This window comes from Bacillus sp. FSL K6-2865 (genome assembly GCF_040311405.1).
In the GTDB taxonomy this organism is placed as follows: domain Bacteria; phylum Bacillota; class Bacilli; order Bacillales; family Bacillaceae; genus Bacillus; species Bacillus velezensis.
The window spans coordinates 4,032,747-4,090,417 of sequence record NZ_CP152036.1; the positions used below are offsets into that span (position 1 = coordinate 4,032,747).

General features: G+C 44.8%; 57 protein-coding genes, 4 tRNA genes and 2 pseudogenes (1 of these 63 only partly in view). 8 read left to right on the plus strand and 55 right to left on the minus strand.

The genetic code is table 11. From position 1 onward, the window contains the following. The 6 genes from NYE42_RS19860 to NYE42_RS19885 form a co-directional block, all read right to left on the minus strand. Nucleotides 1-196 carry the start of a (2Fe-2S)-binding protein gene (locus NYE42_RS19860; RefSeq protein ID WP_015418586.1) on the minus strand. 263 nt of this gene lie to the left of the window's left edge, so the window shows 196 of its 459 coding nt (coding positions 1-196); its start codon is at nucleotides 194-196; its stop codon lies off the left edge, out of view. Beyond that, nucleotides 189-1,031 (minus strand): FAD binding domain-containing protein, encoded by an 843-nt coding sequence (locus tag NYE42_RS19865; RefSeq protein ID WP_039253227.1) that lies wholly within the window; start codon nucleotides 1,029-1,031, stop codon nucleotides 189-191. Before NYE42_RS19865 ends, NYE42_RS19860 begins: the two co-directional genes overlap by 8 nt. Beyond that, nucleotides 1,018-3,348 carry a xanthine dehydrogenase family protein molybdopterin-binding subunit gene (locus NYE42_RS19870; RefSeq protein ID WP_352426674.1) on the minus strand — a complete coding sequence of 777 codons (2,331 nt, stop codon included), beginning with the start codon at nucleotides 3,346-3,348 and terminating at the stop codon, nucleotides 1,018-1,020. The genes NYE42_RS19865 and NYE42_RS19870 overlap by 14 nt, the downstream gene beginning before the upstream one ends. A gap of 5 nt (nucleotides 3,349-3,353) precedes the next feature. After that, on the minus strand, nucleotides 3,354-3,974 hold the full coding sequence (locus tag NYE42_RS19875; RefSeq protein WP_342497158.1) for an NTP transferase domain-containing protein: 621 nt from the start codon (nucleotides 3,972-3,974) through the stop codon (nucleotides 3,354-3,356). After that, complete coding sequence (locus NYE42_RS19880) at nucleotides 3,971-4,987, minus strand: XdhC/CoxI family protein (RefSeq protein WP_352426675.1); 1,017 nt, start codon at nucleotides 4,985-4,987, stop codon at nucleotides 3,971-3,973. The genes NYE42_RS19875 and NYE42_RS19880 overlap by 4 nt, the downstream gene beginning before the upstream one ends. Nucleotides 4,988-5,056: 69 nt before the next feature. After that, nucleotides 5,057-6,073: an FUSC family protein gene (locus tag NYE42_RS19885; RefSeq protein WP_352426676.1), complete on the minus strand. Its 1,017-nt coding sequence runs from the start codon at nucleotides 6,071-6,073 to the stop codon at nucleotides 5,057-5,059. Between the two features lie 314 nt (nucleotides 6,074-6,387). Here NYE42_RS19885 and NYE42_RS19890 point away from each other — a divergent pair, with 314 nt between their 5' ends. Next, nucleotides 6,388-6,942: a Pathogenicity island protein gene (locus tag NYE42_RS19890; RefSeq protein WP_352426677.1), complete on the plus strand. Its 555-nt coding sequence runs from the start codon at nucleotides 6,388-6,390 to the stop codon at nucleotides 6,940-6,942. Nucleotides 6,943-7,000: 58 nt separating this feature from the next. Continuing rightward, a complete protein-coding gene (locus tag NYE42_RS19895; RefSeq protein ID WP_004393168.1) occupies nucleotides 7,001-7,162 on the plus strand; it encodes a hypothetical protein in 162 nt (53 codons plus the stop codon). 170 nt (nucleotides 7,163-7,332) lie between these two features. Here NYE42_RS19895 and NYE42_RS19900 read toward each other — a convergent pair whose 3' ends face one another. The 9 genes from NYE42_RS19900 to NYE42_RS19940 form a co-directional block, all read right to left on the minus strand. Further along, nucleotides 7,333-8,199: an SIR2 family protein gene (locus NYE42_RS19900; RefSeq protein WP_061861697.1), complete on the minus strand. Its 867-nt coding sequence runs from the start codon at nucleotides 8,197-8,199 to the stop codon at nucleotides 7,333-7,335. Beyond that, the gene (locus tag NYE42_RS19905) at nucleotides 8,196-9,188 is read right to left on the minus strand and encodes an AAA family ATPase (protein WP_020958089.1); all 993 of its coding nucleotides are present in this window, start codon (nucleotides 9,186-9,188) and stop codon (nucleotides 8,196-8,198) included. Before NYE42_RS19905 ends, NYE42_RS19900 begins: the two co-directional genes overlap by 4 nt. 649 nt (nucleotides 9,189-9,837) lie before the next feature. After that, on the minus strand, nucleotides 9,838-11,781 hold the full coding sequence (locus NYE42_RS19910; RefSeq protein WP_352426678.1) for a hypothetical protein: 1,944 nt from the start codon (nucleotides 11,779-11,781) through the stop codon (nucleotides 9,838-9,840). 150 nt (nucleotides 11,782-11,931) lie between these two features. Further along, the gene (rlmH, locus tag NYE42_RS19915; protein ID WP_013354196.1) at nucleotides 11,932-12,411 is read right to left on the minus strand and encodes a 23S rRNA (pseudouridine(1915)-N(3))-methyltransferase RlmH; all 480 of its coding nucleotides are present in this window, start codon (nucleotides 12,409-12,411) and stop codon (nucleotides 11,932-11,934) included. A gap of 80 nt (nucleotides 12,412-12,491) precedes the next feature. Then, nucleotides 12,492-12,662 carry a CxxH/CxxC protein gene (locus NYE42_RS19920; RefSeq protein WP_004393147.1) on the minus strand — a complete coding sequence of 57 codons (171 nt, stop codon included), beginning with the start codon at nucleotides 12,660-12,662 and terminating at the stop codon, nucleotides 12,492-12,494. Nucleotides 12,663-12,815: 153 nt separating this feature from the next. After that, nucleotides 12,816-12,986: a hypothetical protein gene (locus NYE42_RS19925; RefSeq protein ID WP_007407875.1), complete on the minus strand. Its 171-nt coding sequence runs from the start codon at nucleotides 12,984-12,986 to the stop codon at nucleotides 12,816-12,818. Nucleotides 12,987-13,273: 287 nt separating this feature from the next. Next, a complete protein-coding gene (locus NYE42_RS19930) occupies nucleotides 13,274-13,981 on the minus strand; it encodes an ABC transporter substrate-binding protein (protein WP_352426679.1) in 708 nt (235 codons plus the stop codon). Between the two features lie 105 nt (nucleotides 13,982-14,086). After that, nucleotides 14,087-15,271 (minus strand): hypothetical protein, encoded by a 1,185-nt coding sequence (locus NYE42_RS19935; RefSeq protein WP_352426680.1) that lies wholly within the window; start codon nucleotides 15,269-15,271, stop codon nucleotides 14,087-14,089. A gap of 10 nt (nucleotides 15,272-15,281) precedes the next feature. Then, nucleotides 15,282-16,031: a YiiX/YebB-like N1pC/P60 family cysteine hydrolase gene (locus NYE42_RS19940; protein ID WP_015418599.1), complete on the minus strand. Its 750-nt coding sequence runs from the start codon at nucleotides 16,029-16,031 to the stop codon at nucleotides 15,282-15,284. 180 nt (nucleotides 16,032-16,211) lie between these two features. Between NYE42_RS19940 and NYE42_RS19945 the strand changes: the two genes are divergently transcribed. Then, nucleotides 16,212-17,192: an aldo/keto reductase gene (locus NYE42_RS19945; RefSeq protein WP_069007584.1), complete on the plus strand. Its 981-nt coding sequence runs from the start codon at nucleotides 16,212-16,214 to the stop codon at nucleotides 17,190-17,192. Between the two features lie 29 nt (nucleotides 17,193-17,221). On the opposite strand, the gene NYE42_RS19950 is transcribed toward NYE42_RS19945, so the two are convergent. From NYE42_RS19950 to NYE42_RS19985, 8 genes are all read right to left on the minus strand, one after another. Next, on the minus strand, nucleotides 17,222-17,695 hold the full coding sequence (locus tag NYE42_RS19950; RefSeq protein WP_158185976.1) for a GNAT family N-acetyltransferase: 474 nt from the start codon (nucleotides 17,693-17,695) through the stop codon (nucleotides 17,222-17,224). Nucleotides 17,696-17,742: 47 nt separating this feature from the next. Beyond that, on the minus strand, nucleotides 17,743-17,877 hold the full coding sequence (locus NYE42_RS19955; RefSeq protein ID WP_007407881.1) for a hypothetical protein: 135 nt from the start codon (nucleotides 17,875-17,877) through the stop codon (nucleotides 17,743-17,745). After that, nucleotides 17,864-18,979 (minus strand): aspartate phosphatase, encoded by a 1,116-nt coding sequence (locus NYE42_RS19960; protein WP_158185977.1) that lies wholly within the window; start codon nucleotides 18,977-18,979, stop codon nucleotides 17,864-17,866. The genes NYE42_RS19955 and NYE42_RS19960 overlap by 14 nt, the downstream gene beginning before the upstream one ends. A 130-nt stretch (nucleotides 18,980-19,109) precedes the next feature. Then, nucleotides 19,110-20,000: an arginase gene (gene rocF, locus NYE42_RS19965; RefSeq protein WP_007407883.1), complete on the minus strand. Its 891-nt coding sequence runs from the start codon at nucleotides 19,998-20,000 to the stop codon at nucleotides 19,110-19,112. Nucleotides 20,001-20,073: 73 nt separating this feature from the next. After that, nucleotides 20,074-21,474 carry an amino acid permease gene (locus tag NYE42_RS19970; RefSeq protein ID WP_020958097.1) on the minus strand — a complete coding sequence of 467 codons (1,401 nt, stop codon included), beginning with the start codon at nucleotides 21,472-21,474 and terminating at the stop codon, nucleotides 20,074-20,076. 223 nt (nucleotides 21,475-21,697) lie between these two features. Continuing rightward, nucleotides 21,698-22,903, minus strand: coding sequence for an ornithine--oxo-acid transaminase (locus NYE42_RS19975; RefSeq protein ID WP_025650081.1), 1,206 nt, complete (start codon nucleotides 22,901-22,903; stop codon nucleotides 21,698-21,700). Nucleotides 22,904-23,132: 229 nt separating this feature from the next. Next, nucleotides 23,133-23,768 (minus strand): SdpI family protein, encoded by a 636-nt coding sequence (locus tag NYE42_RS19980; protein ID WP_032869257.1) that lies wholly within the window; start codon nucleotides 23,766-23,768, stop codon nucleotides 23,133-23,135. After that, nucleotides 23,765-24,052: an autorepressor SdpR family transcription factor gene (locus tag NYE42_RS19985; RefSeq protein ID WP_015240946.1), complete on the minus strand. Its 288-nt coding sequence runs from the start codon at nucleotides 24,050-24,052 to the stop codon at nucleotides 23,765-23,767. The genes NYE42_RS19980 and NYE42_RS19985 overlap by 4 nt, the downstream gene beginning before the upstream one ends. A 204-nt stretch (nucleotides 24,053-24,256) precedes the next feature. Between NYE42_RS19985 and NYE42_RS19990 the strand changes: the two genes are divergently transcribed. Continuing rightward, complete coding sequence (locus tag NYE42_RS19990; protein ID WP_033574425.1) at nucleotides 24,257-25,642, plus strand: sigma-54-dependent Fis family transcriptional regulator; 1,386 nt, start codon at nucleotides 24,257-24,259, stop codon at nucleotides 25,640-25,642. Between the two features lie 41 nt (nucleotides 25,643-25,683). On the opposite strand, the gene NYE42_RS19995 is transcribed toward NYE42_RS19990, so the two are convergent. From NYE42_RS19995 to dnaB, 20 genes and pseudogenes are all read right to left on the minus strand, one after another. Next, nucleotides 25,684-26,403, minus strand: a complete 720-nt coding sequence (locus NYE42_RS19995; RefSeq protein WP_007407887.1) for a cupin-like domain-containing protein — start codon at nucleotides 26,401-26,403, stop codon at nucleotides 25,684-25,686. A 13-nt stretch (nucleotides 26,404-26,416) separates the two neighbouring features. After that, on the minus strand, nucleotides 26,417-28,042 hold the full coding sequence (locus NYE42_RS20000; RefSeq protein ID WP_251257794.1) for an ABC-F family ATP-binding cassette domain-containing protein: 1,626 nt from the start codon (nucleotides 28,040-28,042) through the stop codon (nucleotides 26,417-26,419). A 27-nt stretch (nucleotides 28,043-28,069) separates the two neighbouring features. Beyond that, nucleotides 28,070-29,260 (minus strand): MFS transporter, encoded by a 1,191-nt coding sequence (locus tag NYE42_RS20005; RefSeq protein WP_014306161.1) that lies wholly within the window; start codon nucleotides 29,258-29,260, stop codon nucleotides 28,070-28,072. 18 nt (nucleotides 29,261-29,278) lie between these two features. After that, nucleotides 29,279-30,601, minus strand: a complete 1,323-nt coding sequence (locus NYE42_RS20010; protein ID WP_108725210.1) for an ABC transporter substrate-binding protein — start codon at nucleotides 30,599-30,601, stop codon at nucleotides 29,279-29,281. Further along, nucleotides 30,598-31,604 (minus strand): annotated as a pseudogene (locus NYE42_RS20015) (ThiF family adenylyltransferase). Before NYE42_RS20015 ends, NYE42_RS20010 begins: the two are co-directional and overlap by 4 nt. A 231-nt stretch (nucleotides 31,605-31,835) precedes the next feature. After that, entirely contained in the window at nucleotides 31,836-33,254 is a 1,419-nt protein-coding gene (locus NYE42_RS20020; protein ID WP_253620465.1) for a HAMP domain-containing sensor histidine kinase, read from the minus strand. Then, nucleotides 33,251-33,460 (minus strand): winged helix-turn-helix domain-containing protein, encoded by a 210-nt coding sequence (locus tag NYE42_RS20025; RefSeq protein ID WP_158185980.1) that lies wholly within the window; start codon nucleotides 33,458-33,460, stop codon nucleotides 33,251-33,253. Before NYE42_RS20025 ends, NYE42_RS20020 begins: the two co-directional genes overlap by 4 nt. Nucleotides 33,461-33,964: 504 nt before the next feature. Next, on the minus strand, nucleotides 33,965-35,161 hold the full coding sequence (locus tag NYE42_RS20030; protein ID WP_007614967.1) for a S1C family serine protease: 1,197 nt from the start codon (nucleotides 35,159-35,161) through the stop codon (nucleotides 33,965-33,967). Nucleotides 35,162-35,247: 86 nt separating this feature from the next. Beyond that, the gene (locus NYE42_RS20035; protein ID WP_007407895.1) at nucleotides 35,248-36,042 is read right to left on the minus strand and encodes an MBL fold metallo-hydrolase; all 795 of its coding nucleotides are present in this window, start codon (nucleotides 36,040-36,042) and stop codon (nucleotides 35,248-35,250) included. Between the two features lie 14 nt (nucleotides 36,043-36,056). Beyond that, a complete protein-coding gene (yycI, locus tag NYE42_RS20040; RefSeq protein WP_040238684.1) occupies nucleotides 36,057-36,896 on the minus strand; it encodes a two-component system regulatory protein YycI in 840 nt (279 codons plus the stop codon). Further along, a complete protein-coding gene (gene yycH / locus NYE42_RS20045) occupies nucleotides 36,883-38,241 on the minus strand; it encodes a two-component system activity regulator YycH (RefSeq protein ID WP_160242471.1) in 1,359 nt (452 codons plus the stop codon). The genes yycI and yycH overlap by 14 nt, the downstream gene beginning before the upstream one ends. Beyond that, nucleotides 38,231-40,066: a cell wall metabolism sensor histidine kinase WalK gene (gene walK, locus NYE42_RS20050; protein ID WP_004393106.1), complete on the minus strand. Its 1,836-nt coding sequence runs from the start codon at nucleotides 40,064-40,066 to the stop codon at nucleotides 38,231-38,233. The genes yycH and walK overlap by 11 nt, the downstream gene beginning before the upstream one ends. Before the next feature lie 6 nt (nucleotides 40,067-40,072). Next, nucleotides 40,073-40,780 carry a cell wall metabolism DNA-binding response regulator WalR gene (gene walR, locus NYE42_RS20055; RefSeq protein ID WP_004393104.1) on the minus strand — a complete coding sequence of 236 codons (708 nt, stop codon included), beginning with the start codon at nucleotides 40,778-40,780 and terminating at the stop codon, nucleotides 40,073-40,075. 337 nt (nucleotides 40,781-41,117) lie between these two features. Next, nucleotides 41,118-41,190, minus strand: a tRNA-Phe gene (locus tag NYE42_RS20060). A gap of 36 nt (nucleotides 41,191-41,226) precedes the next feature. Beyond that, nucleotides 41,227-41,303, minus strand: a tRNA-Asp gene (locus NYE42_RS20065). An 84-nt stretch (nucleotides 41,304-41,387) separates the two neighbouring features. Then, a tRNA-Glu gene (locus tag NYE42_RS20070) sits at nucleotides 41,388-41,459 on the minus strand. Nucleotides 41,460-41,467: 8 nt separating this feature from the next. Then, nucleotides 41,468-41,543, minus strand: a tRNA-Lys gene (locus tag NYE42_RS20075). A 202-nt stretch (nucleotides 41,544-41,745) separates the two neighbouring features. Further along, nucleotides 41,746-43,038, minus strand: coding sequence for an adenylosuccinate synthase (locus NYE42_RS20080; RefSeq protein ID WP_151295874.1), 1,293 nt, complete (start codon nucleotides 43,036-43,038; stop codon nucleotides 41,746-41,748). Nucleotides 43,039-43,276: 238 nt separating this feature from the next. Further along, on the minus strand, nucleotides 43,277-43,690 hold the full coding sequence (locus NYE42_RS20085) for a VOC family protein (RefSeq protein WP_199022274.1): 414 nt from the start codon (nucleotides 43,688-43,690) through the stop codon (nucleotides 43,277-43,279). 117 nt (nucleotides 43,691-43,807) lie between these two features. Then, nucleotides 43,808-45,172, minus strand: coding sequence for a replicative DNA helicase (gene dnaB, locus NYE42_RS20090; protein WP_004393100.1), 1,365 nt, complete (start codon nucleotides 45,170-45,172; stop codon nucleotides 43,808-43,810). 170 nt (nucleotides 45,173-45,342) lie between these two features. Here dnaB and NYE42_RS20095 point away from each other — a divergent pair, with 170 nt between their 5' ends. After that, nucleotides 45,343-45,540, plus strand: coding sequence for a DUF2188 domain-containing protein (locus tag NYE42_RS20095; RefSeq protein WP_025285570.1), 198 nt, complete (start codon nucleotides 45,343-45,345; stop codon nucleotides 45,538-45,540). A gap of 30 nt (nucleotides 45,541-45,570) precedes the next feature. On the opposite strand, the gene NYE42_RS20100 is transcribed toward NYE42_RS20095, so the two are convergent. Further along, nucleotides 45,571-45,780 (minus strand): hypothetical protein, encoded by a 210-nt coding sequence (locus tag NYE42_RS20100; protein WP_015418617.1) that lies wholly within the window; start codon nucleotides 45,778-45,780, stop codon nucleotides 45,571-45,573. Between the two features lie 118 nt (nucleotides 45,781-45,898). Between NYE42_RS20100 and NYE42_RS20105 the strand changes: the two genes are divergently transcribed. Continuing rightward, nucleotides 45,899-46,042: a YycC family protein gene (locus NYE42_RS20105; RefSeq protein ID WP_014306172.1), complete on the plus strand. Its 144-nt coding sequence runs from the start codon at nucleotides 45,899-45,901 to the stop codon at nucleotides 46,040-46,042. 91 nt (nucleotides 46,043-46,133) lie between these two features. Beyond that, a pseudogene (locus NYE42_RS20110) lies at nucleotides 46,134-46,379 on the plus strand (hypothetical protein); the annotation flags it as partial. A 79-nt stretch (nucleotides 46,380-46,458) separates the two neighbouring features. Here the strand turns inward: NYE42_RS20110 and NYE42_RS20115 are convergent. From NYE42_RS20115 to NYE42_RS20160, 10 genes are all read right to left on the minus strand, one after another. Then, nucleotides 46,459-47,751, minus strand: a complete 1,293-nt coding sequence (locus tag NYE42_RS20115) for a glycosyltransferase family 4 protein (protein ID WP_158185984.1) — start codon at nucleotides 47,749-47,751, stop codon at nucleotides 46,459-46,461. 22 nt (nucleotides 47,752-47,773) lie between these two features. Next, a complete protein-coding gene (locus NYE42_RS20120; protein WP_007407905.1) occupies nucleotides 47,774-48,829 on the minus strand; it encodes a phosphotransferase in 1,056 nt (351 codons plus the stop codon). Beyond that, a complete protein-coding gene (locus NYE42_RS20125; protein WP_015418621.1) occupies nucleotides 48,822-50,009 on the minus strand; it encodes an ATP-grasp protein in 1,188 nt (395 codons plus the stop codon). The genes NYE42_RS20120 and NYE42_RS20125 overlap by 8 nt, the downstream gene beginning before the upstream one ends. After that, nucleotides 49,999-51,333, minus strand: a complete 1,335-nt coding sequence (locus NYE42_RS20130; protein ID WP_095352482.1) for a glycosyltransferase family 4 protein — start codon at nucleotides 51,331-51,333, stop codon at nucleotides 49,999-50,001. The genes NYE42_RS20125 and NYE42_RS20130 overlap by 11 nt, the downstream gene beginning before the upstream one ends. Next, nucleotides 51,330-51,986, minus strand: coding sequence for a PIG-L deacetylase family protein (locus NYE42_RS20135; protein ID WP_032866867.1), 657 nt, complete (start codon nucleotides 51,984-51,986; stop codon nucleotides 51,330-51,332). Before NYE42_RS20135 ends, NYE42_RS20130 begins: the two co-directional genes overlap by 4 nt. Before the next feature lie 87 nt (nucleotides 51,987-52,073). Further along, nucleotides 52,074-52,772, minus strand: coding sequence for a kinase (locus tag NYE42_RS20140; protein WP_079891422.1), 699 nt, complete (start codon nucleotides 52,770-52,772; stop codon nucleotides 52,074-52,076). A gap of 6 nt (nucleotides 52,773-52,778) precedes the next feature. Continuing rightward, nucleotides 52,779-53,228, minus strand: a complete 450-nt coding sequence (gene rplI / locus NYE42_RS20145; protein ID WP_007407910.1) for a 50S ribosomal protein L9 — start codon at nucleotides 53,226-53,228, stop codon at nucleotides 52,779-52,781. Then, nucleotides 53,225-55,204, minus strand: a complete 1,980-nt coding sequence (locus NYE42_RS20150; RefSeq protein WP_007407911.1) for a DHH family phosphoesterase — start codon at nucleotides 55,202-55,204, stop codon at nucleotides 53,225-53,227. Before NYE42_RS20150 ends, rplI begins: the two co-directional genes overlap by 4 nt. Before the next feature lie 30 nt (nucleotides 55,205-55,234). Continuing rightward, nucleotides 55,235-56,170, minus strand: a complete 936-nt coding sequence (locus tag NYE42_RS20155; RefSeq protein WP_007615002.1) for a DUF2232 domain-containing protein — start codon at nucleotides 56,168-56,170, stop codon at nucleotides 55,235-55,237. Between the two features lie 243 nt (nucleotides 56,171-56,413). Beyond that, on the minus strand, nucleotides 56,414-56,566 hold the full coding sequence (locus NYE42_RS20160; RefSeq protein ID WP_004393059.1) for a hypothetical protein: 153 nt from the start codon (nucleotides 56,564-56,566) through the stop codon (nucleotides 56,414-56,416). A gap of 133 nt (nucleotides 56,567-56,699) precedes the next feature. On the opposite strand from NYE42_RS20160, the gene NYE42_RS20165 reads away from it, so the two are divergent. Further along, the gene (locus NYE42_RS20165; protein WP_007407913.1) at nucleotides 56,700-57,185 is read left to right on the plus strand and encodes a spore coat protein; all 486 of its coding nucleotides are present in this window, start codon (nucleotides 56,700-56,702) and stop codon (nucleotides 57,183-57,185) included. Nucleotides 57,186-57,221: 36 nt separating this feature from the next. Here the strand turns inward: NYE42_RS20165 and NYE42_RS20170 are convergent, their stop codons facing one another. Next, complete coding sequence (locus tag NYE42_RS20170) at nucleotides 57,222-57,593, minus strand: winged helix-turn-helix transcriptional regulator (RefSeq protein ID WP_007615010.1); 372 nt, start codon at nucleotides 57,591-57,593, stop codon at nucleotides 57,222-57,224. Nucleotides 57,594-57,671 lie beyond the last annotated feature (78 nt).

A 57,671-nucleotide genomic window follows, 5' to 3' on the forward strand; every position in this document is an offset into this window, starting at 1 on the left:
CCGCAAGCATTAAGCAAGATTTCATCGGCACCCCGTCCGTTAATACCGTACAGGCGCCGCAATCCCCATTTAAGCAGCCCGGTTTTGCACCAGTTAATCCGAGACGAAGACGAAGAGCAAATAACAAAGTATCAGCCGGCCTGACCGTAATCTGTCTTTCCTCGCCATTTACTTTCAACGTAATAGGATCAGACATTTGGACCTCCTTCTAATTCCCGTAAGGCATCTAAAATTGTATTTTGCAAGACAAACATTCGGTATTCACTTGAGCCTTCTGCGTCATCAAGAACGGGTTTGGGTACATACTGTAAAGACCTGCTTACTCTTTCTTCTGCTGATCGGCTTTTATCGTTAAGCACAGCCTCCATTTCAGCAGAACGAAACGGAAATGGACATACGCCGCTGAAGGCCATTCTGATCTCATCATCTTTTTTCAGCGCACAGACCGTCACCAATGGATACCCGACATTCCACTGCTGTCTTCTTTTGATACTGACAAATGGCAGGTCAACGTACGCTCGATCGACAACGACATGAAATAAAAAATCACCTTTTTGCAACTGTATTTCCTTGTTAAATACTTTATTTATGGGACGGTAATGAATCCCCGCTCTCCCTGCAATCCCTATCAAACTATCAGAAATCAGCAACGGCAGCACGGCCTCACGGTAATAGATGCCCCCGCAAATGTTTCCGCCCAGGCTGATTTTATTTCGAGTCGTACGATCGGCTATTTCACTTACTGTTTTACTTAATAGCGGAAATGGATTTTCTTCCTCCAGTTTCGTTAATGACACGCCCGCTCCGATCACCAGATCATTTTCATAAAAGCGGATGGTTTGAAATTCCGGAAGCGCGTTCATATCTATCACCGCATCCGTATAGATGATATTCAGCCTTCCTAACGTGATAATTTCCGTGCCGCCGGAATAATACATTGGTGTTTTCTTTTCTGCCGCAAGCGAGTGAAATAGATTGATTGTTTCTTGAATGGTCTTCGGTTTAAAATAATCAAAATCAAACGGTATCATCTTTCCACCCCTCTTGCGTCCTCCATAATCGTTCGGGAATGAGAGGAAGTTGATTCAATTGGACACCTAAAGCGGCGGAAAGGCAATTTCCCAATGCTGCCGGCATCCCCAACAGTCCGTGTTCCCCGCCTCCGCGCGCTCCATAAGGGGCAATCACATGCGGGGTTTCAACAAATTCAATGATATATTCAGGCTGCTCTCCATAGTGAAGGGGGCGGTATGTTCTAAGCTGAGGATTTAATACTCTGCCATATGAATCAAATACAAAGGTTTCTCTTCCTCCGAATGCGATTCCCATACTCATCCCCCCCATCACTTGACCCCTTGCAGCTTTTTCATTCAATACTGTTCCTATATCCACAACAGAATAGGCTTTTGTAATTCGATACGTATAATCCCGTTTATCCAACTCAACTTCAATTCCCTGAGCACCGACAGCCCACTCGGGTCCCGGCTTCCCTCTTCCCGTTTCCCGGTCTAAATTCGTCATTCGGGTTAATGTGTAATTGCCGCTCGCAATGATTTGGCCGCCAATGGTATTTCCATTTGGAAACGTATATCCGTAAGCAATGTCTTTTATTTCAACATGTACAGAAGGATGATCTATAAAATAAACCTTTCCGTCGGCCACTTCCAATTCCCCGACAGGAACCCGCAACACACATGATGCCACATCCTTCAGCTTTCGAATGGCTTCCTCCGCTGCATTCAGTACGGCTCTTCCGGCCATTAACGTCCCTCTGCTCCCCACGGTTTTCCAATGCTCGGGTGTTGTTTGTGTATCTATAAGCATTTTTACGTGAATTTTGCTTATATCCATTTTCATTCGTTCCGCTAAGATTTGGGCTAACACTGTTTTTGTCCCTGTTCCAATTTCCACTACCCCTGACATCAAATTAATGCTTCCATCGGGATTAAAGGTTAAAATCACCCCGGACGTTGCATTTGTATCAAATGTTGAGGTTTTCCAAATGCAGCTGATTCCCTTTGCCCGTATCTTCCGGCCATCGATTTCAATTCGCTGTCCCTCGGACCAATTCATTAATTCCTTCAATCTTTCAATGCACTTCGGCACATTTCCGACCGTGCTTGAATTGAGAAGAACTTGAGTCGGTGTGGTGTCACCGGGGCGAATGGCATTTTTATAGCGGAGTTCTAATGGGTCCATGTTCAGCTTTTCCGCCAATACATCCATCGTCCGCTCAAAGGCAAATAACACTTCAGCATGGCTGTATCCCCTGAATGCACTTGGATATGGATGATTCGTATACATACAATATGAATCACACCGTATATGATTGATCGCGTACGGACCCGTACAATCAACCACCGCAGCCCGGCTGATGTCCACTCCTTTATCAGAATACGCTCCGCCATCAAATAAAAGCTGAATGTCCGCCGCCTTTAAGATTCCATCCTTTGCAGCCCCTAATTTGACAATGGCATCCAGCCCGATATGAACGGGAGATGTGATCAGATCTTCTTCTCTCGTATTAAACAATTTGACGGGCCGGCCTCCGACTGCTTTTGATGCCAAATAGGCAATCACCTCTAACTGAACGGCTGCTTTTCCCCCGTACGCTCCTCCTACTAAAGGCGTTTTGACGATCACCTTTCCGGGTTCGATTCCAAAATACCACTGCATTAATTTTTTAATGGCAAAAGGAGCTTGAGAGGATGTGGTAATGATAATCTCCTCATCCGCCCGAATTTCAGCAATCGAGCATCTTGTTTCCATCGCAGCGTGATCAGAAGGGTTAAAGGAAATCTGGAATTCTGCTGTCACATCACTTTCCCTAAACCCGTCTTCAATATTTCCTTTTCTAACCTTATCCAGGTTTGCGATATTGGTCTTCGGAACCGGGAATACACCTTTTGTCTTCTCATAGCGGTCCGCATTTTCATGGACGAGCGGCGCATCCTTTTGAAAGGCCTCACGGGGGGAATTGACGACGGGAAGAGGTTTATAGGATACTTTGATGGCATCCGCTGCCTTTTTAGCTGTAATCGGATTTTCCGCTACAACAACAGCAACCGGCTCACCATGGTATCTGACCCTTTTATAAGCAATCGGCGACCTGTCTTTAATTTCTTCACCTGCAAGCGGAAAAGGTTCATCACCCAATATCGCTCTCACGCCGGGAATCTTCCAAGCCTCTGAAAAGTCCATAGACACAATATCGGCATGAGCATATGGACTGACCAGCATTTTTGCGTGTAATGTGCCTGTTTCTTGAAAATCATCCGTATATTTCGCTTTACCCGTCACTTTTTCAAGGGCCTCTTTTCGAATGACACTCTTCCCGATATACTCCAACTCATTCACTCCCCGAATTTATTCAGCAGCAGCGTATAATCTTCAACTGTATCGACGTCATAAAAAAGCAAAGGGTCTTGAAAGCTGATCATTTTTCCCATATTGATCATACTTTCACGGATGACATGCCGGGCGCCCTGATCTCCCTTTAACTGAAGCAATACCGGAAAACATTGATTTGAGAATAAAATGGGGGGCATAGGAAGATGTTGATTTTCAGCGGAGATAAATGAATAACAGGGCTCCTTTTGATAGGAATCAATTAACGTATTGATGATATCTGCGGTGACAAACGGCTGATCTGCAAGGAGAATGATAACGGCGTCAGCCTCGTACTCTGCCGCTTTTTTCACACCGCATTGTATAGAATGGCCTTGGCCTTTACCCGCTTGCTCACATTCTGCCTGGCTCCACTTGCTTGATATGGGGTCTAAAAAGAAAAAATCCGAAAGCCAATGCAGTGGATCTCCCTTTCCCGTAATAACGAAAATATGATCTAATTCAGATAACAAGGCATTTTTAAGAGCTATACTTCCAAGGGAAACTCCATTGAGAACTAAACTTCGCTTATCCGTCCCCATGCGTCTGCTTGTACCGGCTGCCAGGTAAATGGCTGCTGTTTTCATAAGAGAGACCTTTGCTTTCGCATTTCTTTAATCATCTCGCCGACAATGCTTACAGCAATCTCCTGAGGGCCCTGTGCTCCGATGGAAAGCCCAATAGGGGAATGAATATCCTCGGGAATCTCAGCTCCGCCTAATAGCCGCTCGGTGCGCCTTCTGGGGCCTAATACACCTTTATAAAACACATTCTCGTTTTTTAATGTATGTAAAATGATCTGATCTTTTTGAAAGCTGTGCGTCATAATGACAACAAAATCCCTTTTTGTCATGCTCAGACCTTCCATGACTTCTTCCGGTGCTCCTGTAATCAAATGGCCGGCTTCAGGAAAATGGCCGTGATGACATAAAGCGGGACGCCAGTCAATCACCGTCACATGAAAGCCAGTGCCAGCTGCCAAAGAAACTAACGGCTTCGCATCTTCCCCTGCTCCGAATACATATAAACAAGGTTTTGGCACCATCTGATGGATAAAAAATAAATCAGAGGTATGTTCATCCCTCTTGATTCCCTTTTCCGTCTGTCTCAGTTTTTGAATACGGCCTTGTTCCATAACATCCCCGGTTCCAAACACTTCGCCATCTTCCACTATGTACAGCTCTTCCTTCGGCTCTAACGTTTCCGTGAATCGTTTCATTCGGGTCACAGACTTTTTTTCATCTAAGCATGCCTTGACTGTCATCAGATTTCGTTCCAATTCCCCTTTTACAGGCTCAAGTAAAACCGTCAAAACACCATTACAGCCAATGCCCTGTCCCCAGGATAAATCGTCTTCCGAGCTCATATCAAAGCGGACAATCAACGGCTCTCCTGCAGCCCAGACCTGTTCTGACCGTTCAACGAGATCTTCTTCCAGACAACCGGCGGATAACATTCCGACTCTTGTTTTATCCCCTAAAATCAGCATGGAGGCCCCTTCTTTCTTATAAGCGGACCCCTCAGTTTTAATGATGGTAGCCAGTACCTTAGCTTTCTTAGAATTGGCGATGACATCCAAAATCCGGTGTATATCATCCATTTCATGTCCCCCGCTTTTACCTGATCATATCTGCATCTGTATATCCGTATTCTTTTTTTCCAGAAAACATTACAAACGCTTCAGCAATTTCTTCGTTTCTAAAAAAAAAGAGTCTTTATAGACCTTATGACCGGGCGGCGGGTGCGACAGCATGTCGGAACGGAGAGATTCCAATAACATGATCTGTTCCTTCTGTTTCCAATTGTCTGTTTCACCCTGCTGTATGCCTTTAAAACCCGCAAAGTATTCACTTAACACTTGTAAATCATTCCCCAGCTCTATTTTGTCACTTGAAGATAACTCCCCCTCTTTTTCCCATTCTTTTAACGTTTTCACTATATTTGATAGATACTCAAATCCGGCGTTCAACTTTTGCATCTCAATTTGATAGCTTGAAATGATATTTTTATGTTTTTTTCTGACGGGGTTGAATTTTAAGCTGTCAGAGGCTGTTTGCAGCATCTCTTTTGTCATATGCAGCTCTTGCAGAAGATTGTTCATTCTATACGCCATGAGGTTCCCTTTTCCTTGTCCCCACTCTGATTGCACCCATTTGGAAAGGTCTGAAAGTGTGCCGGAAAGCTGACGAGCCAATGTTTGAAAAGAGTCCGCTGCCTTTTTTGTGTAGTCCGGCGGAAAAAGGAACATGTGAACCAGAATGGCGATGATGACGCCGATCACCGTATCGATGATTCGGTCGAATGCATAATCTTTAGCGTTTCGTTCAAACGTAAAGACCAACAAAATGGTGAGCGCTACCTGATGTAGAACCGTTACATCTATTCGTAACCACTTCGCAATGTAAGTACCGCCTAATAGGAACAGCCCCAGCATCCAGCCATTCATTGGCAAGTGACTGACAAGATAGGACGTTAGCATGATCCCAATCGCAGTTCCCGCAATACGATGAAAAGAAAAGCGAATTGACTGATCTATCGTTGGCTGCAAACATAAGATAACAGAAAGAGGCGCTAAATAGGGGTGATCAGAGCCAACCAGTTTTGCCGCTTCCCACGAAACAGCAGATGCAATCGCCATCTTCCAAACCAAAGATGTTTTGTTTTGAATTTTTTCACTTTTCATCATACGCCCCCTCCTTTCAGAAACCTTTTCCACTAGGTTTCCGTGACGGAAAGGGATTTATACTGTCGTAGGGAAAATGCGGAAGAAGTGTTGTTCGCAATAAGGTGCTTCTCTGAGATCTCCTTTACGGTTTCTATCCTCCTTGATAACTTCGCATCAGATATGAACCCTGCTCCCCTATGACTTTCGAAGGGAAACATACAAACCGTGTTGGTTAATGTGATGAAATTGGGTGAATTTTTTATCATTTTATATGGTAAGGGTTTAAGATGCAGATTGCCTTTGTTAGTATGGCAACCAAAGGAGGAGGATCAATTATGCAAAGCAGAATGAAGCTAACCGCAGTGAAACTGGCAGCCTTGGTATTCCTAGTAGGTGCCTTTGCCCTCCCGGTTTTACCCCATGCTGCGGCTGCTGCAAAATCCCAAGCTACATACAAAGTTGAAAACCTCAACGACAGTGAGCTGAAGATGACGTTCCATCATGCAGATGTTCATATTGACGCTAAAGGCAAGGCAACCCTAAAAGACAACATAACGGGCGAGGAGCAGGCTCTTCCGAAAAGCTCTACTGACAAAAATGGTGAACCCGTTACACTGAAATATAAAAAAATCAAAAATGGCGTTTTAGTAAAAGTCGTGAACAAAGACGCTGGAAAAACGAGCGGGTCAATCAGCACCCAATCAGTCGGGAAATGTATTTTAGGTACTGGCGGCGGTGCGGTAACTGGCGGCGGCACACTGGGTCTCGCAGGAGCTGCTGTTGGAACAGTCACAATACCCGGCATCGGAACAGTAGGAGCGGGTGCCGTTGGAGCAATTACGGGCGCTGTTGGCGGTGCAATGACAGGAGCTGCCGCATCTTGCTTTTAACCATGAAGAAAAAGGGGCCCGCGCCCCTTTCTTTTACTAACTATGGAAGGTGGTCGACATGTACAAAATCATCATCCCTTCAATACTAGCCATCTTCATTCTCTGGATACTCTTACAGATTTCACTGGAGATAAGCATCGTTAAGAATCCATTGAATTACTTTATCGTATTCATTGTCTTCTTTCTCTTTATAAAGATGGTGAAAGAGAAGCAACAGTAGGTTGCTTCTAATCAGCTGCAGGAAACCAGATTTTTAGTGGAATCTGGTTTTTGTTTCACCTCATTGACTGCTAACTAGCAATAGTTTTGCATAAAATTCAATCTATCAAACTATTCCACAAAATGCCAGGTGTAATACTAGAGTTAATTTCTCAATATACAGAATGTTACTCACCAAATTCTTGCACTAGCAACTTTATCTCGCTCCTCTTCAACCAAAACAACTAATGATTCTAATGATCGACAGAGTTCTATATGATTGTTCGTTGAATCATAACTTATAATTTCCAAGTTAGCATTCTCTCTTGTAGACCGAACTAAATCTTCAGTCACATTATCTGAGGCCGTTACCATATAATGTGGGCGGCTATTTGGATATACATGAGCATAATTTTCTAAAATCAATCTAATATCAGGGTCATTTAGACCGCACCCTAAAAATATAAATGTGTGGGTTAAGGCTAAGGCATCTAACAACTTGTAAAAAGTGGAATTATTATACCTAGCTTCTGTATACTGCTTTCTGGTAAAAATCATTTGATTAGGGAAATCTATAGTGCCATGAATTTTTATGATTATCCGATCCTCGGATCTAAGCTTATCTGCTAAATCGTCATCATAATAGTTTTTCACACTAATAGTTCCATTTGATTCTTGGTTGGCAAATGTATCATATATTTTATCAACATTTGGAGTGGCTACTATTCTTGAATCTAATTTAAAAATCGCTTCATGAATTCTATGTTTTTCAAATCCAGGTCTCATGAAAGAATCTTTAGCTATTTCATTAAAACCATGGGAACTTAATTTGTAATAAATTATTTCACAAGCAGTTAAATAATCTTTTTCAGCTATAAAAGTATTAATATGTTCAGTATTCTCAGAGATATTATCTGAAGCTATTCTCAAAAATTCTTCCCAAGTAGGTGGCCTTTTACCTTGTGCATTTATGGAATTTCTAGATATTCCTGAACCTAAAAATAAAACAGACTTTCTTCTCGCTATATCTTTCACGAGAGGAAGTGGCCAGCTAATCATCCAATTACCTCCAAACTCTCAATCAGTTTCCGAGAAATACCTTCCATAATATATTTAAATTCTTTTACTTTAGTAAAATGAGCACCTACTACTCCATCTTTTGCTTCTAATCTGTATACTGGTTTATGGGCAACTTGTGACATTGGTATTACACTATGGAAGTTAGGAATACTTCCCAGATCATAATCATTCTCTCCAACCTCTTTGTTCAAGACTTCAATTAATTCCCTTTTCATCGTAGCTGGAATTGGTTCAAGTATACGTTCAAATGCTTTGACTGGTCTCTTTACTCCATCCTTTGTTTTTGCAGTATATTGTTGAGTAACATACCCAGCAAACTTCAGGTTACTCTCTGTTTTTAATCCATCTAAAGCTTCTGGATCTTCATTGTTTATAACTCCATAATTAAACCTTGTTTTCCAAGCTTCTAAAGTTTGGCCAATGTTCTCAACCGCCAATAAACTAAAGATATCGGAAGACATAGGTGTTATAAAATAATCTGATGCTAATAATATAGATCTATTTAATGAGCCTAAAGATGGCCCCATATCAAAAAAAACATAGTCAAATTCTTTACATCTACTTAACAATTCACTGAAAACAAGCGTTGTCCTCAAACCCCTGGGTAAACCTGCAACAGCATCTCTCCAATCATTGGATAGTAAATCCTCCATCAATGCCAACCGTGGATCGCCAGCTAAGAAACTAATATCAAAATTATTTACTTTTATTAGATTTAACTCTTGTGAATAGCCCTGTCCTCTATGTAAGGGCTTTAACATGTCGTATATTGTGAATCCATCTTTTTTATAATAAACTTCTTCAAATTGCTTATCAGATAGTAAATTCACCGTAGAATTACACTGAGGATCCGCATCTATTAGCAGTACCTTTTTATCATACTCAGCAGCTATAAAACTTGCTAAATTGCATACTAATGTAGTTTTACCTACTCCGCCCTTGTTGTTAAACATTGCAATAGATTTCATAAATACCCTCCTGTAACAAATTTTTCTGAAATGGACCTGGTTATATATTATCATGAGTTTAATGTTTTTTCTGAAAAAATCAGTTTAAGAAAATAAAATACTTATGATAAAGCTCCCTTGACTAATCTAAGTATGGTCTTTATTAATTGATTTTTGTTTAATAGGGTACTTTTGCTAATATCGGCCGTGCCCCTGCTCAAGACTTTGAAACCGTTACGGAACTGCAGTACATGAACACTGCACGTTCTAAGAAAATTTTGTGGCTACAAGTTGGATTCTCATAAAATAATTCCCGATTACTCAAACGAATCATGGCCTTGTTTCTCTGCATGGGTAAATCTTGAAAGCTTTTTCGGATAGGTGGAGTGAACGGTGGACGAACTCACACCACAATGGGGTCAGAAAACTTCATGAAGGTTTGACGATACATGAATCACCACAGCATGGACTGTTAATTCATGAGAATCGTATTCCAAATGCGGTCGAGAAGCTGTATCAATTCATTCATGGTCTCTACTTCTTCTTTTTCTTGTTGAGCCCTGAACATGCCTAGAAAGAATTATCAACTAATTTTGAAAAGAACCTAATTTAACTTGATGCTTACAATTTTTACTCCTGCCACAGGGGCCTGGTTCGTTTCTTCTTAATATTAATCACCCACAACCTTCGCTGTGCAAAGATCATCATTTATCTTTATCATAATCGTTATTAATAATCTGAGAGCATGCAAATAATTTACATAATGCTCATTTTCATTCTCATAGCTAGAAGATGTACCATGTAAATACTTGTTCCTTAAGTCATATCCATTGATAAAATTTTTCTTATTCAAGTAGTAATCTATATAATTGGATTCTTGCCTTGTTAATAATGTATTTTCAGAAACTAAAACTCTTTCATTTAATAACTTATCAACTTCTTTCTTTAGAGCATTAGATAGCTTACTAGTTACGACTACACCGTTTATATGGATATAATAATATATAAGTGTTCTATTCCTATTGACCAACACTATTTCATTATCGTCGTTTACAGTTACATAATCACGTTCAATAAGCCAATCTAAAGACAATTTTTGATAATCCTCTATGTCATGTAAATACAGCTTATCAGTAGTCAACCTTTCAATGAGCGTATTATATTGATTATCACCATAATTTGGGAAATGAGTAATATTACTTTGGTCAGAAAACATAATATTTCTCAATATTATAGCCTCATCATTATTTGGCGCTATATACACGTATCTGTTATTTGTCATGCTTGGGCATTCAGAAAATAGCAAAGGCTTACTTTCCATTTGTACAAGCTCTTCATCAATGATACCATCCTCTAAATAAAACTTATACTTCTTGATTATACTTTCAATAGTTGGAAATATAGATTTGCACTTTTCAAAATTTGGATTATCTATAGGCGGTAGCTTAATGTTGAAGTCTTCAATATAGAATTCCTCTTTTAGATAAACATTAAAGAACCATTCAATTATTGCTTCTAAATCTTTGTTTTTACTCTTTAAGAATGAATAATATAGATGCATTTGTGCTAGGGATAAAGATTCTCTTATTGAGAACTCTGTACCGGTCTTGTATTCTTTTTCATGAGCAAAACCAAATCTTTCAAAGACACTTGCATATATTTTATTATATGGGAATTTAGAAACCATATCTTTATTTACGAACTCGAATATGTATATAAAGTTGTTCAATAATGTTGGATTATCAAGATTAGATTCTAACCATTCTTTATCAACCTCTGTTCCTACTTTATTTAATGAGTAATGCTGCTTCACAGTACCCTCTACATTTTCTTTGAACTCAACTACTATATCCGTTCCCATCCCACTACCATCTTTAAAGAGTCCACTCTCAAGTCTTTCGCTTACTCTTTTTGCTTTCAATTTAACTCTAGTATCCAAAGCAAACTCTTTCGTATTCTGTACATTACTAAGAAGCCTAGTGTAATTTAAATTAGGCTTGTCTAAATCTAGATAGGTACTAATAATCTGCTCCTTGTCTTCTATAGTTAATGATTGTGGCAAATAAGATTCCTGTCGTTCGCTCCTATTTTTCAATGAAAATTTATCCAAAAGTAATTCTGTACTACCTTCTGAATTATTAAGCATGTATTCTCTTAATTCTACATCATACTTCATCACAAGTTTATGTAGCTTAAATATTTGCCATGCGAATACATCCAGTTCATCAAGAAACATCTTAAATCTGCTTTCTGTAATATCACTCAACTTTCTTTTCTCTACTATTTCCCAAAAAGATCCCTTATATCTGAAATCTACCTCTTCATATTCGGCTAAGATATCTGAATGCTGATTAATATATTTACCTACTAACGCGTTAGCTATACTACTTTTTTCTTTAATCCATTCCTCTTTATCTTCACCAAGATATAATAGAAACGTCTCGTCCTTAACATACTTGATGATATTATATAATTCTATAGCTTCATTGATATTCTCTATTACATGCCCAATCGCCAACTCTTCATAAACGTCTTTAGCCTTATCTAGCATATATCCTTTTGCCAAATCTGGCCCTTTATAGTACTCTACACCTCTATATCCTTCCTTTACCACATTCCCCTCTCCTTTCTTTAATATTAATATTCTTTGACAAACTCCTACGTTGCCTTCTCCTTTGATTTTCAAAGTCGAATTGGAAGGGTTCTTTTTACGTCATTACTCTGTTATTATTAGCAAATAAATTCTTTACTCTAAAACCCACACTCACTTATGATAAGGCTCCCCACGATTAATCCGAAAAGCCCGGTAAATCTGCTCCACTAAAATCAGACGCATGAGCTGATGAGGAAATGTCATTTTTGAAAATGACAGTTTGTCGTCTGCCCGTTTCATGACGGCGTCGCTTAGGCCTAGTGAGCCGCCGATGACGAAGGTGATTTTGCTTTTTCCATATGTCGCCAGCTTATCTATTGTATCGGCCAGTTCTTCGGATGTTTTCATTTTTCCTTCGATGGCGAGGGCGATGACGTGGGTGTCCGGGCTGATTTTGGCCAGGATGCGTTCGCCTTCTTTGTCTTTGACGATTTTCATGTCTTGGTCGCTCAGGTTTTCCGGCGCTTTTTCGTCCGGGAGTTCGATGATGTCGATTTTTGCGTAGGCTGAGAGTCGTTTTTTGTATTCTTCAATGCCTTGCTTGAGGTATTTTTCTTTTAGTTTTCCGATGGTCACAATATTGATATTCACAGGTCATCCCCACTTTAGAAACAAGTTATTCATATATATTGTCCACAATTGTGGATATCTTTTCTGTATTTTGTGTAGGATCATTCGTTCCCTACTAGATATGTTGCAGTGTCCCCACATAATTCACAGGCTGTGGATAAACTGTTAGTATGTTCGATTTTTCTGATTTCGGGCGGAAGCTCATGATCATCTATGTACATGTCCAGCACGGTTTCGATATGTTCTTCACAAGAATAATAAGCGGTTTTCATTGTTACGTCCTCCGATTTTCTTTTGCACGCGGCAATTGTTCTCTTTTCAATATAACCTATTTATACACATGTTAGTAGTGCTTCGGGCTGAGTTTTATCCACAATTCGGCAAATCACGCGCAAAAAGAGCCGGCGTTTGCAGCATCCGGCTCTTTACGTGTTTTCTCTTTTTTCTAAGCGAAGGACGAACAGAATTCCTAATAGACACGCCAGCAGTGTAGAGCATACATCGATCCAGTCCGGCTTTCCGCCGTTTAAAAAAGAATTGGTTATTACGGAAACCAGGAGAATGGTTACGGTCACCGCGGCAAGCTTTTTCTTCATCGGCTCCCTCCTAAATTCCTCTATCTCTATGTTCGGTCGGCTTTTCTCTTGTTATATAGCCTTATCATAAGGGTCACAACGATATATACAATCATAATCAATGCCCCGTTGCTCACATCAGGGTATCCATTCAACATATTCATTATGACAAAAACAATGGTTATACAAATGACGGACAACAATAAGAAGATACTGAATGATTTCAAATGAACACCTTCTTTCTTGCAGTAACGTTTCATTATAAAAAGCTTACCAAAAGCGGCAAGCTCTTTTCAAATCTGCATATTTCAACCAAAGAATTGTTCACAAATTTCTTTAGCACCTGCTTCGCCAACTCCATTTTCAATTGCTAAACATAAGGGCGAGCACACTACTGCGCCGACAGCACCTCCGACAGCACCTCCGACAGCCATACAAGCACCTGCGCAAGCAATACTGGATCCCAGCCCCAGCATTTTTGTGACTAAATCGTTACAGGACTCCAATTTTGATTTTGCCGGAGATGCTTTTTTGACAGAGTTCAATAAAGCATTATTCCCCTTGCCTTTTAATCCATCTTGATTAAAATCTTCATTAATAATTTCTTTATCTCCAACTCTTAATTTGAAATTTCCTTCTTTTTTTTCTTTGTCCCATTTTCCTATACCCTCTACGGATAAAACGATTTGCTCAGTGTTTAAATTAATATACCTCTGCGCAAATGAATGATTTTGTTGATCTTCATAATGAACCAATGCAATCTTATGATCTTTATTATTTAAAACAGTCACAAAGACTTCTGTTTTATCCATATCCAAATCATCTCTGTCTTTGACGATATTCAAAGCTTTTTGTCTGTCTTTTTTACTTCCTTCAGACTTAATCGTTTTATCACAGACAGGGCATGTGATTTCATCTTTTATTGTCTTTGTACTAATAGCTTCTGTCACACCTGAAAAACTGAACATAAAAACAAAAATAACTACTCCCACAAACCATTTGAAACGTTTTTTCACTATATATCCTCCTTTTATTCAGTCTACTACTCTATATCCTCAAACGAGTACAGGTAAACCAATAAAAGGTTTTTTTGTTTATATAATCCAAAGTTTGTGTTTTCATTATGATGACTGCTTTTCCTTCTCAAACCCACCCATCACCTGCACATCATACAGCTTGAGATGGCTTTTCGGCGTGACGATGTTTTTTAAGTTTGGGATGGTCAGGTCATTCAGCTTTTTGCCCGTTTTCAGGTCGAAGGACTCGATTTTGGCGGGCTTTTTGTAGCTGTACGTGAACAGATACAGCTTTCCGTTTTGATGCGTCAGCTCTTTGAAGTCGGCTTTCATTCGTGATGCGGGGAGCTTGAAGGCTTTTTTGCTTTTTCCGGTCTCAGAGTTGATGCGGTACACGTTTCCGAAGCCGTCAACGAAATAGAAGCTGCGCCGCTCCATGAAAAAGCTTTTTTTGAAGCTGAACGGCATGGAGTCATAGATCGTCTGTTCGTCATTATTATAAGCGGCGATGTCATACGTTTTGATGGCGCCGCTGTTTTTCATGACTTTCACCATTTGATAGATGTGATCTGCTTTTTCCCCTCTGGTGACAAAGCAGACGGCGCTGTCGTCCGCGGCGAGCTGGGATTCGACAGACGTGCCTTCTTTATACGTCCACGTCGCGATTGATGTTGTATGGAGCTTTTCTTTATCAGCCTGAATGTCTTGGATGTGATAGCCTTTTTCGTCATCTGTCGGCGTGAGTGCGAAAAGATGATCTTTAAAAAAGCCTGAAGCGCGGATATAGTGCGGGATGACGTCTTGCTTCCACTTGCCGTCAATCTGGCGGTACAGCTCTGAGCGATAGCTGCCGCCGCTCTTGTCGTAGCCCGAATTATACAGCGTGTAAAAGCCTTTCGCCCGTTCGATATATCCCGCGCTGTCTCCCGTATGCTGGTACGCTCTTTTATATGTGTGAAGGCCGTCCTGAACGGTATAGATTCCTTTTTTGTCCTCCAGCAGCACGCTGCCGTCATGCACTTTGGCCGATCCGAGCTCAAGCCCCTTCATGTGATAAGAAGAGAGCCGTCCTTTGTCATCGGCGAAGAGGGCGTAGCTTTTTCCGCCGCCGAACGTGTCTTGGTCAGCCGCCGTGGAGAAATACAGCAGCGCCTCTTTATCTTTCAGAAAATCAGGGTCATTTAATGTGTCTCTCGCAACCTCCGCAGGATCTTCCGTGCGGAAATAGAAGAAGCATAAGACCGCTGCGGCGGCGATGATCACTAAGGGTATCCAAATGATTTTTTTCACGTTGTTCTCCTTAGTGAATGGTCAGAATCGTGGTTGTGTAGGACGAGCTTGTGATGTCGCGCGGGTATACGCCTAAGCCGCCATTAGAGTCGATATCAATCCCGGCTTTTAAGAGGAATGCCGACCACAGCAGTTTTGAGCAGTTTTTGGCGCCTTCATGGCCCGTATTTCTGTTATTGACGAAGTTGAAGGAGTACTCATCACCGACTCTTGATACAGCCCAGTCAGCGGCGGCTTGTTTTTGGGCATCGGTAACTTTCACGGTCTGAACGATTGAATTGTCTTCGACTTCTCTGCCGTTATAAGCAATCTGGCGGACGCCGTCTCCCGGCACGGATTCAACAATTTTATCAGCGGATGAATACATGCCGACATGCCCGTGGTTGTAATAAGCCGTGTATGAGTTCGTGTAATAAATATTGCCTTTTGTGCTTTTCGGAAGTTTTTTGGTTCCTGACGATCCGCCCATCGCAGAGAGCCCTTCTTTGGAAGCGGTTACATTTCCCTGCACCTTGTCTGCCGTGATTTCTTGATGAAACTGCTTGAGAATTGCTTCTGTTGAAACGTGCTTCTGTTTGGCAAGCTCTTTGGCGGATTGGAGAACGTCTTGAGGAGTCGTGCCCTGCTGAAGGTCTGCGATTTCTTTTGCGTAGCGGGCTGCTTCTGTTTCTTTCGCTTTTACATTCAAACCGGAGAACGACAGAACCATGGTGAATGACAGGGCAAACGGGAGGATGGCTTTGAACAGCTTTTTACACATATTACTTCGCCTCTTTTCTTTGAGTATAATTTTTCCACATTTGTATTATATGACGGAATTGCGATAAAAAAATAGATAATTTACAGATTTTTAAAAATTTTATAACAATATGTATCATATGCATAAAACATTTTCAAATATCAGGAAATCCGGTTATCATACAAGAAAGGGGGAGGACATATGAAGGACAGAACGATCGGTTCGATGCGGGTTTCCGCAATGGGGTTAGGGTGCATGGGCATGTCGGAATACTACGGCAGCCAGAGTGAGGAAGAGTCGATTTCCACACTGCATCATGCCGTTCATCTCGGCGTGAATTTGTTTGATACGGCTGATCAATATGGATTGGGTGCAAATGAAGAGCTTGTCGGCAGAGCACTCGCCCCATTCAGAAAGGAGCTTTACCTCGCGACGAAATTCGGTTATGTCCGAAGCGAAAAGGGTGAGTTTATCGAAATTAACGGACGGCCCGATTATGTGAAAAAAGCGTGTGACGCCAGTCTGAAACGCCTTGGGACGGATTATATCGACCTTTATTATCTGCACCGGGTTGATCCGCGGGTGCCGATTGAAGAAACCGTCGGCGCCATGAAGGAGCTGATAGACGAAGGAAAGGTGAGATATATCGGATTGTCAGAGGCTTCCGCAGAAACGATCAGGCGCGCCGTCCGCATTCACCCGATTGCCGCGCTTCAATCGGAATATTCTTTATGGAGCAGGGAAGCAGAGGAGCATGTGCTGCCCGCCTGCCGTGAGCTCGGCATTTCATTTGTGCCTTACAGTCCGCTCGGCAGAGGTTTTCTTTCCGGAAAGATGACGTCGACCGAGCAGCTGGATGCCGATGATTACAGAAGAAGAACGCCGAGATTCCAGGGAGACAATTTGGCGGTGAATATAGGGCTCGTCCAAAAACTTACCGCCATTGCCCGGGAAATGAATATCACCGCGCCTCAGCTTGCGCTCGCATGGGTTCTCGCAAACGGCGATGATCTCATTCCGATCCCGGGTACAAAAAAGAAACACTACTTGGAAGAGAACCTCGCCGCTCTCGACATTGTGCTTCCTGAGGATGTGAAGGCGCGGTTGGATGAGATGTTTCCGATCGGCACGGCGGCCGGCGAGCGTTATCCGGAACACATGATGACATTGTTAGATGAATAACAAAAGAGGCCCATCGTGCGGGCCTCTTTTCATGACAGCTTTTTGCTCATGATGACATCCGTCTCCAGAAATCCGGTCTTCTCATACAGCTTCCGCGCCGTTTCGTTATGAGCGAACACATGGAGAGAAACCTTGCGGACACCCAGGTCTTTGGCTTTGTCCTCCAGCCTTGCGAGCGCCTCTTTTGCATAGCCTTTGCCGCGGAAAGGCGGATGAAGGCCGAAATCATAAATAAATGCGTCCTGCTGCGGGTGGTCCGGATCGGCGTGCAGCCACAGCCAGCCGGCATTTTCCTTTCCGTCCAATGTCAGCGTCCATAAATAGTGATCGGCCGTCTCCAAGCCGTCAGGAAGCAGGTCATTAAACGCCAGCTCCGCTAATTCCGGCGCTTCGTCAGGCAGCCACGTTCCCGCTTTTACCTTTTCTTCACCGTAATGCTTGGTTGAATGAGCGAGATAGGACTGAAATTCTTGTTCTGTCATCGGCTGCAGCGTGATAGCCATTGAATCACTCCTTACAAAACACAGACTGAAAGCGGTATCATGAAGTATTATCCGAAGGCTCCGTTTTCCGCCGGTTTTATGATTTGTTCGGCTTGTGCCGTTGAACCAGTTTGCGCAAATAATCCAATCGAAATGAGACTTGCCAAGGCTGCTGAGAGTACAATGAATTTACATGTTTTCATTACGAATCCCCTCCGTTAATCTCAAAATTTGGTCATTGGCATCAATTGATTCTTGAAAATACTTCGCCGCCAGTTTGTAATTCTCCTGTTTTTTAAAATGCGCAGCGGCCTGATACGATAAGTCGGAAACGTCACTCCACAGCTCTTTCCTTCTTAACTCGGCGAAAGCTGATTCAAGCGCTTCTTCATTGTTGTCAATAAAGACATGCTGTAAGATGCGCAGCTTTTGGGTGTATACGGGTTCGTTTTTTTCTTCAGCGGCATTCAGCGCTTTATGCAGCCAAAACCGGCCCTCATCCGTCTTTTCCTGCTTCAACAATACCCTGGCCAGCATGTACAGACTCCGCACCGAATACGCTGATCGCAAATGCTCCTTTTGATCGAGAGCCGTTTCAAACTCGACCCGCGCCTCCTCAAGCTTTTCCTGTCTTTCATAACAAATGCCTGCGTTAAAGTGGGCGAGCGCCTCAATATGCGGATCACCCGCTTTGGCGGCTTGATGAACCGCCGTCTGCAGGAGCTCTTCGGCTTTCTGATAGTGAAACAAGTCCATTCTGTTACAGCCGATCACCATTAAACACTGTGCTTCTCTGACCGCGTACATTTCATTGGCTTTGTAGATCTCCAACGCTTTTTCCGCGTGGTTCATCGCAAAGTAGTTTTGGCGGATTTCATAGTAGGCAATCGCCACTTGATAATTAAACTCGGCTCTTTCAATCTCATTCGGTATGTGCCGGAGCCTGCTTTCAGCAATCCGGTAAAAATTAATGGCGTTCATAAACCGTTTACGGTAAAACTCGTGCATTCCGGAAAAGAAATAATAATAGTATTGAATCATCTGGTCTGTTTTTTCTTTATCGGCGTTCAGCTGGATCGTTTTTAAAATGCCGTCTGTTTTCTCATACTCTTCCATCAAAAGCTTGTAGCGGGAATCAATTAAATTAAAATAAAGGAGCACCGTTTGATTTTGTGTCATATTTTGCAGATCCGTAAGCAGTTGTTCTCTTAACGCCTCAGCCGATTCAGTGTTGTGCTTTTTGATTTCCTCATACCAGTCACTGATTTTTTTCGCAACTGTTTCGTGGGCCATCACCTCAGCCATCTGTCAGGACACCTCCCTTTCCCATTTTGTGTAATAAATATATCATATTTACAGGTTCAAAAAGAGGGTGGCAGCCCGCTAGTTTCCTCGTGGCAACAAAAAAACCTCCGCAGGTGCGGAGGCGCATATTTTATAACAGTTTTTTTCCTAACAAAGATTCCACCAGCTCGACCGCTGTTTTGCCGGTTTTGTTTTTGTGATCGAGGATCGGGTTGACTTCGACAAATTCAGCTGAAGTGATGATGTCGGCATCATACAGCATTTCCATTGCCAAATGGCTTTCACGGTAGCTGATGCCGCCGACGACAGGCGTGCCTACGCCGGGTGCGTCGCTCGGATCAAGGCCGTCGAGGTCAAGGCTGAGGTGAACGCCGTCACAGTCTGACAAGTAGTCAATGGTTTCTTCAATGACCTTTGTCATGCCGAGGCGGTCAATCTCATGCATCGTATAGACCTTCATGCCTGTTTCCTTAATGTATTCACGCTCACCTTCATCAAGCGATCTCGCGCCGATGATGACGACGTTCTCCGGCTTGATTTTCGGGGCATACCCGCCCAGGTTCACCAGCGTGTCGTGTCCGACGCCGAGGCTGACGGCCAGCGGCATTCCGTGAATATTGCCTGACGGCGATGTTTCCAGGGTGTTTAAGTCGCCGTGCGCGTCGTACCAGATGACGCCGAGCTGTTTATAGTGCTTTGCCGTTCCTGTCAGCGTTCCGATCGCGATGCTGTGATCGCCGCCCAAGACGAGAGGGAACCGCTCATTCTCAATGACGCTGTCCACCTTTTGGGCGAGCTGCTCGTTCCCCGAGAGCACAGAGTTCAGATTTTTCAGCTCTTCATCATTTTTGAGTTTTTCACGATTGACGGGGATGTCGCCTAAGTCTTCCACCGCATACCCCATGTCAGATAACCGTTCAATGAGATGCGCGTAGCGGATGGCGCTCGGGCCCATGTCCACTCCGCGTCGTGCTTGTCCTAAATCCATCGGCATTCCAATAACTGAGATATTCTTGTTCATCCGTTTTTCCACCTCAACATGTTGTATGTTGTCCTGTGCGGGTTTCTCAAAGATGACTTGGACACGAAAAGATTTAAAGCTCTATCTGTTTTTCTGACTGCTTATGCTTTTTTACATACAGATGATAGACGATAACGCACACCGCCATGAACGGGATGCCGCAATAAAGGGCGAGCCGCTGTTCTGAATCAAATGCGAGGCTGATCAGAACAACCGTGTTTAACGTCAGCCCGATAATAGGCAGCACCGGGTACAGCGGTGTTTTAAACTTCAGGTCTTCCACTTTGCCGCCTTCGCGGATATATTTCCGTCTGAACATCAGCTGTGACAGGGAAATCGTAATCCAGCCGACCTGCGCGCTTAGTCCGGCTAATGATAAGAGAAACATATAAACGGTTTCCGGCGCTGCCACTTTAGACAGCAGTGACAGGCATGCGACGGCCAGCGTCACGATCAGAGCGTTCATCGGCACGCCGCGTTTATTTATTTTGCCGAGCGATTTAAAGGCTTGTCCTTCGTTCGCCATGGCATATAGGATACGCGTCGATGCAAACAGGCCTGAGTTGGCCACTGAGAGCAGCGCAATTAAGATAACAAAGTTCATAATATCGGCGGCATATGGAATACCGATTTGTTCAAACACCACGACAAACGGGCTTTCGACCACTCCCGCCTGCCTCCACGGAATCATCCCGGCAATGACGATGATGGAGAGAACGAAAAAGACAAGCGTTCTCCATACCGTCTGCCGGATAGAGCGCGGAATCGTTTTCTCGGGATTTTCACTTTCTCCCGCGGCAACCCCGATCAGCTCCGTTCCCTGGAACGCGAAGTTTACGGTAATCATCGTAATAAGCATAGCCTTAATGCCGTTCGGAAACAATCCATCCTCATAAAAATGAGAGAAGAAAGGAGCCTGCTCGCCGTGTTTCATGTCAATCAGGCCGAACATGGCGGCGCCGCCCAAAATAATAAACAGCAGAATGACTAAAATTTTAATACCGGAAAACCAAAATTCCGACTCAGCGAACGCTTTTGTGGTAATGGCGTTCAAAAGAAACATCAGTCCGACAAACACGAGGCACCACACCCATACGGGAACATGCGGAAACCAGCGGAGCATCAATTGTCCCGCAGATAAAAACTCAATGGCGCATGTCACCGCCCAGCCGAGCCAGTACAGCCAGCCGAATGCGAAACCGAAAGCGGGGCTGATGAATTTGGTTGCGTACGTCTGAAACGACCCTGATACGGGAAGGGCAACCGCAAGCTCGCCTAAGCAGAGCATTGTCAAAAACATAATAAAACCGCCGACCAGATAAGACAGAACCGCGCCCAGCGGTCCCGCCTGGTTAATTGTAAATCCGGTACTCAGGAAAAACCCGGTGCCGATCACTCCGCCCAAAGAAATCATAAACAAATGGCGTGATTTCATTGTGCGCTGAAGCTGATTCTCTTTTTGATTTGTATTCACTATTCTGCACCCCTTCAGCAACTTGTATTGGAACCAAGCCGGTGCTTTGAAACCGATTTGCTGTCCAAAGAGCCTCTATTTGTATATGAATGTTATATGAAATTCATTTTCGTACATAAAGATACATTATACTAAAATACTGTCGCCGCGCAAATAGAGTGTGCTGAATTTTTTATTTGTAAATTCCATACAAGCCGAGGGAAAGCATTGCCGCATCAAGGTTTTACGCGTTTTGAAGCACGTTTGTGATCTTTTGGACCGCCCAGTCCAAGTCTTCCTTGGAAATCATTAACGGCGGTGCAAAACGGATCACGGTATCATGTGTTTCTTTGCATAAAAGCCCTTCGCCTTTCAGCTTTTCACAGTACGGGCGGGCCGCTTCTGTCAGTTCAACGCCGATAAACAGGCCGCGTCCGCGCACGTCTTTTATGATCGGGTTATCAATTTTCTCAAGCTCTTCTTTAAAATAACGGCCAAGCTGAAGGGAACGCTCTGCCAGCCCTTCTTCCTCAAGGACTTCAAGAGATGCGAGCGATACCGCGCAAGCGAGCGGGTTTCCGCCGAATGTCGAGCCGTGGGAACCCGGGTTAAACACGCCGAGAATGTCACGGTTCGCCGCGATGCACGAAATCGGGAAGACGCCCCCGCCGAGCGCTTTGCCTAAGATGAACATATCCGGTACGATATTTTCCCAGTCAACCGCGAATGTTTTCCCTGTGCGGCCGAGTCCCGTCTGAATTTCATCAGCGATCAGAAGCACATTTTCTTCCTTACAAATGGCGGCCGCTTCTTGTAAAAATCCTTCCGGCGGAATGACGATGCCCGCTTCTCCCTGAATCGGTTCGAATAAGAAAGCGGCTGTGTTCGGCGTGATCGCCCTGCGCAGCGCTTCTGCGTCTCCGTATGGAATTAATTTTATACCCGGAAGCATAGGTCCGAAACCGCGTTTATACTCATCTTCTGAAGAAAGGGATACCGCAAGCATCGTTCTGCCGTGGAAGTTGCCGATACACGCAATGATTTCCGCCTGATTATCCGCTACTCCTTTGACCTCATATGCCCAGCGTCTCGCCGCTTTGACAGCGGATTCAACGGCTTCCGCCCCCGTATTCATCGGCAGAATCATATCTTTTCCGGTCAGCTTGGCTGTTTTCTCATAAAACGGACCGAGCTGATCATTATGGAACGCGCGTGACGTCAGAGTGATTTTATCCGCCTGATCCTTCAGCGCCTGAATGATCTTCGGATGTCTGTGCCCCTGGTTCACCGCAGAATAAGCACTCAGCATATCCATATATTGATTGCCTTCAGGGTCTTTTACCCAAACACCCTGCGCTTCGGAAATAACAATCGGCAGAGGATGATAGTTGTTCGCGCCGTAATGTGAAGTTTGGCTGATAATTTCTTGAGATTTTGTGAAAGCTGACATAATCTGATTCCCCCTTGTTTTGTAATCATTCAACATTAGATCTTGCTTTCCCTTTTTATAAAGCAAGTTCCGTGCCAATCCGAAAAAACGGGATGTTTCGCCAGCATTCTTTCTTTTCCCGCAAAATTTTCCGGCAGTTTGCGTGCAAACTTCAGCCAAGCGCAAAATTTTTTTGCGTTTCCCGCTGACAAAATAGGAGCAATCCAATTAGATTGCTCCTACTCAACAGTTATTTATTCAATTGTCTCTGATATACAATGTAAGAATATAGTAAAGATAATATGATACAGCCGATTGCAGCCATGAAAATGACTGACACTCTATACACCGGCGGCAAAAAAGCTGCAAGCATCATGAGCATGCCCGCTAAGACAAAAAGTTTCGAACTAACCCTGTGTGTATCCTTCCAAACGCTTTCACTGCTCAGCGTCCAAGGTGTTCTTATCCCTAAAAAGAAATTGGGCTTAACGATCTGAATGAAGTTTCCAAACACCATGAAAATGACTCCCACTATAAAGTTTCCTAAATAAGATATAGGGAGATCATATCCCAGACCGGTCAAGATGGTAATCAGATTAATGACAAACAGAACCGCAAACATTGTATTAAATATAGCCATATATGGCCGGATAAATGTTTTGTAGTTATTTTTAGGATCAATCTTAGGGATGATAACCATTAAAATATATAGAATAATCATGATGCCAATAAGCATCATCATCGCATTAGCTTTCGTTTGGTAATCATTTGCACTTCCGTTTAATCCCCAGTGTGTCGCCAAATTGTCCGGTAAAGATGAATATGTGCAAACCCATGTGAAAACAGTTAAAACTATGATTCCTGCCGAAAAGAGATATTTTTTCATGATTCCCCGCCTTTCTTATTATCATGTTCTGAATCAGTCAGAGAAAAGAACCAGCCTATAAGATCCTGTAATACAGTGGTATTTAATGAATACATAATAAATTGGCCTTTCCTCTCATCGTGAACCAAATCAGTATTTTTCAATATGGTAAGGTGATGAGAAATACTGGGTTTTGACATGTCGAAGTGTTCCGCAATTTCACCAGCCGTCATGTCTTGTTTCTTTAATAAATCCAAAATTCTTCTCCTTGTAGGATCGGCCAGTGCTTTAAAAGCTTTATTCAAAAACTTTCCCCCTCTCATACATACATAATTTAGATATTTAAGTATATATCTAAATATCAACCATTTCCTTAAAAAAGTCAATGGTTTTATTACCTTAATTTCCATTTATTTTTAAACATCGTCCAAGCGCAAAATTTTTTTGCGTTTCCCGTTCGATTTATTTTAAAATAATGAATGTTAAGACGATTGGGAGGGGGAATTGACCTGCACACAACCAGCGAATTTTACACACTCGTGTTACAAAGCATTCTGGAAGAGATTGATGTCGGGCTGCATGTGGTGGACGAAAAGGGCAGCACCGTCATTTACAATAAGAAAATGATGCAGATTGAAGATATGGATGAACGGGACGTCCTGCATAAAAACCTGACTGATGTATTTATGTTTTCCAATCAGCAGGACAGCACGCTCGTTCAGGCCCTTCAAGAAGGCAAAACGATTAAAAACGTAAAGCAAAGCTATTTCAATAACAAAGGCCAGGAAATCACGACGATCAACCACACTTTCCCGATTGTGCAAAACGGCGAGATCAAGGGAGCCGTGGAAATCGCCAAGGACGTCACCAAGCTCGAACGGCTGATCAGGGAGAACATGCACAGGAAAGAACAGAACAGCTACACGTTTGACAGTATTCTCGGCAACAGCCCGGTCATTCGGGAAGTCATCGAAAACGCGAAACGGGCAACCCGCACATCATCATCGGTGCTTTTGGCCGGCGAGACGGGAACGGGCAAGGAACTGTTCGCCCAAAGCATTCACAACGGCAGCCAGCGCTCAGGCGCCCCGTTCATCTCACAAAACTGCGCCGCCCTGCCGGATAGCCTGGTCGAAAGTATTTTATTCGGCACGAAAAAAGGCGCCTTTACCGGAGCCATCGACCAGCCCGGCTTATTTGAGCAGGCGCAGGGAGGCACCCTGCTCCTTGATGAGATCAACTCGCTCAATCTCAGCCTGCAGGCAAAACTGCTCCGCGCCCTTCAGGAAAAGAAAATCAGGCGCATCGGATCAGCGCAGGACAAACCGATTGACGTCCGTATCATCGCCACGATGAATGAAGACCCGATCACCGCCATTTCGGAAGAGCGGCTGCGCAAAGATTTATACTACCGCTTAAGCGTTGTCACACTGATCATTCCCCCGCTCCGGGAGCGCAAGGAGGACATTCTGCCTCTGGCCGAAGTCTTTATCCAGAAAAACAATCACCTGTTCCAAATGCATGTCGATTCGATCAGTGACGATGTGCAGCGATTCTTCCTGGAATATGACTGGCCGGGCAACATCCGCGAGCTTGAACATATGATTGAAGGCGCCATGAACTTTATGACGGATGAAACGACGATTACGGCGGCCCACCTGCCTTACCAATACCGGATGAAAATCAAACCGGCTGACACGGAAACCAAAGCCGCCGCAAGCACCCAGCCCGGCACCGATTTAAAAGACAAAATGGAAAACTTCGAAAAATACATGATCGAAAAGATCCTGAGAAAACACGGCAATAACATATCCAAAACGGCAAACGAGCTCGGAATCAGCAGACAGAGCCTGCAATACCGCCTGAAAAAATTCGGTCTGGACCGGATGAAATGAATCCATACAAAAAAAGGCTGAGTTGCTCCTCAGCCTTTCGTTTATATCTGATTGGCAAGCCGCTCTCCGGTAAACCAAAAGTTCTCACTCACTGCCAATGTATGTTCCGTATTCTCGACTTGATGCCACCAATGGCGCGGCGCGTAAATGATTTCTCCCGCCTTTTGTCTGAAGCGGATCGGAGACGCCTTTTGCACCAGCGGTTTTTGCTCAATGTCTTTTTCATCAAAGACATTGATATTTCCTTCGTACAAATACGGAGAGTCGTCCGGATGATAGAAGATCCATTCCTTCTCCCCGAAAATGACGCCGTTCCACGCGTGCGTGTTGTTAAAATCCTGATGCAGCGGTGTGCCTGTCTGCTTAGAACCGAGAAAGAACCATTTCCAGTCCCGTCCCGTTTCTTCATCCGCTCTCAATGTGTCTTTTGTAAAATACTCGGGTGCGGAATAGACAAGGTCTAAGTCATTTTGGTTCAGCTGCGTAAAATTCCAGTCACAGTACCATTTGTCATCATTCTGATCAATGTACTCGATATAGTTGGAAAGCTTTACTTGTTTAAACGTTTTGACCCCTTCGATATCTGATTTCCGGATGGTGACCATTCTGTCCCCATAGTGTTCGTCAATGTATTCAAGCGTCCACGGTCTGCATTCCCAGTGATCCATTGCCCCCGTCAAAATAAAAGGTTTCTTATCAGCATACTCGCTTACAAAAAGATCGTACGATAACTCATTGATTGTCAGTCTGTCAATGGTCATATCCATTCCCCTTTTATTCGGCAATCTGCCGTTTTTTTTGTTTGGCGTAACTGTATGGACCTGAAAAGATGGTGACGTTTTGATTCTCAAGCCAGAAAATCTTGTTGAACTTCTCCAGCAGGTTTCTGTCGTGAGAAACGCAGATGATGGTGCCTTGAAACTGCATCAGGCTGTTTTCGAGAATTTCCTGAGATTCAATATCCAAGTGGTTGGTCGGCTCATCCAGGATCAGGACATTCAGCTTTTTTTCCATTAAGATGGACAGCTTCAGCCTGATTCTCTCACCGCCCGACAGGACGGAAAGTTTTTTAAAGACCGACGACCCGTAAAATCCGTACTTGGCCAGCATATTCCGGGCCATGCCCTCTTCAGTCAGCAGATTTTCTTTAAAGAATTGCAGAATCGTCTGACTCGAATCTCCGACATGGCTCTTTTGATCAATGTAGCCTATTTTAAGATTTTCTCCCACTTTAATGGTGCCGTCCGACAGTTCTCTTTCCCCGATGATACAGCGGATCAGCGTTGTTTTGCCGACGCCGTTTCTGCCGACGATGCCGATTCTGTCTTTATGCTTTATGCGCAGATTCACATTTTGATATAAAAGGGAAGATCCGTTGGTCACCTTTCCGTTTTCAATGAACACAATATCTTTTGAACCGGCGCCCGCTTCCTGAAATGCGTTTTTTAATTTTTGCTCCGTCCGGACCGGCTTATTGATCAGCTCGATCCTTTTCAGCGCCTTTTCCATATTATTCGCGCGTCTGTGCAGACCGACAGACGGCGGATTTGAGCGGTTGGCCCAATCTCTCAGCTGGGCGATGGATTCCTTCATCTTCTGTATTTTTCTCTGCTGTTCTTCATATTTCTCAAACTGGGCGATGATGAATTCTTCCCGCTTTTTCAAGTATTCGCTGAATCCGTAAGGCCAAATCTTCACCTCGGTATCGTCAATCTCGAGCACCTTCATCGCCGTTTGGTCGGCAAACGTTTTATCGTGGGTCGTAAACAGAATGGTTTTGTTCGATTTTTTAATAAACCCTTCAAGCCACTCAATCGCATGGACATCCAAATGGTTGGTCGGCTCGTCCAGCAGTATAACGTCGTCGTTGCGGATTAAAATTTCGGCAAGGCCGGCTTTTGTTTTTTCGCCGCCGCTCAGCTTTGAAAACGGCTGATCCTTTAATTCGCTGAGGCTGAGCCCGTTGCATACCTCGTCAATCATCGCATGCATCTGGTAGCCGTTGTTCCGCTCAAATGTTTCCGTGTATTGACTGTATTTTTCCAATAAAGCAGTCAGCTCGTCATCACTCATCGGTTCCGAAAGCTTCAGCTCAATGGCCTTCATTTCCTTCTGGATCGCCGCGAGAGCTTCAAACGATTTTTCCAGATATTGATACAACGTCAGATCCTCATTGGGATCAGCGATCTGCTTCAGCAAACCGACCTTCGCCCCTTTGTTGATCGCAATCGTTCCTTCATCTGCCTCAAGCTCTCCGGAAAGCACCCTGAACAGCGTGCTTTTGCCGGAACCGTTCGGCCCGGCCACAAGCACTTTTTCGCCTTCATTGATGAAAAAAGAAACTTCTTTGAAAATGGTATCTCCCGCTAAATTTACCGTAAGATTATGAATATTCAGCAACTCACATCATCCCTTTGTCATTCTGGTTCAAAGCTCGACTTTATTCTGGATGGCGACGCTCGCTTTCAGTTTGTAAAAGCTGAGCATCATAAACAGCGACAATAAGATGGATAATACCCCGATTGCGGTCAGCAGCAAAGCTGAATCAAAATAGTCCGTTAAGAATCCGATAAACGGAAAGGCAATGAACATGAAGAGCGAGGTCATCAAACTGATAATGGACAGCAGCGTGGCTCTCGTTCTGGACGGAATCTCATTATTCACCACCTGACTGGATACGGGTTCTATCACATCATAGAGCGCGTTAATGACGACAAAAGCTGCAATCGTCACGTACAGACTGCCCGAAGGTATAAACAGATAGGCCGCCCCGATGATGCAGAATGTCAGCAGAAGCACGCGCCTCGGCGTGAATTTTTCCGCCGGCTTGGAAGAAAAGATGGAGCACAGCGCCTGCAAGATGGACAGTCCAGCAAAAATAATGGATATATTGCGCACGGACAGCCCTTCCTGACTTAACAAATCTTGTCCGTACATATAAAACACCGATGTAATCGCAAAGAAAACGGAGAGTGACAGCACCAGATATTTAAAGGCTTTGTTCAGCCTGAAGAAATCTTTGACTTCTTTTAAGATGTCACCGACCGTCTGCGTTTCGTGTTCACTGTTTTCAAATTTGATTTCCGTCAGCTGTGTAATGACCGCCATTGCAATCAGCTGAGTCACAATCCCGGCGATAAACACATACGACCATGATATTTCCTGCAAGTAGCCGCCGATGCCCATGGCGATCGCAAGACCGAGTATGACAAGTCCGTTATAATTTCCGATGGATTTGCCGTACCACTTTTCTTTCCCTTGTTCTTTCAGTGAATCAAACAAAAAGGCGTGATCCGTTCCTGATATAAACGTCAGCCCGATACCGTATATAATATGGGCGATGAAGAGGGCGATGAAGTTATGGAAGCTCAGGAACATCACCAAATAGACAATGACCATAAAATGGCCGAGCAAGAGCGATTTTTTTCTCCCGATTCTGTCCGAGATGACGCCGCTCGGCACTTCCGCCAGAAACATCGCCAAATTCAGGACCGATTGCAGGATGCCCACTAGAAACAATGAATAATTCATGCTTGTTAAATATAAAATCCAAATTCCCCGTTCGAAAAAGAAGTTTCCGAAAAAACCGGAGAAGTAAAGCAAATTTCGATTCCGCAAATGAATACCCCTTTCCAGCTATCTGCATTTAACATCATGAACAGAAAGGAGCCCGTCAGTCTTTACACTAAAACCCTCTATACATGGATCTTGCAGATACAGACTTTTCCCAAAACAAATTGGGCAATAATGAGTTGTATTCTCGAATAACCCAAAAAGTTCCTTCTTTTTTTCAGATCCTACGGCATCAATGATCGTTTTTTTCTTCCCTGGATCGCTGATGTCGCGGATGAAATATTTGATATAGCTCAGCTCATGCATGTAAGCCGGCAGGAACAAATGGAGCTCAATATCAAACCGGCTTTTATCCATATGGTAATAATCATTGAAATGACTGACGCGGGAGACGGACACGTCCGCTCCGGCCCGTCGAAACAAATCAGCCAGCCTTTCAATGATCTCTCCGTTGGGATAATAATCGGCATAAACGATTCGGATCGGTTCTTCTCTTGTCAAAAGGGGCGGATCTTTCTGCGGTGTCCTCCCGCTTTCCCATATACCGATCAGTGAATCAGTCGGTGTGATGATATGCCCCAAATCCCCGGCCAGCTTTTGTTTATCAAAATAATGCTGAATGAAAGTTCTCAGCATGTCGTCCTTTACCTTGAAGGTAAATAACATCGGCAAATGATTTTCTTTAAAATCAGCATACTGCCGATACCTCATGTTTGAATGATGAAACTGGGTGTGGCAGGTCACGTCCGTTTGATTCGCTTCGTACAGCCCGATGCTCTTTTCCAGATCATCATTCAAAATAAATTGGATGGTCTGAACCGTGCGGTGATCCGCGGGCGTCATTTTATATTGCGGATTCCGCTCAAATTCCAGCCCCTTCTCAAACGTGCGCTTGAATCGGTACGGGCCGTTTTCCGGCACATCGCCCCCGGCGGTCCCAGGAATCAGAAAGCTGCTCTGCAAAACGGCTTCTATTTCATCAGACGGCTCGTCCAAGGTGACTTCAAAGCGTTTTTCGCCCGTTACGTTCACCCCGAGCTGATCGGAAGAGACGAGGCCTTTTACATACGGAACGGCCTGTTTTATGTTCAGGAAACTGCCGAGATGGGGGCTTTGATTTTCTTTCGTCAGATGATAGATGATCGTTTGAATCACACCCTCGGCGTCACCTAAATAGTCCGGGTGAATGTCCACCTGACAGGTGCGGGGATCTTTGCGGATGATCCGGCAGTTATAGCCGTCCTGCAGGCTTTCATACATAATGCTGCAAATCATCTTGCTTGTGTAATCCTGCGTATCTAATGGGTTCAAGCGTATCGGGCTTGTGTCGATTTCTATTTTCAGAGGGTCGCCCGGTTTTCTCGCCGTACGATGCATCGTCTTCATAAAGCGCTTTCCTTTTGAGAAAGCTTCGTTTCTGTAATATGAAGGCCGTCAAAGTCCAGGCCGATGCGGGTATTCAGGGATTTCGGGCTTCCGCCTGCAAGGTATGTGATAATGTCATGAGACATAAACGAGGATATAATACCGTTTGTCGCTCCTAAGGAACCTTTGATCGGTTCATCGGGGTAACAGTTCAGAAGTCCGGCCGGCATGTTTTTTTCATAGGTGACGCCGGATTGATAGGATTCAGGCGTGAGCAGAGGCCCCCATTGGCCGCTGAAGCTGCCGACACCCCCGGTCATAAATGCAATATTCCGCTCCTTACAATACCGGTAAACCCATTCAGAAATGTTATGGGGTTTGTCAGCGGCATTTATGACGATATCAATTTCGTACGGATCTAACACACGCAGGTCCTGCGGCTGTGTAATTTCCTTATGGTAAAGTGCTGCGTCCGCATGGGGATTGATACCCGCAATATAATCTCTGCATTCTGAGATCTTTAATTTGCCTACAGAAGATTTATTATAGACGAATTGTCTGTTCAGGTTATGTACTGATACGGCATCGAATCAATGAGAATAAAATGCTGCATGCCCGCCGCCAAAAGGTTTTGAAGAATGATCGTTCCGACGCCCCCCAGACCCACGATCGCTGCCCTGCTGCCGTCTAATCTCTTTTGGATCAGATTGGGGTTTTGGTTGTATTTCTCAAAATGGTACAGCTGCTTTTCAGTGATGCGGCCTTCACGGCCGTTTTGCCATGGCTCTATTAAAGCATCCAATTTCATTAAAGCATCGAAAAACTGGTTTCCCGCTTCCTCTCCCAGAAGATCAGAAAGCTCTTGTTTTTCACAGCCGATGATCAGCCGTTCAACCGTCTCTTTGATCTCACTCGTATGCGCAAGCTTAATCGCCTTTCGATATTGAATGATAATATGCGCCGTGTAGGTCAGCACCTGCACGCTGTCTTTAAACTTCCAGCGCTTACAGTCCGTTGACATCATGACATACCCCCTGAAAGATAATAACTCCCCAATGAGGGGAGTCACGGCTTTACTAGCAGCGATGCACCAAGCTTGCTGTTTCTGTATCAAGATCAAGTTCTTCAATCTTCATCAGTACACACCCCCTTTACCAATAACTAGATATTATCACCAATATTGGAAAAGGACAATTTATTTTTTGAAAATTTAGAATTTACATATAAATTGTGATATTTCTTCCTGCTTCCCGGTTTATCCCGGCAGCCGGATGATGAACACGGAGCCTTTTCCCTGCTCACTTTTCACTTCAATTGTTCCGTTGTGACTGTCGATAATGGTTTTTGTAATGGCAAGACCCAGCCCCGCGCCGCCGGATTGACGGGATCGGGAGGTTTCCGCCCTGTAAAACCGGTCAAACAAATGAGGCACATGCTCCGGAGCGATTCCCGTTCCGTTATCCGCAATCATAAGCATGATTCCTCCGTCTTTCTGCAGGGAGACGGTGATGACACCCGTGTCTTCATCCGTATGCTGCACCGCATTGTAAAAGAGGTTGAGAATGGCCTGCTTCATTTTGTCTTTGTCAAAAACGGCTTCTATCTTTTGATCGACAAAGAACTCGAGCTTCCGGTTTCTCGCGAGCAGCTTCAGCTGAGCCTCCATTTCCAAAATGACGTCTCCCAATGCGCCTTTTTTCATTTCAAAGCTCGGCACCCGGTCAATCTTCGCGAGAAACAGAAGATCCTCTATCAGCTTATTCGCCCTGGCGGATTCCGTGTACATGCTTTGAAGCGCTTTTTCTTTCTGCTCCGGCTTCTCCGCCGCTCCGCGCATTAAAATTTCGATACAGCCGTGAATGGAGGTAAGCGGCGTTCTCAGCTCATGCGATGCGTCTGATACAAACTGCCGGATTCGTTCCTTCTCTTCTTTTTCCGCCTGAAAAGAGGTTTCAATCCGTTCCAGCATCTGATTGATGGAGATGCCCAGCGACTCAATTTCTGCCTGCCTTTTATCAATCGGCAGCCGTTTATCGAGACTGCCGGCATGAATGTCACCCATCATACGCACAATGCGGGACAGCGGCTTAAGTGTGAGCCGGATCACCGGCAAAAAAACAAACAGGCCGATGACCAAAGCCGCAAAGGAAAGCACCGCGAAAATGCTGATCTGGCGGAAAAGCGAATCATTCAGAGGCTGGGTCAGCGTGCTCATCTGCACAACTCCCGCCTGCCTTCCGTCAACGGAAATCGCCTGAAACACGACGATGATTTCCTCACCCGCCTTATTGTGAGCCACCTGATAGTGAAGCGCCATGGTGTCTGTCAGCGCATCCCGGTACACTTTTTTCGGGAAAGAAGGAGCGGCCCCCGCGTGCGGGTCTTCTGATAAAACAGACATCTTGTATGATTGATTGATAAAAGCAACCGTCACACCGGGGTAAATCAAATTCGGATGAGCCGGTGTTTCGGAACGGGCAAGGGTTTTGATTGACCTCCAAACGCTTTGATCCATTGAATTGATATCACTCTGAATGCTGATCGCCTGATTTTCATACATCGTCCGTGTCATACACATGTACTGAGTGCCGCCGATGAAACATAACAGCAAAGCCAAAATCGCCAGTGACCTGAACAGGAGCTGGAACCGCAGGGTTCTGTACAGCCGTTTCATGCAAAATCCACCCTGTACCCGGCGCCCCGAACCGTGCGAATCACCTTGTGTTCTTTATCCTTCAGCTTTTCGCGCAAAGAACGGATGTACACCTCGACGATATTGTCTTCCCCGAGGACCGTTCCGTAATAAAGCCCCATCGTTAAAGAATCAATGAGTGCAGACTCGCCGTCTGCACTCAGCTTGATGCCTTTCAACTTTTCCATGATGCAGTCTCTCCTTAGATGTATCAGCCTGTGTTTATTTTTTTCGCTTCCCCTTCTATTATTCGCTTTTATCTGAAACAAAACGGAATCTAAGCTGAATTGGTGAAAGTAAACGCTGAAAACGGAGCAATCTGCAAACAACAAATAAGCTGCCGGCAGTTTCATCTGTTGCTTCAACTCAGCAGCACCAGTTCTAGGTTCACGTCTCCTTTTTCTACATATACCCATTTTTAACTGAACGTGTTGTGACCCGCGTTCAGTTCTTTTTTATGTTTTCTGAAAAAAGGCATAAAAAAAGCGCCCTGAAAAAGGACGTTTAATATAACATGTTTCATGTTCTTAAATTCTGCATTCTAAAATAATTCTTCCTTCACATTCACCTTCAATTTCATTCAATACGATGATCACATCAGCCGTTTTCATGTGTTTCACCTCCCGTTTTCATAATAGTATAATATTAACAAATAAATCAATAAAAAACAGCCCGGATGTCCGGGCTGTTTTTTATTTCTGTAATCGATCCGCTTCTGTCAGTTTGACTTCCGCTGTTTTTTTCTTTCCCGAACGGTAGAACGTGATGTTCACACGGTCGCCGATCTTTTTGCGATACAGGCGCTCACGGAGATCAACAACGTCATTGACCTTATGTCCGTCGAACCCGGTAATCACGTCGAGCTTTTTCAAACCCGCTTTTCCGGCCGGTGAAAACGCGTCGACACCCATAATGACCGCCCCGGTTTTAACGCCTTTCGGAAGTTTCAGCGTCTGGCTCCAATGGTAGCTCGCAATATCCGTTAAGGATTTCATCTCAATACCGAGGAAAGGCCGTCTGACTTCTCCGTATTTTTCTAAATCCTGAATAACGGGAATGACAAGCTTTGACGGGATGGACAGGCCGATGCCTTCAACGGCGGATTCAGCGATCTTCATTGAGTTGATGCCGACCACCTTGCCCGATATATCCATCAAAGCGCCGCCGCTGTTGCCGGGGTTAATCGCGGCATCGGTCTGCAGCACTTCCGCATTCCAATCCGGCTGTCCGTCGCCGTTTGAGTCAACGGGCACCGCCCTTTCCGTGCCTGAAATGATCCCCTGTGTCACTGATCCCGCAAATTCAAGCCCGAGCGGATTTCCGATCGCAATGACCGGTTCTCCGACTTTGACCTGATCAGAATTGCCGAACTGGGCGGCCGATTTGATTTTATCAGACTTCACCTTCAGCACGGCGAGATCCATCAGACGGTCGCTCCCGATCAGCTCAGCAGGCACGCGCGAGCCATCCTTCAGGCTGATCTCAATCTCAGTCGCACCTTCAATGACATGGTGATTGGTTACGATATAAGAAGTGTTTCCGTTCTTTTTGTAAATGACGCCCGACCCGCTTCCCGCTTCGCCGCCCTCTCCCCAAATATCGGTCTTTTGGATATTGAGAACACCGACTACCGAATCTGATACACGGCTGACCATATTCGTGACAGCGTCATTGACATTTACGTTGACTGTTTTCACCTGTTCGCTGCCGAGACGCTGGCTGGTGCTTTTGCTGCTTTCTCCATGGTCTCCGCCTGTCCAGTACGGCAGCAGGAAAGCCATGAGCGCGGCCCCGACGATGACGCCGATCAGACTTGATAGAAAGTACCCTCTCTTGCTGCGGCGGGGCTGTTCGGAGGCGTACTGTTCATCATCGCGATTATAATCCACCCTATCTCAAATCCTTTCAAGAGTACTCGATTTGCTTATAGTGTGGGTCAGATCGCGGATTAATAATCATGATTCATTTGGAAAAATTACACGGCGCACAGCGGCGTCGGGATTTTCGGATCGGTATCAAATAACTGAAACGTTTCCCCGGCGACAAATCCTTTCGCAGCCAATGTCTGCTGCACGGACATTCTCGCCAGTTCCTTCATATTGTTGTCTTGGCTCAGATGCGCCAAATAGATGCGCGATGTGCCGTCGCCGATGACATCAGTCATGGCGAGCGCCGCGTCTTCATTGGAGACGTGGCCGACATCGCTTAAAATCCGCCGCTTAATGCTCCATGGGTATCTGCCCATTTGCAGCATGCCGACATCATGGTTGCTTTCAAACACAAACACATTGGCCGAACGGATAATGCCTTTCATTCTGTCGCTCACATACCCGGTGTCCGTCATCAGCGCGAGCTTTCTGCCCTGGTAGTGGAAAACATAAAACATCGGCTCGGCCGCGTCATGAGAGACGCCGAATGACTCAACATCAAGCCCGCCGAAGGATTTTACGCTTTCCATCGGGAACAGAAACTTTTGTCCGGTATCCAGCTTGCCGATCTGATTCTCCATCGCTTTCCACGTCTTTTCATTGGCGTAGACGGGAAGTCCGTACTTTCTCGCAATGACGCCGAGCCCTTTAATATGGTCGCTGTGCTCGTGAGTGACAAAGATGCCGTCGACGTCGTCTATCTTGCGGCCGATTTTCTCCATCAGCCCGTCCATCGCTTTACCGCTCAGGCCGGCATCCACCAGAAAAGAGTGCTCCTCTGTCTCCAGATAAAACGCGTTTCCGGTACTCCCGCTCGCAAGCACGCTAAATTGCAAGCCCATTATGTCTCACTCCATTATTTATTTTGATTGTTATCAATGACTGTGCTTTCCAATGCATTCACAGTGTACGTTTGCTGTGTCTTTTTCTTCGTCCCTTTTGACTTATCTTCAATTGTAATTCTCCATACCGGCGCCAGCACCTGCGTACTTGTCAGCGGATATTGGGCAATATAGCCGAACTTAACGCTTTTAACGGCGCAATTCGCTTTTAAGTAATTTTGAGAATACAATAATTCGACCGCATCAAGCTCAGGAATCAGGCTCTCCGTCTGGATTCGCTTGAATGACTCCAGCATGGTCTGCTCGTAAGATACGACCTCGTTTTTATCGTTCAAATGCAGAATCACCTGTCCGATCGCATCTGTGGACGAGTCAAAATCCTGATAAATAAACTGGCCGTCATACATCTGGTAAAAAATGATCTGTTTTTTATCCTTGTCGACTTTCCACAGTTTATATTTTTCACCGCCGGTTATTTTAGAGCTGACGAGCGATTCCGCATCCTCCTGCGGTTTTTGCTTCGATAAACCGACCGGATCGGTAAATTTCATTTTCAGTGTGGTAACCTTGTGATCATCCGCCGGCATCTCCATTAAAGGCTTTTGATCTTTCAAAGCATCAATATCTTCGGCGGTAAATACCTTTTGGCCCGCCGTCAGCCGGTAGCCCGTCGCGGAATCAGAAGACAGGTTGCCGAAAGTGATATGATCCATCTCCATGTCTTTTTCCACATTTGAATTTTTAATCACTTCGTATTCACTGCTCGAGCGTTTTTCAAAAAACTGATAGCCGAGAAAAATATCAAGGATGAGGAAGGCAATGATGAAGATCGTTTTTGTCTTATTCCACTCCATTATCGTCCTCCTCCTTCCCCAGCAGATCTTTCGTAATCGGAACGATCTTCCCGTTGATTTTCATACTCCAGACGGGTTCCAGTTCAACGAGATCATTCGTTGATGAAGAGACCATTTGATAGGCCAGGAAGATCTGGTCGATTTTATTCACGTCGTATTTATCCTGCTGCTCCAGCAGAGACACAACCTCATTGCCGTTCATCATTTTTACGTCTTTTGTTTTAATCGGATTCGGTCCGAGAACATAGTTCGGCCGCTTGTAGCTGAGAACCTCGTCATTGGCCCATTGCAGGGTCAAAACAGGTCCGGATCCGAAAGGCTTAGACGTGCTGTTGATCACGGGCATTTGGTCTTTAAACATGTAGAAACTCAGCTGCTGGTTATCACTCACATTGAAAAATTGATAATGATCCGTCCAGCTTCCCGTATCCTCTAAATATTTATAGCTTTTCTTAATCAGCTCACCCGTTTGGTAAGAAGCGCTTTGTGCCAGGTTCCGATGCTGGAATTGAATCTGCCGCTGTGTCGAATTGATTTCCAGACGGCTGATTCCGTCAGTCAGCACATTCCGATTGTAATTCGGGTCTTCTCTGACCGTGCTCGGATCATTAAAAAGCGTCTGCTTAAACAGGTTCGTCTTAATGGTTTCAGTGATAAATTCTTTTTCCTTCATATTAAACCGCGCATTCGGCATGAGAAATTCTTTGCTTTTTCCGACCGAATAGAGGTGGTATAACGGCATACTCGACTTTTTGCTGTACAGCTCATTCATCAGATTGCGGTAATTCGCCGATTCCACAGTCACTTCCAAAATCAGCTGCTTGCTGTATGAGACCATGTAAATCTTCTTATTCGTCTTATTCTCATTAAACGGAATGACAATATGGTCAAATGAGCTGTATTCCATTGACGGATTCGACCATTTAAACATCGTTTGGAAGAAATCAATCGGAATGGTGTCATTGAATTGCAGATCGAGCTTTGCCGAATTGCCGTTTCTGCCGTAAAGCCAATTTTTAAAACCGAGCTTGTCGTATTGATCGGAAATATCCTTCATCCCTTTTACTTCCCATTGCGGCAAATCCGCCCACAGGTCATTAAAGAGCGTCTCATCATCCACTTTATAATGAGAGCCGTTTGTATGAATAAACATATCCCGGGGTTTTACCGTTTGCGACACTTTTTGGCTCGTTTTATCAATTTTATGCTTTTCCCGGACAGTCGATTTGGTTGAGGCCGTGCCTTCTGAAAAATTGGGCTGGAATGTCCAAATTCCCCATGTTAAAACAAGACTAATGACGACCAGCACTGACAGTATGACTGTTTTTATATTTTCACGCCTCATCCCAATCATCCTCTTGCTCTTCTTTATATGGAAGAGTAAATGTAATCTTCGTTCCTTTGCCTTCTACACTGTCGGCCCAAATGTCTCCGCCGTGCGCCTGAACCATCTCTTTTGCAATCGCAAGGCCGAGTCCGGTGCCGCCGAGTTTTCTCGTGCGCGCTTTATCCACTCTGTAGAAACGGTCAAAAACTTTTTCCACATCTTTTTTCGGAATGCCGATACCTTCATCTTTTACGCTGATATAAAGCAGCTCTTCTTTCTCATTCACATCGACTGAGAAAGTGACATGTCCGCCTTCCGGTGAGTATTTCAGTGCGTTAGAAATGATATTATCGAGAACCTGCGTCACTTTATCCTGATCAATCTCCACGTACAGATTTCTGTCCGGCAGCTCGCGGATAAATTCGACATGCTGTTCTTTTGTCATTTCAAAACGATCGATAATCAGTGACATAAAGCGGATCATATGAATCCACTCCCGATTAAACTGATAATCTTTGCTGTCGAATTTAGAAAGCTGAAGCAGGTCGTTCACCAATCTGATCATGCGCTCAGTCTCATTTTGGGTCACCATTAGGAAACGCGGAGCGATATCTTTGTTTTCCCACGCGCCTTCCGCAAGCGCCTCTAAATAGCTTCGCATGGTCGTCAGCGGTGTCCTCAGCTCATGAGACACGTTGGCAACGAACTCTCTGCGTTCCCGATCGAGTTTTTCCTGTTCGGTGACATCATAAAGAACCGCGATTAAACCGTCGATTTTTCCGTGCTCTCTCTGAATAACGGAAAAATTCACCCGCAGTACAGTCGTTTCATCGTCACGTTCGATCTCCAGCAGCATTGAATCCTGCTGTTCTACTAAATCCTCAAATGTAAAGTTCTCTTTTATGCCTAATAAAGACGTAATCGGCATCTCTAAAGCCGTTTCACGTGAAACATTCAGCAGCTCAAGCGCAGGGCTGTTTAAAAGAATAATAGCCCCGTTGCGATTCGTAGCGATGACACCGTCCGTCATATACGCGATAACGGAAGAAAGCTTTCTTCTCTCCCCTTCCGTCATGGCTTGGGCATCTTCAAGCTCTCTCGTCAGATGGTTGAACGTCGTTGCGAGCTGACCGATTTCATCATGCCCGTATTTCCGCACCTTTCTGGAGAAATTCCCTTTTGCCAGTTCCATCGCCTGCTTACGCATATCCGACAGCGGATGGGTAATGGTGCGGGCGAGAAATATACCGAGAAGAGCCGTCAGAACAAGGGCTAAGCCTGTTCCTGAAGCAAGAATCGAGTTGACGGTTTTCATCTGGTTAAAGGTATCTTCCATACTGGCCACGACATATATCGCGCCGACAACTTCCTGATTCTCTGTGACGACAGGTTTCGCTGAAATCAGCACTCTGTTTTTGCTTTTAGGATCATAATATTTTTTTGAATAGGCCTGTTTTGTTGAGAAAATCCGTTTAAAAATCGGGTCAGTCGTCTGTTTCCCCGCTATTTCCTCGCCATAAGGCCTCGAGGAACCGACGACCTCATAGCTTTTATCAACAAATGTAATCTCCCGTATTTCATTATTCTTCGTAAAATCATTCAAAATCCGTTTGACGTCATCTTTAATGACGGTGCTGTCATTATCTCCTTTATATTCCTGCTCAATATAATAGGAAAGATTGTCAATCCGCTGATTTAACGATAATTCATAGGACTTGAGAAGAGAATTCTCCACCTGTTTCACAAAGTACACGCCGATAATCTGCATGGCGATGATAATGAGAAGCACATAGATCAGCGTGATCTTAAACTGAATCGACCGAAAAAAACCAACCTTATTCATCGCCGGTTAGTCCTGTTCAGGGTTTCTCAAGTAATAACCGACACCCCGTCTTGTGACGATCCAGTTCGGATGGCTCGGATTATCCTCGATTTTCTCACGGAGACGGCGCACTGTTACATCCACCGTTCTCACATCACCGAAATAGTCATAGCCCCACACAGTCTGCAGCAGATGCTCACGCGTCATAACCTGTCCGATATGTTTGGCTAAGTAATGAAGCAATTCAAACTCACGATGAGTCAGCTCGATCGTTTCTTCTCTTTTTGATACGACATAAGCGTCAGGGAAGATGACGAGAGAACCGATATGAATGTCATTAGAAGCTGATTCTTCCTCAGCCGGCGCAACCGTAAGCTGGCGGCGCAGGTTCGCTTTGACGCGGGCCAGAAGCTCACGCGTGCTGAAAGGCTTCGTGACATAGTCATCCGCTCCGATTTCAAGCCCGATGACCTTGTCAATCTCCGAGTCTTTTGCCGTCAGCATAATAATCGGCATATCATATTTTTTCCGGACTTCCCGGCACACTTCAACTCCGTCTTTATTCGGAAGCATAATATCTAAAAGAATTAAATCAGGCTGAAGCTCCTCCACCATTTCCACGGCTTCGTTTCCGTCGTACGCACAATGCACGTCATAGCCTTCTTTTCTTAAATTAAACTCTAATATATCTGCAATCGGTTTTTCATCATCGACTACAAGGATTTTCTTATCCATCATCTTGATTTTCCTCCTGCCAGAATGACTTCATTTCATCTATTGATGTTTCATGATGATCACAATTCGGATCGTGAAAAACGTTCCCCGTCTATTATAACGGTTTCAGGTCAAAAGATAAAAAAATTAAAGAGAACAGCGCAAAAACGTATTGAACTGCCATCCTTTTGTCATGTTTTTTATTTTCTTTTAAAAAATAATATTTTTTTGAAACCTCACGAAAAAAAACGCCGTCTAGTGTTTGACGTCTTCTTCTGGGCCGGCTGAAAAGCCGGCTCTCCCTTTTTTTATAACAAAAGAAAAAACGCACCTACTATTGCAGATGCGTTTGGGTAAGTGGCTCGGGACGGAATCGAACCGCCGACACACGGATTTTCAGTCCGTTGCTCTACCAACTGAGCTACCGAGCCAGATGTTTCTTTTCTATACTATAAAGTAAAGTAAAATGGCGGTCCGGACGGGACTCGAACCCGCGACCTCCTGCGTGACAGGCAGGCATTCTAACCAACTGAACTACCGGACCTTACAGTAATTTGTCCGGAGAGCCGTATCGTGGCGGCCCTCCGAGGACAAATAAGGAGTTAGCAATAACGCTAAAGTAAATCAATGACCCGTACGGGATTCGAACCCGTGTTACCGCCGTGAAAGGGCGGTGTCTTAACCGCTTGACCAACGGGCCATAAAAAGTGGTGAGCCATGAAGGACTCGAACCTTCGACCCTCTGATTAAAAGTCAGATGCTCTACCAACTGAGCTAATGGCTCCTGATGTGTCGGATTATGTATCATAGAGCATTCAGACAAAAGCTTTCTTGCAGTACTCTATTGAAGCTGTTCCGTAACAACGAGATTTATAATATCATAGAACATTCGAAAGTGGCAACTACTTTTTTGAAAAAAATCTATTATTTTTTTCCTGCATAAAAAAACAAGCCTCCGTGACCGGAGGCTTGTTTGCTGCAAATTCTTAGTTAGCGCGGTATACACTGCGGATGACGTTCGTTTGTGAACGGTCGGGACCGACAGAGAAAATAGAAAGCGGAATACCTGTCAGCTGAGATACGCGTTCCAGATAATGGCGCGCATTTTCAGGAAGATCGCTTAATGTTTTTGCGCCTGTGATATCTTCCGTCCAGCCAGGCATTTCTTCATATACCGGTTCACACTCTGCGAGAGCTTTCAGACTTGCCGGGAATTCTTCAATCACTTCACCTTTGTAGCGGTAAGCGACACAGATTTTCAATGTTTCAATGCCAGTCAGCACATCGATTGAGTTCAGAGAAAGATCTGTGATTCCGCTGACGCGGCGGGCATGGCGGACAACAACGCTGTCAAACCAGCCGACACGGCGCGGACGGCCTGTCGTTGTGCCGTATTCGCGTCCGACTTCACGGATTTGATCCCCGATTTCATCTTTCAGCTCAGTCGGGAAAGGACCGTCACCGACACGGGTTGTGTACGCTTTAGATACACCGACGACGTGCTGGATTTTTGTCGGGCCTACGCCTGAACCGATCGTCACCCCTCCGGCGACCGGGTTGGATGAAGTGACAAACGGGTATGTCCCTTGGTCGATATCAAGCATAACCCCTTGAGCGCCTTCAAATAAAACGCGGCGGCCTTCATCCAGCGCGTCATTCAGGACGACGGATGTATCGCATACATACTTTTTAACCTGCTGGCCGTATTCATAATACTCATCCAGAATATCTTCAATTTTGAAGCCTTCCGTTTCATACATTTTTTCAAGCAGACGGTTTTTCTCTTCAAGGTTCCGTTCAAGCTTTTCTGCAAACACATCACGATCTAACAGGTCTGCGATCCGGATGCCGATCCGCGCCGCTTTGTCCATATAAGCAGGTCCGATGCCTTTTTTCGTTGTGCCGATCTTATTGGCCCCTTTGCGTTCTTCCTCTACTTCATCCAGTTTCAGATGGTATGGAAGAATGACGTGGGCTCTGTTGCTGATTCTCAAGTTATCCGTGCTCACATTGCGTTCATGAAGATACGCAAGCTCCGTTACGAGCGCTTTCGGATCAACAACCATTCCGTTCCCGATGACACACGCTTTTTCTTTATAAAAAATTCCTGATGGGATTAAATGAAGCTTGTACGTGACGCCATCAAACTTGATGGTATGTCCTGCATTGTTTCCGCCTTGATAACGTGCGATCACTTCTGCATTTTCTGATAGGAAATCTGTAATTTTACCTTTTCCTTCATCGCCCCACTGCGTACCTACTACGACTACTGAAGACATATATCCGTGCACCTCCGTTAACCTTTCAAAACGATATCTCATTCAAACAAATTAAGTGTATCAGTGCCGAAACAGAAAGTCAATCGTAAATCCGAACATTTAAATCTTATCAATCTATATTTGTTCGCCTTAAACATGATTAAAAGCGTTTTCTCTTTCTTTTGCTATCTATTACTCCCGAAACTTTCATGCTTTAACAAGAAAAAGAGCCCGTAATCAGGGTTCTTCAGACAGTCACTTATATGCCGCTTGTATTCATCAGGACAACCCGCCAGCCGTCAGGATCTTCGATGGTCACGCCTTTTTCTTCCCAGTACGGGTTTTCGGGTGCTTTCTCCTCATATCCCATCTGCTTTAATTTCGTGCTGATGCGGATGACCTCCTGCTGATCCTGGATGTAAAAGACAAGCAGGCTGTCGCCGTGCGGAACGGGCGCCGGCTGAGACGCGCCGGTTTCTTCGGTGAATTCTAAGTGATATTGCGTATGGGGCAGGCCGAACATGACGCCGCTGTAGCCCTCATGTCCGGAAAAACTGCCGACCCTCTTCAGCCCGAGTCCCTCTTCATAAAACCTGATGATTTCTTTGAGCTGTCCGGTCGGCCGGGCAATCCGGATTTGCGCCGCTTGAAATTGCGGAAATTCAATTGCCATCATCATCCCTCCCTTAATGCCATTATATAAAAGCGCTTTCCTTTTTTCGTCTGCCGAACGGACGGCATTCTTTCATTCTTTCGGTTGAAAAAAAGCCTCAAGACATTGCTTGAGGCTTTACGCACCTGCCGGAACACCGCCGTCATCAAAGCGCCTTTCCAGGTTTACGAACTTATTGTATTCTTTCACAAAAGCCAGTGAGACGGTGCCCACCGGGCCGTTACGCTGTTTGGCAATAATGATTTCGATGATGTTTTTGTTTTCGGATTCTTTATCATAGTAATCATCACGATACAGGAAGGCGACGATGTCGGCATCCTGCTCAATACTTCCCGACTCACGGATATCTGACATCATCGGACGTTTATCCTGCCGCTGCTCAACACCCCGGGAGAGCTGAGACAGGGCGATGACCGGGACTTCAAGCTCCCGCGCCAGCGCTTTTAGCGCCCGTGAAATTTCCGATACCTCTTGCTGGCGGTTGTCGCTTGAACGGCCGCTTCCCTGAATGAGCTGCAAGTAGTCAATTAAAATCATGCCCAATCCGTTCTCCTGCTTCAGTCTGCGGCATTTTGAACGGATTTCGCTGACGCGGATGCCGGGGGTGTCATCTATAAAGATACCGCTGTTTGACAGGCTTCCCATCGCCATCGTCAGCTTGCCCCAATCTTCTTCCGTCAGATTTCCCGTTCTGAGATTTTGGGCATTAATATTCCCTTCAGCGCAGAGCATACGCATGACAAGCTGCTCGGCACCCATCTCAAGACTGAATATCGCGACGCTCTCATCCGTTTTGGTGGCCACGTTTTGCGCAATATTTAAGGCGAATGCCGTTTTCCCCACAGACGGACGGGCCGCGACAATGATCAAATCATTCCGCTGAAACCCCGCCGTCATCCGGTCAAGCTCAATAAAACCAGTCGGAATCCCGGTAATATCGCCTTTCCGGTTGTGAAGCTGCTCAATGTTGTCGTATGTTTGCACAAGCACGTCTTTGATATTTTGGAAGGCGCCCGAATTTTTTCGCTGCGCGACCTCCATAATCGTTTTTTCCGCATCGCTTAATAAATCTTCAACTTCATCCTCGCGCGTATACCCGTCTTGAGCGATTGAGGTCGCCGTTCTGATTAAACGGCGGAGAATGGATTTTTCCTCAACGATTTTCGCGTAATATTCTATATTAGCCGCTGTCGGAACCGAATTCGCGATGTCCGTCAGGTAAGAGACGCCTCCCACCTCTTCTAACAAATCGGTATTCGCAAGCTCTGACGTTACCGTGACCAAATCAACCGGTTCACCGCGGTCTCCGAGCACGAGCATGGCATTGTAAATTTTTTGGTGTGACATTCTGTAAAAATCATCCGGAATCAACACTTCAGAAGCCAGTGTTAACGCAGACGGCTGTAAAAAAACAGCACCTAACACGGCCTGCTCAGCTTCTATGTTTTGCGGCGGCAGCCGATCATTCAGAAGGTCTGTCATGCTAAGCACCGTCCTCTCCTTAAAAAATATCCAAACTCCATTTTACCATTTCTCAAGAAAAAGAATAGAAAAACATCATTTTCCCTGTATTTGTCAGACAGCGGCTGCGTGTTTCACCATTCCGAATGCTGGGAAACAAATAAATAAATCGAAACCAGGAGGTAAGAAGGATGAAAACATATGCAGTAACACCCAGTATTGATGCGGACGGATGGTTTGTGAAGGTGGAAAATGTGGCGCCGACGGCTCTTTATACATCAAAGGACGCGGCGATCGAGAAAGCGGAGCAGACGGCTAAAGAGAACAGCCCGTCTAAGCTTGTCATTTATGATCAGCATAAAAACATTGAAGAAGAACGGTCCTTTTAAGAAAAGCCTTCGCCCGAGTGAGGGCTTTTCTTATTCGATGAAACGGATGTGCAGCACCGTCTGCGCCATGAGATCGGCCGTTTTTTGATACAGCTCCCATTCTTCACAGGCGGCGAATACTTTCATCATGTCCTGCAATGTCTGTTTCAGTATGATAAATTCGTCAATTGTCCGCAGTTCTGCGGCTTTTTTCTGATAATCAGCCAGCTTCAGCTGTAATAACATCAATGGCGATTGCATAAAAAACCTCCCCCATTCTGTTATAAAGCCCCGCTTTTCAAACCTCCATTCCTTTGTCATATCCTCTTACGATAGATTTCTGATTTTAGTACAATAAAGAAACGGAAGGAGTGATCACATGAAACCGCTGCAAATTTCCGCCGAAACGGCGCAAAAGCTCGCAGAATCACTGAATATGCCGCTTGAGAGAATCATGCACATGCCTCAGCACATTCTGCTTGCCAAATTAGCTGAAATCCAAAAAGAGAACGATCACAAATAAAGGCTGCTCTCTCATATATATGTGCGGGAGGCGGAAGTGATGGCTTTCCGCCTCTTTTTTCGCGGAGAAAATTTTGGTAAAACGTTCTTTGAACGGAACCGATCCGATTTTAACCGTCTCACAGCTGAAAAAACTTGTTGACGAAGGAAAAGTGAAACATTTCTTATTATCCGGAAACAATTCAGGCAACACAAAGCTTGTCTCATGGATGAAAAAGAACGGCACAAAAATCTCAGCTGACCGATACAGCACCGGAAAAACAAGCTCAGCCCGGCAAGGAATGACAGGCGGCCCGGGCGGACAAAGTCAGCAGACTCTGTATGAGATGAAAAAATAGTTCGGAAAGAGGCTGGATAGTTAAACGCCGGCCTCTTTATTTTGCTCTTGAAGCACCTGCCATGCGGCGCCGGTATCATTCAGAAAAATGATTGATAAATCCTTTCTATTTTTGAAACCATCAGTTCCTGACGCAGATGCCGGCCGGCATAGGAGCGCGCTTCTTTTCCAAGCCGTTCCCTGAGAGACTGATCCGTAATCAGCATTACGAGAGCATCAGCAAGTTCGCGGCTGTTGCCGGGCTGACAAATAAGCCCTGTGTCCTCATGCCGGATCATCTCAGGGATTCCTCCGCAGTCAGTTGCGACAATGGCTTGACCTGAGAACATCGCTTCGATGATCGCTATAGGGAAATTATCATTCAATGTCGGCAGGACAAATATAGATGATTCAGCCAAAAGCGCCGGCACATCACGTCGTTTTCCGAGGAAAAACACATTTGAGAGGCCCAGTTTCCGTCTCTTCTCTTCCAGAAACCCTCTCATGTTTCCGTCTCCGATGATCCATATATCAACTCCGGATAAATGGTGCCGGATGCGGGCGAGAGCGTCCAGCAGCACATCATGTCCTTTTCGCTCGGTCAGACGGGAAACGCACGCGATCACGAGCTTTTCAGCACGTTTTGACTCAGGGGCACCCTGAAGGTGAATACCGGTATGAACAGTCTTCAGCTGGGCCTCCTTCGCTCCGTACTCCAGCAAGGGCTCGTGAAAGGAGTCGCTGATTGTAATGATTTTATCCGAAGCCCGAATACCCTGCCTTTCTATTTCACTGAAATATGCCTCTTCTATTGAACCCTTTTGGATTTTATGAAACTTCATCCGGCTTTTCGTAAAATGTCCGTGCGGCGTGAAAAAAAGAGGACGCTGGTACGTTTGATTAAGGTATCCCAGCAAAAATACCGCAAATAAATCCTGCGCGTGAAACAGGTCATATTGTTCTAAGTCTTTCTCCTTCAAAAATCTTTGAAAGACATGTAAATAGCTGAGATTCTTCACAAACTTTTCGTTTACGGCGCCGTATCTGCCAACAAGAAACGCTCTGATCTCGTCAGCGGCCCGCGGGATATCTTCCTGAAAAAAAATTGGCGGCATTTGGAGCGGCGAGATGACATCCGCCTGATGACCGATGCGCTCAAAACCCGTCTTAATTGATGTGATATAACTCGCCAACCCTCCGACATTCGGGTAACGGAGAAAGGTTGCGTACAGAATACGCAATGGCTTTTTTCGTTTGTGGGAGCTTTTTCCTTCCGCACAGAACGAATACAGCATCTCTGGCTCACCTTGATGTTCGATCCCGTAAAATTGATCCATGACGCGCAATAAGGCTAGAGGCACCAGACCGTTCGGCTTGCCGATCTCTTCTTTCAAATCCGCTCCCCCTCTCTCAAACTTATAATCCTAATTCCCGTCCCCATTTTGACACTTTGTCAACATGATACGGCAGCAGTTCTCCTCCCCGATTGTCGAAGATTCTCCGCAATTGGGTATGAAGCCCTTTTTCAAGTGTTCTCTGCAAATAAGCCATTTTATAAAGCGTCATAGGAGGGGTCTGAAAATGAATGCCCCGCTTTTTCATTTCTTTCGTATACACTTTTACGCAATACGTCCGAATATCTTCTGCGTGCCGGCTCCAATCTTTTCTGAAGCCAAGCAGAATTTCAACCAGCACCGTCATATCAAACCAAACCGGCGCGTATTTTGCGGATTCCCAATCGATGAATTGAATATCCCACGGTTCATGCCCGGACGCATCGTGGGTGCAGATATTCTGCATATGAAGATCACCGTGTGTGATGGCTGAGCCGTTTTGTATCAATTCAGGGAAAAAATCCGGCTCCTCCTGCTCAAGCAAGTTTGTGATTTGCCGATAATGAGGCTTCACGATATCTTTTGTGCGCTCATCTTTAAGAGCCCTATCCAATAATTCCGCTGTCTTTTTGATCTGCTTTTTACGCCCTTTTCTCATGGTTTCCGATTCATATACCGGCAGCCACGACCGCCATTTACCGTCAGAAATATTCTTGTTTTCAAAGGTGCGGCTGTGCAATTCTGCGACAGACGGAATAATATACTTGAAATGCTTCGGGTGAAATGTAAGCTGTCCCCTGATCTGGCTGACAAACTCCATAAATATCCACGTTTCATGGTCACTTTCTTCTATAAGATAGATGTCCGGCAGCAAATCCCCTAAAACGGAACGGGCTTTCCCGTATATATTAATCTCGACCTTATTTTTTTCACGGGAAGATTTATATACCTTCAATATCAGCGGAACAGTTCCGGATTTTTTCTTTACAAACAGTTTATAAATGGCGCTTCTGTCCGTCGATTTCAGGCATGTGATGTCATCCGGATTCACCGCAGCCCTTTCACCGAACGAATACGACAGTTTTTCGTCAATTCTCAGTTTTTGAAATGCGCCATACAAAAGATCCTTTTCATACATGCCGATCTTCCTTCCGCTTCCGTTTCCAGCTGTTTTTGAGATGAGACCAAGTGTTTCTGATAAATGGCATCGGGTCATTCCAAGCAAAAAGAGCGTACTCTTTTTTTCCTTTACACCCTTTCCAAAAATCCCGGAACGTCATTTCTCCTCTTTTTCGTTTCTTCAAAAACGTTAAGAAATAACGCACCTCATAAATCCAGTTGATTCCGTCTTTTTGTTCGAGCTGGGGCTTCACATGTTGTCCGGTCAAATACAGATAGTACATGTAAACGAAATGAACGCCTGCCGGTTCTGTCAGGCTATGGCTGAGCCAAAAGCGCGGATTAATTTCGATAAACTTGTAAACATTGTCCCGGGGATCCTTTTTAAATTCCGCCATGCCTACTCCCTTCAGCTGAATCGCTTCAAAAAACGGCAGGGTCTTCTCGATTAAATCAGGAAGCCGTTTGCTGACGACGTGGGCCCCCGCGCCAAAATCTGCAGGGAATTGATGGTTCTTTTGCAGAGAGAATAGGCCCATTAATTTCATTTGGTCATCATAAAAAGTGGCGACTTTATAAAAACACTGGTTGTCTCCGGGGATGATCTCCTGCACGAGCAGTTCTCCATTTTCTCTGTAGGAGCTGAACTCCTTGCGCAATTGTGCGGCATCCTTCATTACAATTGCTTTTTTGTTTACTTTTTTTCTGTATTCATGGCCGGCCACCGGTTTTAAAATACACGGGAAGTCAATATTGGCGATGGCCTCTTCCAGCTCATCCCGGTTGTTCGGAAAAAAGGTTTTCGGGCAGGGGATGTGATGCTTGACCGCTAATTCATATGCTTTGCTTTTATCTAAGACCGTTTCTAACAGAGAGCGGCTCGGGAGCAAAAACAAAAAAAAGCCGGCTAATGTCTCGCGGAATTTAGATATAAATCCCGCATAATCATCAGATCCTGCGTACAGAACCGGCTTTGCTTGGAATCGCTTCCCGAAATCAGTCAGAAATGTCAGCAGTTCTTCCTCTTGTGTTAAAGGGCTGGGACATATCCCGCAATCTGCCAACCTTGATTTTCCGATACGATAAGGTCCCTCCGTGTCAAACGCGTAAACATCGATTCCTCTTCGGGCCAGGCTGCGAATGATCCCAATCCCGTTTGCACTGAAATCAAGTACAACGGCTGCATGTTCATGTTTCATGATCTCCCTCCGAGCTGTTGGTATTTTGATAAATCGATTCGATATTTTTTATCATCGTCTCACTGCTTAAATATTTCTCTGCGTAGGCCTTTGCGTTTGAAGCAGCTATCTTCCGCGCAGATTTGTTAGTGATAAAAAACGCTAAAGCCCGGGCAAGAACCTTTGCATTTCCCGGCTCGACAATAAGCCCCGTTTTGTTATGGCGGATCAGATCCGGAATACCCCCGCAATCGGTCGCGATGATAGCCGAGCCGCTGAACATCGCTTCAATAATCGAAATAGGCAGACTATCATTAATGGTCGGCAGTACGAATATGTCCGTCACATTCAAAATAGCGGGAACATCATCTCTTTTTCCTAAAAAGGAAACCATAGATAGATTCAGTTTTCGAGCCTGTTCCTCTAAGGCGCTCCTCATCTCTCCGTCGCCCGCGATCAGCACTTCAACATGCTCAAGTACATCAGATGGAATTCTCGAAAGTGCGTCCAGTAAATATTTGTGACCTTTTCTCGGGCCTAATCTTGCAATACACGAGATGATGATCTTATTTTTCGGTACCGGGGTTTTTCTTTTCCCGCCTGTTTTTGCATCGTAATCGATTCCTGTAATCACCGTTGTCATGTCTTTCTGTTCGGCTCCGAGCTTCATAAGCGGGCTGCGGAACGTATCGCTGATAATAATCAGGCGATCTGCGTATTCAATGGCTTTCATCTCTAGTTTTTTATAATAAAACTCTTCTACCGATCCTTTTTTAAAGATGTGAAATTTAAGTCTGTTGAAAGTAAACATGCCATGCGGTGTAAAAAATAAAGGTTTCTTATAGATTTGATTGAATCTGCCTAATATATTGGCTGTAAATAAATCTTGTGCATGAAACACATCATATTTTTCCAGATGAATCTTTTGAAGCATTTGCTCGTATATAAACATCAGCCGATTATTCTTCAAAATATGATCACTGTAATCCCCATATCTGTCACTAAAGAAATCTTTTAATTTCGGAACAACATCCGCCCGCAGTTCTTTTACCTGTGCGGACGGAAACAGATTAGGGGATATGACATCCACCTTATGACCTCTCTTTTTCAGGCCTTCACTAAGCGTTTTAATATAGTTTGATAAACCGCCCGTGTGCGGGTAGTCCCAAAACGTGGCAATCAAAATGGATAACTTCTGTTTTTTTCCGTATAATCGCGGAATATGATGTGCATTTTTCATCTGAGTCTTTACCGCCGTCTTTTTTCGCGGGCGCGTTTTGACCCCGTAGTAGCGGTCAAGCGTCTGGACCATATACGGATAGGGGACGGAAAATGTCTTGATCATTTCCAGATCCTCCGCACGACTTCAAAAGCTTCAGCGTATTCCACACCCGCCGTCATCCCTCTGACTTTTCCTAAATGTTTTACGCCTTCATATGAACGGGGATGAGGGTAATCCCTCATTTCTACGTCATAGTGGTGAAGCGCCGCGAGTTTGGCATCCATTGTGTCTGTGATGTTAACGAAGTAATTAGGCTTGAAGAGTTTATCAGCCGTATTCCTCTCCCACTCGCTTGAAGATAGCGTTTCAAACGTAAGCAGTTCGATAGGCTTTTGATTCGGAAGCGGTCTGGCGGCTGTTAAAACTGCTTGGAATGTTCTCTGGTGGTCCATATTGATATCGCCGTAATGATGTGTAAAGATTTTATCAGGCTGATAGACGCGAATGAGCTGCTCTAATTCTTTGACAAGCTTATGAAGAGGGATACATTCCAGCTCTAAATTCGTATGCTCCAAAAAGATGACTTTCTCAATTCCAAGCTCTTGATTCGCGCGTTCGCCTAATTGTTTAATATGATGAGCTTCTTCTTTTCTTCCTAATGCCGTAATAATGGAAATTACTTTATATCCTTCATTGATCAGCCGTTTTATGGTGCCCGCTGATCCCAATAGTTCATCATCGGGATGAGCGCCGATAACCATAATGTATTCTGCCATTTTTTCCACACTCCACCAAACAAATGTTACAAATATCATATGACGACCCTACAAAAAGGAAACTTACATGTGCGGATTTTCAGAAACTTACATGTGCGGCTGCCATTCCAGGTAACGTGACGGATTTAATTTTTTTATAGTGTTCAAAAACTCATCCGCCAAGCCGTATTTGTCCAGTCCTTTTAATAGTTTTACGGGAAACCGGGTAATGGCGGAAAAAGCTCTTTTATGGTCGATGACCTTAAGATTTCCGTGTTCGTTGATCAGAATGTGCCTGATTTCGGCATCCCATCTGGTAAAACCGATTCTTTTTAATTCATCCAGCATATTTAAAATATCAGCAGTCAGTTTGACGGACAGGGATTTTTCTTGTTTGATATGGCGGGCAAGAGAGGTGCCTTGGACATATTCCATCACAATATAACGATCTCCGTATTCATACAGTCTTGGAATCACCGGGGAACCTTGTCCGGTCTTTAAAGCTGCCAATTCCTTTTTGCATGTCCCTTTTTCAAAGAAGTATTTTACGCATTTGTTGTGTGTTAAGCGATAGACTTCCCCGTCTTTTCCATCACCGATCAGCGGATAGTGCTCCAGCGCCTTTTTATTCTCCGGATTATTAAAATATGTTTCAGAAAAAAATCGTTTCATACCGACACATCCTTCGTTATGATGTAATATAATATGCAATCTGGTGATGATCGGAAATGAAACAATCTCATCATTTTCTTGCGCTGCGCCGTCTGCTGACATGAAAAAAACCCGCCGGATCGGCGGGTTTTTCATTGTGTATTACGCTTCTTCTTTTACGTGAACCTTCAGCACAGCCTGAACTTCAGGGTGCAGCTTTACAGGAACGTTTGTATATCCCAGTGTGCGGATACCGTCTTGGAGCTCCAATTTCCGTTTATCCACTTTAATCTTATGCGTTTTTTGCAGCGCTTCTGCAATCTGTTTGCTTGTGACAGATCCGAATAGACGGCCGCCTTCACCGGATTTGGCACTCAGCTCAACAGTCAGCTGTTCAAGCGTTTCTTTCAAATCTTTGGCTCTTTCAAGCTCGGCAATCGCTTCTTTTTTCTCTTTTTCTTTCTGTCCTTTCAATGCGCTGATGTTTGTCGCATTTGCTTCGACAGCGAGGCCTTTTTTAATGAGAAAGTTATGTGCATAACCGTCTGCTACGTTTTTCACTTCGCCTTTTTTTCCTTTACCTTTTACATCTTGTAAGAAAATAACCTTCATCTCTGAACGCCTCCCTCAAAATATTCATCAATGGCTTCCTTCAGCCGGACGAGCGCTTCTGAGACAGAAATGCCCGATAACTGGGTTGCCGCATTGGTTAAATGCCCTCCGCCATCCAGCGCCTCCATAATAATCTGCACATTGACCTCGCCCAGCGATCTCGCACTGATGCACACCGTATGCTCATCCCGTCTGGCTACCGCAAATGAAGCTTCCACTTCACTCATCGATAAGAGGGAATCAGCCGCCTGCGCAATCAGCACCTGGTCAAAGTACTCCTCTTCGTTCTCAGGAAGAGAAGCAATCGCGATATGTTCTTTATAAAGAGACGTATGCTGGATCAGCTTCGCCCGCTTGATATAAGAACCGACCGATTCTTTGAGAACTTTCTGCACCAGAACCGTATCTGCGCCTTTCGCTCTCAAATAAGAAGCGGCGTCGAACGTCCGCGAGCCCGTGCGAAGGGAAAAGCTCTTCGTATCCACTATTATACCAGCTAACAGGGCCGTCGCTTCAATCATATTGATTTTGAGCCGCTTCGGCTGGTATTCAAGCAGCTCCGTCACGAGTTCTGCGGTGGATGAAGCATATGGCTCCATATAAACGAGCAGCGGGTCTTTAATAAATTCCTCGCCTCTGCGGTGGTGGTCAATCACAACGATGTGCTCGATTTTGTTCACGAGACGCTCTTCCATCACAAGGGATGGTTTATGTGTATCAACGACGACAAGCAACGTGTCGTCATTTGAAATTTCCATCGCCTCTTCCGGCGTGATGAACCGCGACCACAGCTCTTCATATTTTTTAATTTCTTCAATCAGACGCTGAACACTTGATCCGATCTGGTTCGGATCAATGACGATGTAGCCTTCTTTGCCGTTGGCCTGCGCCACCTTCAATATTCCGATTGCGGCTCCGACTGCGTCCATATCAGGAAATTTGTGCCCCATGATAATGACATTGCTGCTTTCTGAGACAATTTCCTTGAGCGCGTGAGAAATCACCCGGGCGCGCACCCTTGTGCGCTTCTCCATCGGATTCGTTTTGCCGCCGTAAAATTTCACCTTGCCGTTCGGCATTTTGATCGCCACTTGGTCGCCTCCGCGGCCGAGAGCCAAATCGAGGCTGGACTGCGCCAGATCTCCAAGCTCCTTCAAGGAAGAAACCGATGCGCCGATCCCGATGCTGAGGGTCAAAGATACAGTGTGAACGGATGTTTTTTCTCGGATTTCATCCAAAATCGAAAATTTCGCGTTTTCAAGCTCCGTTAAAATGTGTTCATTTAACACCGCGATAAACCGCTCCGAGGACGTCCGTTTCAGGAAAATGCCGTACTCCTGCGCCCACGCATTTAATAATGAGGTGACCTGGCTGTTCATCGTGCTTCTCGTTTGGTCGTCCAGCCCCTGTGTGACGTCATCATAGTTATCTAAGAAGATATATGCCAGCACGGTTCTCTCATTTTCGTACTGCTTTTCAATCTGAATCTGTTCTGTCACATCAAAGAAATAAAGCAGGCGCTCATCTCTTTTAATCACTACTTTAAACTTCCGCTCATTCAAGGTGATCGTTTCCGAATCGACCTCCTGCTTGATCAGCGGCACGACGGCCTCGCATGTGTCATACAGCGAGCGTCCGACGAGCGTGCTTTCATTAAAACAGGAAGACAAAAACGGATTCGCCCACTCAATGTAATATTGATCATTAAACAGCATAATCCCGATAGGCATTTCCATTAATGCCTCTTCGCCTACTTTTTTCAATCTATACGATAACGTGGAGATATAATCGTCAATTTCTTTTCTGATCAGAGAATCCGCACGCTTAATGAAAAACAAGATCACGGCGAGCAGCACAACGCCGATGGCTCCTATCAGCCAGTTAAAGTAAATGCTGATGAGAATTATGATGATTGACAATGCAATCAATGCATAGATGGGATACCGAAACAACGGTTTTTCATAAAAACTAGGCATTTCTATCAACTCCCCACCTGTAAGTCACACTCAATTTCGCGTCACCTTATTTCTTATGTTAAAGCCTATGTCAATGATGCCTAAGAGGAGATACACGGACAAGATGAGCGGAAAAAGCACCCCCAGCACAATTGCTAATACAGGAACGGCTTTCGGCATCTCCATTTCGCGGCAATAGAAAAAAATAAACGCTAATCCTTGAATACAAATCAGCAAGCTGAGAATAAATCCCCCATTCAATGAAACCGAATACAGCATATGCCCTTTTTCTAAAGGCAGAAACCCTAATATCGTCACAATAAAATACAGAATGACAACGCTTTGCGGGAGTTTGAGCTCTCTAAAAGGCTTCATCTTCGGAAGATCAGGGGAAAATCGCCGTAAAAGCGGCCTTGCCATAGCATAACTGAGGAAAGAAAAAACGATGCCGGTCAATACGAGCACTGTCGGAAAAAGATATTGAACCGTGCTCAGCTGACTTTCCATCAGCTTGATCTGCTTCCCGAACTGGTCTCCGTAACCGAGCTGTTTTGACATGGTATCAGCCACAGACAGCGACTCCCGAAGCTGGGACATGGTGGTATCAACCACATTCATATTAAGAAACACGATGCTGACCACAAAAAAAACGACGCCGCACAGCACATACGCCATAGCGCCGGCAGCAACCGCATAGCCGGGCTGTTTCTTTTTAAAATAATATCCCATGGCGATTCCCGTACAGGCCGCCGTAAAAGCGCCTGTAAGCCCGGTAAACGAACTTACAATAAAGCTGACAGGAAGGCTGGCAAGCCCCATCCATACCCCGGGCTTCAGACCGTGCCGAATGGTGTAAAGAATGATCGGCAGCGGCAAAGCAAAGAGAAGAATTGCCCCCAGTAAAGGGAGGTACACGACCAAAAGGGAAATGATTGCAAAAATACTGATCAAAATGGCGCCTTCTATTAGAGCCCTTGTATTTTTCACTTACTCACCTCAAACCTTGTATCATTCGAACATACGAATAGAAAAGAGCAGCTTAGACGACTGCTCTTTTGACGCCGCAATGTCTCTTTCAAGACCTGAATTTTCCATAAACTCTCCAAAATACACGTATATATTTTAACATAAGTCGAAATCGCAAGTAAAATGAGCGCGGACAGCCGCAATGTTCCATGTGAAACATGAAAACAGACAAACGGACATCCTAGTGAAAGAATGCCCGTTGTATCAGTGATCCTGATCATCCATGAAACCAGAAGTATCTCTGTTTTTCTTTTTGGTTTTTCGTACATATAACAAGACGATAACGATAAGTAAGAGAGTGGTCGCCTGCAAAACCCCGCTGCTGAAAAGGAAGAAGTTCTTTATCATGTCCCACATATAGTTTCACCTCTATTTCGTATTTCCTTTACATTGAGTTTCCCTTTCTGGAAACTTCAAAACATCAGGAACAACATCGGGACCGGGGCATATGCTGAAAGTGAAAATGAAGGATAAAGGAGATTCTTACACCATGACTGAGCGGAGAACATTAGCATGGCATGAAACGTTAGAACTGCATGAGTTAGTAGCTTTCCAGGCAAACGGACTTGTGAAATTAAAAAGAACAGAGCGGGACGTAAGCGATGCCAGATTAAAACAGCTTTACAGATTTTCCATCCATTCGCTGGAACAAAATCTGCGTGAACTGCTTCCTTTCTTCCCTGAAGCTCCCGCTTTTCGTGAGGATGAAACAGAAGAGCGCGCTGATTCCTCCTTTTACAGCGGCGGCCTGCTCATTCTGGCCAAAACATCTGTCCGCAATTATGCCGGAGCCATTACAGAGACGGCCACACCTCAATTAAGACACGTCTTCGTCAAGCACTTAAACGCGGCCATCAAGTGGCACCAAATGGTCTTTGAGTATATGGAAGAACGGGGTCAATATCCGGCTTACAACCTGAGCGAATTGCTGAAAAATGATGTACGCAATGCCAGAAAAGCCATCGCGATGAAATAAAAAAAAGCAGCAAGGAATTTAATCCTTTGCTGCTTCTTATTTTTGAGCGGACTGATCTTGAGGAGACGTTTTTTCCCGGTATGCCTCGAGAAACTCCCGGTTGGCATCTCCCCATTTCTTCATTTGCAAAACGATCGGTTCCAGCGACCTGCCGAATTCGGTAAGAGAATACTCCACCTTTGGAGGCACCTGCTGATATACCTCCCGATGCACGATGCCGTCCGCCTCAAGCTCGCGAAGCTGAAGCGTCAGCATACGTTGCGTAATGCTGGGGCAAATGCGCCGAAACTCATTAAACCGCTTTTTTCCGCCGATCATATGATAAAACAAAATACCCTTCCACTTTCCGCCGATAACGGAAAGCGTCAGTTCAACCGGACAACCTTCTTTATTCGGATATATGTTCATTTTTCATCCTCCATAGTACCTTTTTTGATACTATATGCTGATTAGCATCTGACTTACCCAGTATTTTACTCGCAACCC

Bases quoted from the DNA above. Each gene is read 5' to 3' on its own strand.
- NYE42_RS20020 (WP_253620465.1), bottom strand. From the start codon at position 33,254: ATGAAACGGCTGTACAGAACCCTGCGGTTCCAGCTCCTGTTCAGGTCA.
- NYE42_RS20170 (WP_007615010.1), bottom strand. From the start codon at position 57,593: ATGAACATATATCCGAATAAAGAAGGTTGTCCGGTTGAACTGACGCTT.
- NYE42_RS19920 (WP_004393147.1), bottom strand. From the start codon at position 12,662: ATGAAAACCGCTTATTATTCTTGTGAAGAACATATCGAAACCGTGCTG.
- NYE42_RS19995 (WP_007407887.1), bottom strand. From the start codon at position 26,403: ATGACCATTGACAGACTGACAATCAATGAGTTATCGTACGATCTTTTT.
- NYE42_RS19885 (WP_352426676.1), bottom strand. From the start codon at position 6,073: ATGATGAAAAGTGAAAAAATTCAAAACAAAACATCTTTGGTTTGGAAG.
- NYE42_RS20025 (WP_158185980.1), bottom strand. From the start codon at position 33,460: ATGGAAAAGTTGAAAGGCATCAAGCTGAGTGCAGACGGCGAGTCTGCA.
- NYE42_RS20160 (WP_004393059.1), bottom strand. From the start codon at position 56,566: ATGTGGGACATGATAAAGAACTTCTTCCTTTTCAGCAGCGGGGTTTTG.
- NYE42_RS20120 (WP_007407905.1), bottom strand. From the start codon at position 48,829: ATGTATGAAAAGGATCTTTTGTATGGCGCATTTCAAAAACTGAGAATT.
- NYE42_RS19875 (WP_342497158.1), bottom strand. From the start codon at position 3,974: ATGAAAACAGCAGCCATTTACCTGGCAGCCGGTACAAGCAGACGCATG.
- NYE42_RS19865 (WP_039253227.1), bottom strand. From the start codon at position 1,031: ATGATACCGTTTGATTTTGATTATTTTAAACCGAAGACCATTCAAGAA.
- NYE42_RS20010 (WP_108725210.1), bottom strand. From the start codon at position 30,601: ATGAAGACGATGCATCGTACGGCGAGAAAACCGGGCGACCCTCTGAAA.
- NYE42_RS19950 (WP_158185976.1), bottom strand. From the start codon at position 17,695: ATGGCTATCACGCTGCAGCCGATGACAGAACAAGAATTTCAGTCCTAT.
- NYE42_RS20035 (WP_007407895.1), bottom strand. From the start codon at position 36,042: ATGGGCTTGCAATTTAGCGTGCTTGCGAGCGGGAGTACCGGAAACGCG.
- rocF (WP_007407883.1), bottom strand. From the start codon at position 20,000: ATGAACAAGAATATCTCAGTTATTGGAATGCCGATGGATTTAGGACAA.
- NYE42_RS20135 (WP_032866867.1), bottom strand. From the start codon at position 51,986: ATGGCAGAATACATTATGGTTATCGGCGCTCATCCCGATGATGAACTA.
- NYE42_RS20140 (WP_079891422.1), bottom strand. From the start codon at position 52,772: ATGAAAAACCCGCCGATCCGGCGGGTTTTTTTCATGTCAGCAGACGGC.
- NYE42_RS20130 (WP_095352482.1), bottom strand. From the start codon at position 51,333: ATGATCAAGACATTTTCCGTCCCCTATCCGTATATGGTCCAGACGCTT.
- NYE42_RS20125 (WP_015418621.1), bottom strand. From the start codon at position 50,009: ATGAAACATGAACATGCAGCCGTTGTACTTGATTTCAGTGCAAACGGG.
- NYE42_RS19980 (WP_032869257.1), bottom strand. From the start codon at position 23,768: ATGAAAAAATATCTCTTTTCGGCAGGAATCATAGTTTTAACTGTTTTC.
- NYE42_RS20105 (WP_014306172.1), top strand. From the start codon at position 45,899: ATGAAACCGCTGCAAATTTCCGCCGAAACGGCGCAAAAGCTCGCAGAA.
- yycH (WP_160242471.1), bottom strand. From the start codon at position 38,241: ATGAGGCGTGAAAATATAAAAACAGTCATACTGTCAGTGCTGGTCGTC.
- NYE42_RS19960 (WP_158185977.1), bottom strand. From the start codon at position 18,979: ATGGCTGAGGTGATGGCCCACGAAACAGTTGCGAAAAAAATCAGTGAC.
- NYE42_RS20100 (WP_015418617.1), bottom strand. From the start codon at position 45,780: ATGCAATCGCCATTGATGTTATTACAGCTGAAGCTGGCTGATTATCAG.
- NYE42_RS20095 (WP_025285570.1), top strand. From the start codon at position 45,343: ATGAAAACATATGCAGTAACACCCAGTATTGATGCGGACGGATGGTTT.
- walK (WP_004393106.1), bottom strand. From the start codon at position 40,066: ATGAATAAGGTTGGTTTTTTTCGGTCGATTCAGTTTAAGATCACGCTG.
- NYE42_RS20080 (WP_151295874.1), bottom strand. From the start codon at position 43,038: ATGTCTTCAGTAGTCGTAGTAGGTACGCAGTGGGGCGATGAAGGAAAA.
- NYE42_RS19900 (WP_061861697.1), bottom strand. From the start codon at position 8,199: ATGATTAGCTGGCCACTTCCTCTCGTGAAAGATATAGCGAGAAGAAAG.
- NYE42_RS19905 (WP_020958089.1), bottom strand. From the start codon at position 9,188: ATGAAATCTATTGCAATGTTTAACAACAAGGGCGGAGTAGGTAAAACT.
- dnaB (WP_004393100.1), bottom strand. From the start codon at position 45,172: ATGACAGACCTTCTGAATGATCGGCTGCCGCCGCAAAACATAGAAGCT.
- NYE42_RS20165 (WP_007407913.1), top strand. From the start codon at position 56,700: ATGACTGAGCGGAGAACATTAGCATGGCATGAAACGTTAGAACTGCAT.
- NYE42_RS19945 (WP_069007584.1), top strand. From the start codon at position 16,212: ATGAAGGACAGAACGATCGGTTCGATGCGGGTTTCCGCAATGGGGTTA.
- NYE42_RS19880 (WP_352426675.1), bottom strand. From the start codon at position 4,987: ATGGATGATATACACCGGATTTTGGATGTCATCGCCAATTCTAAGAAA.
- NYE42_RS19895 (WP_004393168.1), top strand. From the start codon at position 7,001: ATGTACAAAATCATCATCCCTTCAATACTAGCCATCTTCATTCTCTGG.
- NYE42_RS19890 (WP_352426677.1), top strand. From the start codon at position 6,388: ATGCAAAGCAGAATGAAGCTAACCGCAGTGAAACTGGCAGCCTTGGTA.
- walR (WP_004393104.1), bottom strand. From the start codon at position 40,780: ATGGATAAGAAAATCCTTGTAGTCGATGATGAAAAACCGATTGCAGAT.
- NYE42_RS20085 (WP_199022274.1), bottom strand. From the start codon at position 43,690: ATGGCAATTGAATTTCCGCAATTTCAAGCGGCGCAAATCCGGATTGCC.
- NYE42_RS20150 (WP_007407911.1), bottom strand. From the start codon at position 55,204: ATGCCTAGTTTTTATGAAAAACCGTTGTTTCGGTATCCCATCTATGCA.
- NYE42_RS19940 (WP_015418599.1), bottom strand. From the start codon at position 16,031: ATGTGTAAAAAGCTGTTCAAAGCCATCCTCCCGTTTGCCCTGTCATTC.
- NYE42_RS19975 (WP_025650081.1), bottom strand. From the start codon at position 22,903: ATGTCAGCTTTCACAAAATCTCAAGAAATTATCAGCCAAACTTCACAT.
- rplI (WP_007407910.1), bottom strand. From the start codon at position 53,228: ATGAAGGTTATTTTCTTACAAGATGTAAAAGGTAAAGGAAAAAAAGGC.
- yycI (WP_040238684.1), bottom strand. From the start codon at position 36,896: ATGGAGTGGAATAAGACAAAAACGATCTTCATCATTGCCTTCCTCATC.
- NYE42_RS19955 (WP_007407881.1), bottom strand. From the start codon at position 17,877: ATGAAAACATGTAAATTCATTGTACTCTCAGCAGCCTTGGCAAGTCTC.
- NYE42_RS19925 (WP_007407875.1), bottom strand. From the start codon at position 12,986: ATGAAGAAAAAGCTTGCCGCGGTGACCGTAACCATTCTCCTGGTTTCC.